Annotated in this window: 47 protein-coding genes and 1 pseudogene (1 of these 48 running past the window's edge); 21 read left to right on the plus strand and 27 right to left on the minus strand. The window is 64.5% G+C overall.

Going from position 1 to position 56,222, the window contains the following annotated elements; translation table 11 throughout:
• The 7 genes and pseudogenes from ACFW0B_RS19420 to ACFW0B_RS19450 all read left to right on the plus strand — a co-directional run.
• Positions 1–470: pseudogene (locus ACFW0B_RS19420) on the plus strand (phospholipase); the annotation flags it as partial.
• A complete protein-coding gene (locus tag ACFW0B_RS19425; protein WP_449150627.1) occupies positions 467–1,603 on the plus strand; it encodes a T6SS immunity protein Tli4 family protein in 1,137 nt (378 codons plus the stop codon). The pseudogene ACFW0B_RS19420 and the gene ACFW0B_RS19425, both read left to right, overlap by 4 nt.
• Positions 1,600–2,739, plus strand: a complete 1,140-nt coding sequence (locus ACFW0B_RS19430; protein ID WP_449150628.1) for a T6SS immunity protein Tli4 family protein — start codon at positions 1,600–1,602, stop codon at positions 2,737–2,739. The genes ACFW0B_RS19425 and ACFW0B_RS19430 overlap by 4 nt, the downstream gene beginning before the upstream one ends.
• Complete coding sequence (locus tag ACFW0B_RS19435) at positions 2,736–3,551, plus strand: hypothetical protein (RefSeq protein WP_449150629.1); 816 nt, start codon at positions 2,736–2,738, stop codon at positions 3,549–3,551. The genes ACFW0B_RS19430 and ACFW0B_RS19435 overlap by 4 nt, the downstream gene beginning before the upstream one ends.
• Positions 3,548–4,681: a T6SS immunity protein Tli4 family protein gene (locus tag ACFW0B_RS19440; RefSeq protein ID WP_449150630.1), complete on the plus strand. Its 1,134-nt coding sequence runs from the start codon at positions 3,548–3,550 to the stop codon at positions 4,679–4,681. Before ACFW0B_RS19435 ends, ACFW0B_RS19440 begins: the two co-directional genes overlap by 4 nt.
• Positions 4,678–5,817, plus strand: coding sequence for a hypothetical protein (locus tag ACFW0B_RS19445; protein ID WP_449150631.1), 1,140 nt, complete (start codon positions 4,678–4,680; stop codon positions 5,815–5,817). The genes ACFW0B_RS19440 and ACFW0B_RS19445 overlap by 4 nt, the downstream gene beginning before the upstream one ends.
• Positions 5,814–6,719, plus strand: a complete 906-nt coding sequence (locus ACFW0B_RS19450) for a DUF6396 domain-containing protein (RefSeq protein WP_449150632.1) — start codon at positions 5,814–5,816, stop codon at positions 6,717–6,719. Before ACFW0B_RS19445 ends, ACFW0B_RS19450 begins: the two co-directional genes overlap by 4 nt.
• Here ACFW0B_RS19450 and ACFW0B_RS19455 read toward each other — a convergent pair.
• From ACFW0B_RS19455 to ACFW0B_RS19470, 4 genes are read right to left on the minus strand one after another with little or no spacing between them, the layout of a single operon-like run.
• On the minus strand, positions 6,604–12,309 hold the full coding sequence (locus ACFW0B_RS19455; protein ID WP_449150633.1) for an EAL domain-containing protein: 5,706 nt from the start codon (positions 12,307–12,309) through the stop codon (positions 6,604–6,606). The two genes, ACFW0B_RS19450 and ACFW0B_RS19455, sit on opposite strands and share 116 nt — an antisense overlap.
• A gap of 46 nt (positions 12,310–12,355) precedes the next feature.
• Positions 12,356–12,892, minus strand: a complete 537-nt coding sequence (locus tag ACFW0B_RS19460; protein ID WP_449150634.1) for a response regulator — start codon at positions 12,890–12,892, stop codon at positions 12,356–12,358.
• Positions 12,889–14,235, minus strand: a complete 1,347-nt coding sequence (locus ACFW0B_RS19465) for an HD domain-containing phosphohydrolase (RefSeq protein ID WP_449150635.1) — start codon at positions 14,233–14,235, stop codon at positions 12,889–12,891. Before ACFW0B_RS19465 ends, ACFW0B_RS19460 begins: the two co-directional genes overlap by 4 nt.
• Positions 14,232–15,491, minus strand: coding sequence for an ATP-binding protein (locus ACFW0B_RS19470; protein WP_449150636.1), 1,260 nt, complete (start codon positions 15,489–15,491; stop codon positions 14,232–14,234). The genes ACFW0B_RS19465 and ACFW0B_RS19470 overlap by 4 nt, the downstream gene beginning before the upstream one ends.
• Before the next feature lie 182 nt (positions 15,492–15,673).
• On the opposite strand from ACFW0B_RS19470, the gene ACFW0B_RS19475 reads away from it, so the two are divergent.
• The gene (locus tag ACFW0B_RS19475; protein ID WP_449150637.1) at positions 15,674–16,375 is read left to right on the plus strand and encodes a DUF6901 family protein; all 702 of its coding nucleotides are present in this window, start codon (positions 15,674–15,676) and stop codon (positions 16,373–16,375) included.
• A 62-nt stretch (positions 16,376–16,437) separates the two neighbouring features.
• Here ACFW0B_RS19475 and ACFW0B_RS19480 read toward each other — a convergent pair whose 3' ends face one another.
• Both ACFW0B_RS19480 and fnr read right to left on the minus strand, forming a co-directional pair.
• Entirely contained in the window at positions 16,438–16,986 is a 549-nt protein-coding gene (locus tag ACFW0B_RS19480; RefSeq protein ID WP_449150638.1) for an adenine phosphoribosyltransferase, read from the minus strand.
• 66 nt (positions 16,987–17,052) lie between these two features.
• On the minus strand, positions 17,053–17,787 hold the full coding sequence (fnr, locus tag ACFW0B_RS19485; protein WP_449150639.1) for a fumarate/nitrate reduction transcriptional regulator Fnr: 735 nt from the start codon (positions 17,785–17,787) through the stop codon (positions 17,053–17,055).
• 147 nt (positions 17,788–17,934) lie between these two features.
• On the opposite strand from fnr, the gene ACFW0B_RS19490 reads away from it, so the two are divergent.
• Positions 17,935–18,384: a hypothetical protein gene (locus tag ACFW0B_RS19490; protein WP_449150640.1), complete on the plus strand. Its 450-nt coding sequence runs from the start codon at positions 17,935–17,937 to the stop codon at positions 18,382–18,384.
• 7 nt (positions 18,385–18,391) lie between these two features.
• Here ACFW0B_RS19490 and hemN read toward each other — a convergent pair whose 3' ends face one another.
• The 14 genes from hemN to ccoN (ACFW0B_RS19560) all read right to left on the minus strand — a co-directional run bounded on the left by hemN (position 18,392) and on the right by ccoN (ACFW0B_RS19560) (position 32,091).
• Entirely contained in the window at positions 18,392–19,774 is a 1,383-nt protein-coding gene (gene hemN, locus ACFW0B_RS19495) for an oxygen-independent coproporphyrinogen III oxidase (protein ID WP_449150641.1), read from the minus strand.
• 82 nt (positions 19,775–19,856) lie between these two features.
• On the minus strand, positions 19,857–20,576 hold the full coding sequence (locus ACFW0B_RS19500; protein ID WP_449150642.1) for a sulfite exporter TauE/SafE family protein: 720 nt from the start codon (positions 20,574–20,576) through the stop codon (positions 19,857–19,859).
• Complete coding sequence (gene ccoS / locus ACFW0B_RS19505; RefSeq protein WP_449150643.1) at positions 20,569–20,790, minus strand: cbb3-type cytochrome oxidase assembly protein CcoS; 222 nt, start codon at positions 20,788–20,790, stop codon at positions 20,569–20,571. The genes ACFW0B_RS19500 and ccoS overlap by 8 nt, the downstream gene beginning before the upstream one ends.
• A gap of 24 nt (positions 20,791–20,814) precedes the next feature.
• Positions 20,815–23,214, minus strand: coding sequence for a heavy metal translocating P-type ATPase (locus ACFW0B_RS19510; RefSeq protein ID WP_449150644.1), 2,400 nt, complete (start codon positions 23,212–23,214; stop codon positions 20,815–20,817).
• A gap of 7 nt (positions 23,215–23,221) precedes the next feature.
• Positions 23,222–23,719 (minus strand): FixH family protein, encoded by a 498-nt coding sequence (locus tag ACFW0B_RS19515; RefSeq protein ID WP_449150645.1) that lies wholly within the window; start codon positions 23,717–23,719, stop codon positions 23,222–23,224.
• 14 nt (positions 23,720–23,733) lie between these two features.
• A complete protein-coding gene (ccoG, locus tag ACFW0B_RS19520; protein ID WP_449150646.1) occupies positions 23,734–25,149 on the minus strand; it encodes a cytochrome c oxidase accessory protein CcoG in 1,416 nt (471 codons plus the stop codon).
• Positions 25,150–25,287: 138 nt separating this feature from the next.
• Positions 25,288–26,262 carry a cytochrome-c oxidase, cbb3-type subunit III gene (gene ccoP, locus ACFW0B_RS19525; protein ID WP_449150647.1) on the minus strand — a complete coding sequence of 325 codons (975 nt, stop codon included), beginning with the start codon at positions 26,260–26,262 and terminating at the stop codon, positions 25,288–25,290.
• Entirely contained in the window at positions 26,259–26,447 is a 189-nt protein-coding gene (locus tag ACFW0B_RS19530; RefSeq protein ID WP_449150648.1) for a cbb3-type cytochrome oxidase subunit 3, read from the minus strand. Before ACFW0B_RS19530 ends, ccoP (ACFW0B_RS19525) begins: the two co-directional genes overlap by 4 nt.
• Positions 26,448–26,453: 6 nt before the next feature.
• On the minus strand, positions 26,454–27,065 hold the full coding sequence (gene ccoO, locus ACFW0B_RS19535; protein WP_271408319.1) for a cytochrome-c oxidase, cbb3-type subunit II: 612 nt from the start codon (positions 27,063–27,065) through the stop codon (positions 26,454–26,456).
• Entirely contained in the window at positions 27,065–28,504 is a 1,440-nt protein-coding gene (gene ccoN, locus ACFW0B_RS19540; RefSeq protein ID WP_449150649.1) for a cytochrome-c oxidase, cbb3-type subunit I, read from the minus strand. The genes ccoO (ACFW0B_RS19535) and ccoN (ACFW0B_RS19540) overlap by 1 nt, the downstream gene beginning before the upstream one ends.
• Before the next feature lie 436 nt (positions 28,505–28,940).
• Positions 28,941–29,876, minus strand: a complete 936-nt coding sequence (gene ccoP / locus ACFW0B_RS19545) for a cytochrome-c oxidase, cbb3-type subunit III (RefSeq protein WP_449150650.1) — start codon at positions 29,874–29,876, stop codon at positions 28,941–28,943.
• Positions 29,873–30,040 carry a cbb3-type cytochrome oxidase subunit 3 gene (locus tag ACFW0B_RS19550; protein ID WP_179062003.1) on the minus strand — a complete coding sequence of 56 codons (168 nt, stop codon included), beginning with the start codon at positions 30,038–30,040 and terminating at the stop codon, positions 29,873–29,875. The genes ccoP (ACFW0B_RS19545) and ACFW0B_RS19550 overlap by 4 nt, the downstream gene beginning before the upstream one ends.
• Before the next feature lie 3 nt (positions 30,041–30,043).
• Positions 30,044–30,655, minus strand: a complete 612-nt coding sequence (gene ccoO / locus ACFW0B_RS19555; RefSeq protein ID WP_449150651.1) for a cytochrome-c oxidase, cbb3-type subunit II — start codon at positions 30,653–30,655, stop codon at positions 30,044–30,046.
• Positions 30,655–32,091: a cytochrome-c oxidase, cbb3-type subunit I gene (gene ccoN, locus ACFW0B_RS19560; protein ID WP_449150652.1), complete on the minus strand. Its 1,437-nt coding sequence runs from the start codon at positions 32,089–32,091 to the stop codon at positions 30,655–30,657. The genes ccoO (ACFW0B_RS19555) and ccoN (ACFW0B_RS19560) overlap by 1 nt, the downstream gene beginning before the upstream one ends.
• A gap of 108 nt (positions 32,092–32,199) precedes the next feature.
• Here ccoN (ACFW0B_RS19560) and ACFW0B_RS19565 point away from each other — a divergent pair, with 108 nt between their 5' ends.
• The gene (locus tag ACFW0B_RS19565; protein WP_449150653.1) at positions 32,200–32,817 is read left to right on the plus strand and encodes an alpha/beta family hydrolase; all 618 of its coding nucleotides are present in this window, start codon (positions 32,200–32,202) and stop codon (positions 32,815–32,817) included.
• An 8-nt stretch (positions 32,818–32,825) separates the two neighbouring features.
• Here ACFW0B_RS19565 and ACFW0B_RS19570 read toward each other — a convergent pair whose 3' ends face one another.
• Positions 32,826–33,302 (minus strand): Lrp/AsnC family transcriptional regulator, encoded by a 477-nt coding sequence (locus tag ACFW0B_RS19570; RefSeq protein ID WP_449150654.1) that lies wholly within the window; start codon positions 33,300–33,302, stop codon positions 32,826–32,828.
• A gap of 132 nt (positions 33,303–33,434) precedes the next feature.
• Here ACFW0B_RS19570 and kynB point away from each other — a divergent pair, with 132 nt between their 5' ends.
• From kynB to ACFW0B_RS19590, 4 genes are all read left to right on the plus strand, one after another.
• Positions 33,435–34,073: an arylformamidase gene (gene kynB, locus ACFW0B_RS19575; RefSeq protein ID WP_449150691.1), complete on the plus strand. Its 639-nt coding sequence runs from the start codon at positions 33,435–33,437 to the stop codon at positions 34,071–34,073.
• Positions 34,074–34,082: 9 nt separating this feature from the next.
• The gene (gene kynU, locus ACFW0B_RS19580; RefSeq protein ID WP_449150655.1) at positions 34,083–35,333 is read left to right on the plus strand and encodes a kynureninase; all 1,251 of its coding nucleotides are present in this window, start codon (positions 34,083–34,085) and stop codon (positions 35,331–35,333) included.
• A gap of 88 nt (positions 35,334–35,421) precedes the next feature.
• A complete protein-coding gene (locus ACFW0B_RS19585; protein ID WP_449150656.1) occupies positions 35,422–36,738 on the plus strand; it encodes an OprD family porin in 1,317 nt (438 codons plus the stop codon).
• A gap of 35 nt (positions 36,739–36,773) precedes the next feature.
• On the plus strand, positions 36,774–38,168 hold the full coding sequence (locus ACFW0B_RS19590) for an amino acid permease (protein ID WP_449150657.1): 1,395 nt from the start codon (positions 36,774–36,776) through the stop codon (positions 38,166–38,168).
• A gap of 240 nt (positions 38,169–38,408) precedes the next feature.
• Here the strand turns inward: ACFW0B_RS19590 and ACFW0B_RS19595 are convergent, their stop codons facing one another.
• The gene (locus ACFW0B_RS19595) at positions 38,409–39,974 is read right to left on the minus strand and encodes a methyl-accepting chemotaxis protein (protein ID WP_449150658.1); all 1,566 of its coding nucleotides are present in this window, start codon (positions 39,972–39,974) and stop codon (positions 38,409–38,411) included.
• Positions 39,975–40,206: 232 nt separating this feature from the next.
• The gene (gene acnA / locus ACFW0B_RS19600) at positions 40,207–42,897 is read right to left on the minus strand and encodes an aconitate hydratase AcnA (protein WP_449150659.1); all 2,691 of its coding nucleotides are present in this window, start codon (positions 42,895–42,897) and stop codon (positions 40,207–40,209) included.
• Between the two features lie 215 nt (positions 42,898–43,112).
• Between acnA and rlmM the strand changes: the two genes are divergently transcribed.
• Positions 43,113–44,162 (plus strand): 23S rRNA (cytidine(2498)-2'-O)-methyltransferase RlmM, encoded by a 1,050-nt coding sequence (rlmM, locus tag ACFW0B_RS19605; protein WP_449150660.1) that lies wholly within the window; start codon positions 43,113–43,115, stop codon positions 44,160–44,162.
• Between the two features lie 83 nt (positions 44,163–44,245).
• Here the strand turns inward: rlmM and ACFW0B_RS19610 are convergent, their stop codons facing one another.
• Positions 44,246–44,413, minus strand: coding sequence for a hypothetical protein (locus tag ACFW0B_RS19610; RefSeq protein ID WP_449150661.1), 168 nt, complete (start codon positions 44,411–44,413; stop codon positions 44,246–44,248).
• A gap of 190 nt (positions 44,414–44,603) precedes the next feature.
• Here ACFW0B_RS19610 and tusA point away from each other — a divergent pair, with 190 nt between their 5' ends.
• The gene (tusA, locus tag ACFW0B_RS19615; protein WP_449150662.1) at positions 44,604–44,843 is read left to right on the plus strand and encodes a sulfurtransferase TusA; all 240 of its coding nucleotides are present in this window, start codon (positions 44,604–44,606) and stop codon (positions 44,841–44,843) included.
• A gap of 201 nt (positions 44,844–45,044) precedes the next feature.
• Here tusA and ACFW0B_RS19620 read toward each other — a convergent pair whose 3' ends face one another.
• The gene (locus ACFW0B_RS19620; protein ID WP_449150663.1) at positions 45,045–46,427 is read right to left on the minus strand and encodes an MATE family efflux transporter; all 1,383 of its coding nucleotides are present in this window, start codon (positions 46,425–46,427) and stop codon (positions 45,045–45,047) included.
• Between the two features lie 268 nt (positions 46,428–46,695).
• Between ACFW0B_RS19620 and pdxB the strand changes: the two genes are divergently transcribed.
• Positions 46,696–47,838: a 4-phosphoerythronate dehydrogenase PdxB gene (gene pdxB, locus ACFW0B_RS19625; protein WP_449150664.1), complete on the plus strand. Its 1,143-nt coding sequence runs from the start codon at positions 46,696–46,698 to the stop codon at positions 47,836–47,838.
• A 34-nt stretch (positions 47,839–47,872) separates the two neighbouring features.
• On the opposite strand, the gene ACFW0B_RS19630 is transcribed toward pdxB, so the two are convergent.
• Positions 47,873–48,049: a PA1571 family protein gene (locus ACFW0B_RS19630; protein ID WP_449150665.1), complete on the minus strand. Its 177-nt coding sequence runs from the start codon at positions 48,047–48,049 to the stop codon at positions 47,873–47,875.
• Between the two features lie 191 nt (positions 48,050–48,240).
• On the opposite strand from ACFW0B_RS19630, the gene ACFW0B_RS19635 reads away from it, so the two are divergent.
• The 3 genes from ACFW0B_RS19635 to ACFW0B_RS19645 all read left to right on the plus strand — a co-directional run bounded on the left by ACFW0B_RS19635 (position 48,241) and on the right by ACFW0B_RS19645 (position 51,772).
• The gene (locus ACFW0B_RS19635; protein ID WP_449150666.1) at positions 48,241–49,371 is read left to right on the plus strand and encodes an ATP-NAD kinase family protein; all 1,131 of its coding nucleotides are present in this window, start codon (positions 48,241–48,243) and stop codon (positions 49,369–49,371) included.
• A gap of 71 nt (positions 49,372–49,442) precedes the next feature.
• Positions 49,443–49,883 (plus strand): thiol-disulfide oxidoreductase DCC family protein, encoded by a 441-nt coding sequence (locus ACFW0B_RS19640; RefSeq protein ID WP_449150667.1) that lies wholly within the window; start codon positions 49,443–49,445, stop codon positions 49,881–49,883.
• Between the two features lie 107 nt (positions 49,884–49,990).
• Positions 49,991–51,772: an ABC transporter transmembrane domain-containing protein gene (locus ACFW0B_RS19645; protein ID WP_449150668.1), complete on the plus strand. Its 1,782-nt coding sequence runs from the start codon at positions 49,991–49,993 to the stop codon at positions 51,770–51,772.
• Between the two features lie 69 nt (positions 51,773–51,841).
• Here ACFW0B_RS19645 and rne read toward each other — a convergent pair whose 3' ends face one another.
• Entirely contained in the window at positions 51,842–54,922 is a 3,081-nt protein-coding gene (rne, locus tag ACFW0B_RS19650; RefSeq protein ID WP_449150669.1) for a ribonuclease E, read from the minus strand.
• A 557-nt stretch (positions 54,923–55,479) separates the two neighbouring features.
• Here rne and rluC point away from each other — a divergent pair.
• Positions 55,480–56,222, plus strand: partial view of a 23S rRNA pseudouridine(955/2504/2580) synthase RluC gene (gene rluC / locus ACFW0B_RS19655; protein WP_449150670.1) — the 5' portion only. Its footprint extends 211 nt past the window's final position; only the first 743 of its 954 coding nucleotides appear in the window; it begins with the start codon at positions 55,480–55,482; its stop codon lies beyond the right edge, outside the window.

The following is a 56,222-nucleotide window of genomic DNA, read 5'->3' on the forward strand; positions in this document are numbered from 1 at the left end:
AAAGCGTGCTGGACAAGCCGGCGGCGCCCAGCACCTGGGAAGCCATCCAGCGGGTGGCCCAGGCCAACGCCGACGCCTACGAGCGGGTTTTTGACTTCATTCCCCAGAGCATCAGCCCGGTGCAGACGCAACTAACCCCGGCGTTGCCGCCGGAATACAAGGACGGCTTTCCCGCCTCGGTCTGGCCGACCTGGGCCTATCGGAAGGCAGGGGACCGGAGCTTGGGCGGCCAGCAGTTACGGCCATTGCCCCATGAATATGCCTTCTGGCGCTCGGACACCCTGCAAAAGGTGCGCACTTTCGATCCCCCAAAAGGTATCGAGGGCTTTATCACCGCACTGCCTACTCGCTGGACCCTGGGCGAGCGCAACCACTCCGGCATTCATCTCGGCATCCTGGCCAACCGGCTCGACGCTTCCCCACAGCGGCGCGTGGCTCAGGCAAGCACTCCAGAGGACACCACCACATGATCCGGCTGATCCTGCTGCTACCCCTCTTGTTCGCCCCGCTGGTCGAAGCCGGCTCATCTCGCCAGGAATGCCTGGGCCGGGTGGCCTTTGACGTGCAGGAAGAGATCGAGTGGGCGGTGTTTAGTAACAAGCGTGTTACGCGCATTGCTGATGCGAGAGGCGGGGGGCACCGCTTTACCGACAAAGTCGCGGGCCGTTGGGAGCGGTTGAGTTACGGCACTGATCACAACGCCATTGTCTACGTCACGGCTCCAACCACCCGTGAAAAATTTGACGGCGCTGCGAACTATATCCGGGGGCGAGGAACGCTTTATCAGGAGGAGTTGAGGAAAAAGATCGAGATTAAGAAATACCGCATCCAACGCATGCAGGCCGGCAATTACAGCACGCCAGAAGATATCAAAAGCGTTGAGGAAGAGATTCGCGAAGTCGAAGCCGATATTCCCCTGGCCCAGATCTACGACCACGACCTGGGCATTCCGGACTCTCATGCTTTGGGTAGTAAGGAGATTCCATTTCGACTGCTGCTGTGGCGGGACTCGCGGGTCTACTACTTCGTGTTCAGCCGCCCCGATGCCGGGACTGCCGTCTATATGCAGGACCTGGCCCGACGCTTCCGCACCCGGGCGCTGTATGAGGTGCCGCAGGAGCCGGGCATCTGCTTCCCCTATGGCTTTATCGCCGACGACGGCAAGGTCCCCTTCGACCTGCGGTTCAGTCTGCGTTTCACCCGCACGCCCAACGTGATCGTCAGCCTGCTCACCGCCTCCACTGGCAATCCCACCGAGCCGACCAAGGGGCTGTACGACACCGACTTCTACCCCGGTTTCGACCGGCGCAAATGGCGGCGGGTCAACCTGATCGAGCAGGTCTATTTCGGCAAGTGGCTGTCCACCTTCACCGGCTGGCACCTCACGCCCACGCCGGAAGGCGGCGAGCAGGAACGGGCCTGGTTCGGCCATGCCCATATCGGCGGGCCGGGTAGCTCACTGCCGATGCTGGCCATCCAGGTGCAGACCTTCGAGAAGGGCATCGACGACCTAACCGAGCACACCCCGCCGCCGGAAACGGTGATGCCGCGCATCCAGGCCCTGACCCGTTCGTTGCACTACCGCGAGGGCGTGCCCCGATGAACCGGCTGATCCTGCTGCTGCCTCTGCTGTTTGTGCCCCTGACCGAGGCCAGCTCCGCCCGGCAAGAATGCCTGGGTCGAGTGGCCTTTGATGTGCAGGAAGAGATCGAGTGGGCGGTGTTTAGCAACCAGCGCGTTACGCGCCTTGCCGATGCGAGAGGCGGGGGGCACCGTTTCACCGACAAGGTCGCGGGCCGTTGGGAGCGGGGCACTCATGGCGTGGATGGGCAGCGTGCAATTTTCTACGTCACGGCTCCAACCACCCGTGAAAAATTTGACGGCGCTGCGAACTATATCCGGGGGCGAGGAACGCTTTATCAGGAGGAGTTGAGGAAAAAGATCGAGATTAAGAAATACCGCATCCAACGCATGCAGGCCGGCAATTACAGCACGCCAGAAGATATCAAAAGCGTTGAGGAAGAGATTCGCGAAGTCGAAGCCGATATTCCCCTGGCCCAGATCTACGACCACGACCTGGGCATTCCGGATTCTCATGCCTTGGGTAGTCAGGAGATTCCATTCCGGTTGCTGCTCTGGCGGGACTCGCGGGTCTACTACTTCGTGTTCAGCCGCCCCGATGCCGGGACTGCCGTCTATATGCAGGACCTGGCCCGACGCTTCCGCACCCGGGCGCTGTATGAGGTGCCGCAGGAGCCGGGCATCTGCTTCCCCTATGGCTTTATCGCCGACGACGGCAAGACTGCTTACGAACTGCGCAACAGCCTGCGCTTCACCCGCACGCCCAATGTGATCCTCAGCCTGCTCACCGCCTCCGCCGGCGACCCCACCGAACCGACCATGGGGCTGTACGACACCGACTTCTACCCCGGCTTCGACCGGCGCAAGTGGCGGCGGGTCAACCTGATCGAGCAGGTCTATTTCGGCAAGTGGCTGTCCACTTTCACCGGCTGGCACCTCACGCCCACCCCGGAAGGCGGCGAGCAGGAGCGGGCCTGGTTCGGCCATGCCCATATCGGCGGGCCGGGCACCTCCATGCCGATGCTGGCCATCCAGGTGCAGACCTTCGAGAAGGGCATCGACGACCTCACCGAGCACACCCCGCCGCCGGAAACGGTGATGCCGCGCATCCAGGCCCTGACCCGTTCGTTTCACTACCGCGAGGGCGTGCCCCGATGATCCGGCTGCTGGCGATGCCTGTGCTACCCCTGTCGATTGCTCCGCCCACGTTCCCGGCACGCCCGACGTTCAACATTCGCTTGCAGGACGTCCCGGGCGAGAAAGGGTTCGCGCTGGCTCATACGCCATGGGTGATCCATCGGGGCAATAGCCTGCTGGGCGAGCGCGACTCGGAGCTGGCCGTCATCGTCCGCGACAGCACCCCCAAGACGGTGGCGCTGGATTGCCAGCAGCCCCAGGCGGTGAGCGAGGCCATCCACCAGCTGCGGGTGGATCTGTGGAAGAAGCACTTCGGCCTGGCCCAAAGCCGCCGCGGCCCGGTGGAGCCGGCCAGAGCCCTGGAAAGCGTGCTGGACAAGCCGGCGGCGCCCAGTACCTGGGAGGCCATCCAGCGGGTGGCCCAGGCCAATAGCCGTGCTTACGAGCAGGCCTTTGACTTTATCCCCCAGAACATCAGTCCAGTGCAGGCTCAGCTGACCCCGGAGTTGCCGCCGCCCTACGAGAAAGGCTTTCCCACTTCGGTCTGGCCGACCTGGGCCTATCGGGATGCACTGAGGCGAAACCTGGGCGGCCAGCAGTTGCGGCCATTGCCCCATGAATATGCTTTCTGGCGCTCGGACACCCTGCAACAGGTGCGCACCTTCGCTCCCCCGAAAGGCATCGAAGGCTTTATCACCGCGTTGCCTACCCGCTGGACCCTGGGTGAGCGCAACCACTCCGGCATTCACCTCGGCATCCTGGCCAACAGGCTCGACGCTTCCCCGCAGCAGCGCGTGGCTCAGGCAAGCCCTCCAGAGGACACCACAACATGAACCGGCTGATCCTGCTGCTGCCCCTCCTGTTCGCCCCCCTGGCCCAAGCCACTGCCGTTCGCCAGGAATGTCTGGGTCGAGTGGCCTTTGATGTGCAGGAAGAGATCGAGTGGGCGGTGTTTAGCAACAAGCGCGTCACGCGCATTTCTGATGCCAAAGGAGGCGGACACCGGTTTACCGACAAGGTCGCGGGCCGTTGGGAGCGGGGCAGTTATGGCACCGAGCACGAGGCAGTCCTTTACGTTACCGCTCCTACCACGCGCGAGGAGTTCGACAGCGCGGCGAACTACATCCGGGGGCGTGGGAAGCGTTATCAAGAGGACTTGAGGAAGACCATCGAGATCGACAAGTACCGCATCGAGCGCATGCGGGCTGGCAACTACAGCACGCCAGAAGACATCAAAAGCGTTGAGGAAGACATCCGCAAAACCGAAGCCAAGATCCCCCTGGCCAAGATCTACGACCACGACCTGGGCATTCCGGACGCTTATGCCTTGGGTGGCAAAGACATTCCATTTCAACTGCTGCTCTGGCGGGACTCGCGGGTCTACTACTTCGCCTTCAAGCCCTATCCGGGCACGGCCGCCTATATGCAGGACCTGGCCCGGCGCTTTCGCACCCGGGCGCTGTACGAGGTGCCGCAGGAGCCGGGCATCTGCTTCCCCTACGGCTTTATCGCCGACGACGGCAAGACTGCCTACGAGCTGCGCAACAGCCTGCGCTTCACCCGCACGCCCAATGTGATCCTCAGCCTGCTTACCGCCTCCGCCGGCGACCCCACCGAGCCGACCATGGGGCTCTACGACACCGACTACTCCCCCGGCTTCGACCGGCGCAAGTGGCGGCGGGTCAACCTGATCGAGCAGGTCTATTTCGGCAAGTGGCTGTCCACTTTCACCGGCTGGCACCTCACGCCCACGCCGGAAGGCGGCGAGCAGGAGCGGGCCTGGTTCGGCCACGCCTATATCGGCGGGCCGGGCACCTCCATGCCGATGCTGGCCATCCAGGTGCAGACCTTCGAGAAGGGCATCGACGACCTTACCGAGCACACCCCGCCGCCGGAAACGGTGATGCCGCGCATCCAGGCCCTGACCCGTTCGTTTCACTACCGCGAGGGCGTGCCTCGATGATCCGGCTGATCCTGCTGCTACCTCTGCTGTTTGTGCCCCTGACCGAGGCCAGCTCCGCCCGGCAAGAATGCCTGGGTCGAGTGGCCTTTGATGTGCAGGAAGAGATCGAGTGGGCGGTGTTTAGCAACAAGCGCGTCACGCGCATTTCTGATGCCAAAGGAGGCGGACACCGGTTTACCGACAAGGTCGCGGGCCGTTGGGAGCGAGGCAGCCACGGCGTGGATGGGCAGCGTGCAATTTTTTACGTCACGGCTCCAACTACGCGTGAAAAATTCGACGGCGCTGCGAACTACATCCGGGGGCGTGGGAAGCGTTATCAAGAGGAGTTAAGGAAGACCATCGAAATCGACAAGTACCGCATCGAGCGCATGCGGGCTGGCAACTACAGCACGCCAGAAGACATCAAAAGCGTTGAGGATGACATCCGCAAAACCGAAGCCAAGATCCCCCTGGCCCAGATCTACGACCACGACCTGGGCATTCCGGATTCTCATGCCTTGGGTAGTCAGGAGATTCCATTCCGGTTGCTGCTCTGGCGGGACTCGCGGGTCTACTACTTCGTGTTCAGCCGTCCCGATGCCGGGACTGCCGCCTATATGCAGGACCTGGCCCGGCGCTTTCGCACCCGGGCGCTGTACGAAGTGCCGCAGGAACCGGGCGTCTGCTTCCCCTACGGCTTTATCGCCGACGACGGCAAGGTCCCCTACGAACTGCGCAACAGCCTGCGCTTCACCCGCACGCCCAACGTAATCGTCAGCCTGCTCACCGCCTCCGCCGGCGACCCCACCGAGCCGACCATGGGCCTCTACGACACCGACTTCTACCCCGGTTTCGACCGGCGCAAATGGCGGCGGGTCAACCTGATCGAGCAGGTCTATTTCGGCAAGCGCCTGTCCACCTTCACCGGCTGGCACCTCACGCCCACGCCGGAAGGCGGCGAGCAGGAGCGGGCCTGGTTCGGCCATGCCCATATCGGCGGGCCGGGTAGCTCACTGCCGATGCTGGCCATCCAGGTGCAGACCTTCGAGAAGGGCGTCGACGACCTTACCGAACACACCCCGCCGCCGGAAACGGTGATGCCGCGCATCCAGGCCCTGACCCGCTCGTTGCACGACCGCGAGGGCGTGCCCCGATGATCCGGCTGATTCTGCAACGCCAGGCCGCCCGCTGCGTCGCCCTGGGCTACAGCGCCGAAGAGGGCATCACCCTGCACTTCACCGAGCTGCGGGAACTGCCGCACTTGGCACCCGAGGAGCTCGCCGAACTCCGCCCCTTCTTGCCCGGCAAGGGCGGTCTTGCCGACCGGGCAGGACAGACCTCCAGCGATGAGCAGTACGCCTACGATCGCGAGTGGTTCAAGACGTATGCGGTTGCCGACGACAAGGCCAGTGGATTGGCGGATGCCCATATCCCGCTGTTCGTCAGCCGTGGTTTCAGCCTTTCCGAACGCGCGGAGATTGCCTACCAACTGAGGCTCAACCGCCTTGATCCGGGGCTCGACAAGCGTTCGATCACTACCATGGCCAGCACGGTCACTCACCGCCAGAAGACTGTACTGGTGGACTACGAACTGTCGGATCGGGCCATTGGCTTCGTCATGAGCCACAACATGCTCGACGAGTACTGGGATACCGAGCGGAACTCGGCACTCATGCCTCCGGACCCCGAGATCAACGAGATCGTCCCGCTACCCCCGGCCAAGTTGCCGCCCTGGGACGGCAAGCTGCAGTGGCTGGAAGAGCGCGAAGCCAATATCCCGCCGCCCAAGCCCGGCGAGGCGCTGATCCGCCAACTGGCCCAGGCCAGGCACCTCGACTCCGTCACCGGGCGGCCGCTGCCGACCTCGCCGCACTTCATTGCGGTCGACGATCCCGCCCCCAAACTGCCACAGCGGTCAACCCTGTCCGCGTCGTTGTACTTCCTCATTCCCCGTCTTCTTCCAGCGCCGCGTTCTCTTCCTTGGACTTGGCCATGCTGTGGTGGAGAAATGCCTGGGCGATCACGGCGCGGAGCTGTTCGTCGTCCCAGGGTTTGGTGAGGAACTTGTAGATGGCGCCCTGGTTGATGGCGTCGGTGACGGATTTGAGGTCGGTGTAGCCGGACAGCACGATGCGGATGGTGTCGGGGTAGAGGTCCTTGACCCGGCTGAGGAACTCGGTGCCGTTCATTTCCGGCATGCGCTGGTCGGAGAGGATCACCTGGATGTCGTGCTTGGCCAGCTGCGCGAAGGCGTCCTGGGCGCGGCTGGCGGTGAGGATCTGGTAGCCGTCGCGGCGCAGCACGCGGGTGAGGGCGCGGAGGATGTTTTCCTCGTCATCCAGCAGCAGCAGGGTCTGGGTGTTTCCGGAACCGGCGCGGGAGTCCATGTAGGCCGCCGGGCTCTTGTGGTGCTCGTGAAGGAACTGCTCCAGCTGCTCGAAAGGCATGGGGCGGGCGAAGTAGTAGCCCTGGAATTCGTCGCAATGGCTCTTCTTCAGGAAGGCGAACTGGGGCTCGCTTTCCACCCCTTCGGCGATCACCCGCAGGCGCAGGTGATGGGCCATGGAGATGATGCCCTGGGTGATCGCGGCGTCGTGGCGGTCGCTGATGATTTCCTGGACGAAGGCTCGGTCGATCTTCACCTTGTCGATGGGCAGGCGCTTCAAGTAGTTGAGGCTGGAGAAACCGGTGCCGAAGTCGTCGATGGACAGGCGCACCCCGAGGGCCTTCAGCGCCTGCAGGGTGGCGATGGCGCGCTCGGCGTTGTCCAGCAACACGGTTTCGGTGATCTCCAGTTCCAGCAGTTCGGCGGGTAGCCGGGTTTCCTCGAGGATGCGCCGCACGCTTTCGACGAAGATGCTGCGCTGGAAGTGCACCGCCGAGATGTTCACCGCCACCACGGTGCGGGCCATGCCCCGGTCGAGCAGTTCGCGGCAGGCGCGACAGGCGGTGGCCAGCACCCATTCGCTGAGCGGGATGATCTGTCCGGTGTCCTCGGCCACCGGCACGAACTGTGCCGGCGAGATGAAGCCAAGCAGCGGATGCTGCCAGCGCAGCAGCGCCTCGAAGCCGGTGACGCGGCCGTTGCGACCGTCGATCTGCGGCTGGTAGTAGAGCATGAAGGCGTTGGCTTCCAGGGCCTTCTGCAGCTCGTTGCGCAGGGTCACGCGCTCGCTGACCTTCTGCTCCAGGTCGGTGGTGTACCACTGGTAGCAATTGCGCCCTTGCTGCTTGGCCTTGTACATCGCCAGGTCCGCCTGCTGGATCAGCTGCATGGGTTGCTGCATGCCCTGCTCGCTCATGGCGATGCCCAGGCTGGCGGTGATGTGCAGTTCGCTGCCGGCGATGGGATAGGGGCGCGCGATGCAGTCGATGACGCGCTCGGCGACTTGCAGCACGTCTTCCTCGCGGGCCAGGTCCGGCAGGATCAGGATGAATTCGTCGCCCCCGAGCCGCGCCACGGTGTCGCCGGGGCGTACTTCCTGGGTCAGGCGCCGCGCCACTTCCACGAGGATCTGGTCGCCGATGCCGTGGCCCATGGAGTCGTTGATCGGCTTGAAGCCGTCGAGGTCGATGAACATCACCGCCAGCTTGCGCTGGTAGCGCTGGCTGATCTGGCAGCCCTGGCGCAGACGGTCTTCCAGCAGGGAGCGGTTGGGCAGGCCGGTGAGCACGTCGTGGCTGGCGTTGTAGGCCAGTTCGGACTCCACCCGCTTCTGCTCGGAAATGTCGTTCTGCACACCGATGAAGTGGGTGATCTCGCCGTGCTCGTTGGGCACCGGGGCGATGTAGAGGTCGTTCCAGAAGGGCGTGCCGTCCTTGCGGAAGTTGCGCAGCACCACGTGGACTTCGCGCTTCTCCGCCAGCGCGTGGCGGATTTCGGCGATGCCCGCCTGTTCCCGGTCCGTACCCTGGAGGAAGCGGCTGTTGCGGCCCATGGCCTCGGCGGCGCTGTAGCCGGTGATGCGCTCGAAGGCCGGGTTGACGTAGATCACCGGCAAGTCGTCGGTGGTGGCGTCGCAGATCATCGCGCCGTTGTAGCTGGCCTCGATGCTGCGCTGGAGGATGCGCAGCTTCTTCTCCGATTCCTTGGCGCGGCTGATGTCGCGGAAGGCGATGACCCAGCCGCCGAGGGTCTGTGCGTGCAGCAGCGGCGCACAGTCGTAGGCGATATGCCGTTCGCCGTCCAGGCTGACCTCGCCGTGGCGGTTGATGGTGGCCGGACTGTAGAGGTCCAGCGGCAGGTGCGCCGCCAGGGGCTGGCCGAGCAGGTTTTCGACGCCCTGGCCGAGCAGTTCGGCGGCGGCCGGGTTGACGAAGTTCAACCGGCCTTGCCGATCCACCGCCAGCAGGCCTTCGCCGACGCTGTCGGTAATGGCGGAGGTGAAGTCCAGCTGTTCCTGCAGGCGCTGTTCGCCGGAGAGCACCTGCTGCACCAGGCGAATGTTCTCCAGCGCCGCCACTGCCATCTGGGCGAACTGCTGGGCGATGGCCAGGTCATCCTGGTTGAAGTCGCCGTCGAACTTGTCGGACAGCTGGATCAGGCCCAGGTGGCGTCCGCCGTGGTCGATCAGCGGCACTGCCAGCCAGCCCTGCAGCGGCAGCTGGCCGGTGTCCTCGTCGCCGCTGGCGTCCAGCTCTGCGCGGCTCAGCAGGACCGGTTGATTCCCGGCACAGGCGCGGGCGTAGAGTGCAAGGCCTTCGGCGGGCAACTGCGGCGTCCGCCAGGCCTGGTACTTGCTGGAAAGGGAGAAGGCTTCCAGGCCCTGGTCGTCGGTCAGGTCGAGCAGCGACAGGTGCGCTTCCACCAGCAGGCGCAGCTGCTCGCACATGAAGTCCAGCAGCGCGCGGGTATCGAGGATGCCGCCGATGCGCAGCGCGGTATCGCTGAGGCCGCGCAGCAGCAGGGCCTTGCGTTCGGACTGGGTCAGGGCGTCCTGCAACTCGCGGGTCATGCGGTTGCGTCCGCCGATGTCCTTGGCGATGCCGAACACGCCGACGATCCGGCCTTCGACGACGATGGGCAGGTGGGTGATGTCCAGTTCCAGCTGCCCGCCGGCGCGGTTGCGGCAGCGCACTTCGAAGCGTTGCGCCTGGCCGTCGAGGGCGGCGCGGAAGTGCTGGAGGCCATGCTCGACGTCTTCCGCCTGCATCAGGTTGGAGAAGGGCTGGCCGAGCAGTTCGGTGGCGCTGTAGTCGATGAGCTCGCAGCCGGCCTGGTTGAGGCTGAGGAAGCGCCCTTCGCGGTCCAGGGAAAACACCGTGTCGGGGTTGAAGATGAACAGGGAGCGGTAGCGCTGTTCGCTCTCCTGCAGGCGCAGGCGGTCGTGCTGGCGCTCGATGGCGATGGCCGCCAGCTGTCCGGCGGTGCCGATCAGTTGCAGGGACTCGTCATCCGGGGCGCAGGGCTGGCGCAGGTAGACGGCGAAGGTGCCGAGCACGTCGCCGTGGTGGGAGATCAGCGGGATCGCCCAGCAGGCGAGCAGGCCGTGGCGCAGGGCCTGTTCGCGGTGCTCATGCCAGAGCGGGTCTTCGCTGATGTCTTCACTGACCACCATCTGCCGGCGGAACGCGGCAGTGCCGCAGGCACCCGCCAGGGGGCCGATGGGCAGGCCGTCCAGCGCCTGGTTGTAAGTGTCCGGGAGGCTCGGTGCCGCACCCAGGCGCAGGCGCTTGTGCTCGCCATCCACCAGTAGCACCGAGCACAGGGCGGTCGGGTCCAGGGTTTCACTCATCAGGCAGATGGCCTTGAGGATTTCCGCCAGCGGCTGGTCGGTGGAAATCATGCTGAGGATGTCGCGCTGGTCCTCGGCGTAGGCTTCGTGGCGTACCAGGCTGGTGATGTCGTGGGCCACGGCGAACAGGGTGCGTTCGCTTGCCGACCAACTGGCAGACCAGAGCAGGTGCACCACGCTGCCGTCCTTGCGCTTGCAGCGGTTGCGCACCGCGTCCCAGGACTCGCCGCGGATGATCGCCTGGAACTCGGTGCGGGTGCGGTCGCGGTCTTCGGCCAGGACGAAGTCGGTATAGGCTCGGCCGATCAGTTCGTCGGGGCGATAGCCGAGCACGCTGTGGCAGGAGGGGCTGACCTGGATGAAGCGCTCGTCCGCGTCGACGGAGCAGAGTACGTCCATGGAGTGATCCATGATCCTCTGGTTCTGTGTCTGCAGCCGGGCCTGGTGCTGCAGGCTCTGCTCCAGTTCGAGGTTGCTTTCGTACAGTCGCCTGCTGCGCTCGATGGCCAGGCGCGAGAAGCTCTGGCTGACCATCAGCAGGAAGGTGAAGCCGAGCCCGAAGAGCATGAACAGCGGTGGCAGGTAGACGGAGGCGTTGTCTCGGCCCGGCAGCGCCTGGTAGGTGCGCATCTGCCAGCGCCCTTCAGGGCCGAGTTCGCTGCGTTGCTCACCCATCGGGAAGCGGCTGTGCCCTTCGATGCCGCTGCCGGACTGATAAATGCGCTTCGGCCCTTCGAAGACTTCCAGGATGAAGCCGTCCAGGTCCCGGCCGAGCTGACGGTCCAGGGTGGCGCGGATATCCAGGCTGGCCACCAGCAGCATGCTGCCTTGCCCGTCGACGCGCAGCGGCGTGGCCACCAGGGTGCCGATGTTGTCGACGCTGAAGCTCTGCGCCGGGCTCATTCGCGCCTCGCTGCCCTGGCGAACCTGCTGCAGCCAGTCGCGCAGCTCCGCCTGGGACAGGAAACGCTCCAGCCAGCGGTCGGCCTGGCGACTGCGGGCGCGCTGGCGGACCGGCTCGAGGTCGGTGTCCAGCACGGCGATCAGGTTGAGGTTGGGGAAGTCGCGCAGGTAGCTGTCGACCTCCTGTAGCCAGAGGCTTTCCGGCGGCATGCCGTGCAGGCTCTGCCAGCGTTCGGCCATGCGCTGGACCAGTTGCCGGCGCCCGGTGACGGTGTTTTCGATGGACGAGTGGGCGCGCAGCAGCAGTTGGTGGCTGTAGGCGTCGAGGCTGGCGACTTCGTTCAGGCTGAGCAGGTACCAGCCGATGCAGGTGGCCAGTGCGCCGGTCACGCCGGTGGCCATGCTGCGCCGATCGGGCAGGCGCCCGGGTTCTTCGGGCAGCGCACAGAGCATCAGCACCGCGGCACCGAGCAGGGCGATGAACAGATTGGCGACGAGCCCGGATTCCGGTCGGAAGGTGAAGCGCGGAAGACCATGGTCGGCGGCCAGCAGGGAGAGTTGTGAGAGCAGGGCCAGGCCGAGCAGGGTGAGGCCGCAGACCTGGCTGAGCCAGCTCCCGCCCTGGCGCGTGACCGCCAGGACCATGGCCAGACCGAACAGGCAGGCGACTATGGCCAGCTCGCTGCGAATACGAAAGTAGCCGCTGACCAGCGAGTGGCCCTGGTCGCTGCCGCCGGCCAGCACGTTGTGCGCGAGGCTGTAACCGGCCAGGGCGATCAGCGCCATGCCCGCCAGCAGCGAGATGCGGCGCAGGCCGCGGGTGGCGCCCAACAGTGCGAGGCCGGCGAACTGGGTGATCAGGGCGCTGTCGGGCAGCAGCATCAGCTCATGGCGTGCCGGGCCGGCGTTGATCAGGAAGGTGCCCAGGCTGATGACGCCCAGCGCCATGAGGGCGAAGGCCAGGCAATGCAGGTAGGCCTGGTAGCAGATTTCGCGATTGTGCTTGGCCATGGTGTCGTGCCGTTCCGTTGGCTGGGACTGTCCTGGCTGACGGTGGTTAGTCATCCAGGTCATCGCCCTCCAGCAGCACGGCGCCGTCGGCGTCGCGGCGCACGCGGGTCAGCCCCGGGTGCTCGGTCTCCAGGCGCAGCAGTTCCCGGCGATGGCGGTCGAGGCTGTGCTGCTGGCCGCGCACCAGCTCCAGCAGGCGGCGGTTTTCGTTGCGCAACTGGTAGAGGTCGACGGCGGCTTGCAGGGCGCTCTCGACTTCGTAGTTCTCCCAGGGTTTGGACAGGAAGCGATAGACCTCGGCGCGGTTGATCGCCTGTATCAGCGTGGTGCGGTCCCCGTGGGCGCTGAGCAGCATGCGCAGGGCATCGGGCTGGCGTTGGCGGGCGAACTGCAGGTAGGTCAGGCCGTCCAGTTGCGGCATTTTGAGGTCGCAGACGATGACGGCGTACTGGTGCGCGGCCAGTGCCGACAGCGCCGTTTCGGGGTTGTCGAAGGGGTGCAGGACCCAGCCCTGTGGCCGCAGGAGGCGTTGCAGGGCGCTGAGGATGTGGGGCTCGTCGTCCACCAGCTGGATCTTGATCATCGGGACTGCTCCTTGGCCGGGTTCGCGTCAACCTCGGGCTGGCGGACGTGAAGGGTGTAGCGTGCGCCTTCGCTGGCTTCGAAGGCGATCAGCTTGTCGATCAGGGTACGGCTGAGCTGTTTGCCGGCGTTGAGCAGGAGCATGCCGCTGTCGGCCTGGAGGTTGCGGGCCAGGACCATGCCCGGTTCCAGGCGACGGGTGTCCACCGCGAGGATGCCGGAGGCGGTTTCGAGAAGGTCCGGTGCGCAACGGCTGCACAGGTCGATGAAGCGCTTGCACAGCGCCGGGTCATACAGGCGCCCGGCATAGCGGACGAGGTATTGCAGCGCTTCCTCGCGCGGCAGCGGGCGTTGCAGCACCAGGCCGCATTGCAGCTCGACGAAGTCTACCGCCAGCTTGAGCAGGCGCGCACCGAAGGGAATGGCCTCGCCGTGCAACTGGTCGGGGAAACCGGTGCCGTTCCAGCGTTCCTGATGGTGGCGGATCAGCCGCCCGGCGTCGTGCAGGGGCTCCAGGGCCATCAGCAGGCTTTCCCCTTGCAGCGGATAGCGGCAGTAGCGTTCGCGCTCCTCGCGGTACAACAGGTCGCTGGGGCGGTTGAGCAGGTGGTCGTCCCAGGTCAGCTTGCCGAGGTTGTAGAGCGCGGCGGCCATGGCCAGGTCGCGGCTTTCCGTCTCCGCCAACTGGTGTTCGTCGGCGAAGGCACGCACCAGGGCGATGACCTGGGCGTTGCCTTGCTTGTCGCCCGGCAGGCGCTGGGTGAGCAGGGAGGAAAAGACTTCCGTGGCGGTTACATAGCTGCGTCGCAACTCGTCGTAGGCCAGGTCGAGCATGTCGGCGGTCTGCTGCAGCTCGGCGGTGCGGTCGCGGACCCGATGCTCCAGGCTGGCGTTGAGTTCCTGCAGGCGCAGATTCTGTTCCAGGGTGAGGCGTTCCAGGCGCTGGTGCTCGCGTTCGGCATGCTGGTGGGCCAGGGCCTGGCGCAGGGTGAAGCGCAGCTCGTCGTCATTCCAGGGTTTGCCCAGGTAGCGGTAGATCTGCCCCTGGTTGATGGCGCGGATGCTGGTCTTCAGGTCAGTGGCGCCGGTGAGCAACAGGCGCAGGGTGCCCGGCCAGCGCTGCTGCACTTCGGCCAGCAGGGCGGGGCCGTCGAGGCCGGGCATGCACGCGTCGGATACCACCAGGTCGACGTCATTCGCCGCCAGTACGGCGAGGGCCTCATTGCCGCCGCTGGCAGTGAGCAGTTCGTAGGGTTCGCCATGCAGGACGCGGCGCAGGGCGCTGAGGATGTGCTCTTCGTCGTCCACCAGCAGCAGGGTGGGGCGGCGCTGGGCTTCGCTCATGCCTTCACCCCGCTGGCCTGGGGTTGGTGTTGCGGCAGCCAGACACGGAAGCGGGTGCCCTGGCCGGGATGGCTGACGACCTCGATGCGCCCGTTGTGCTTCTGCACGATGTTGTAGGAGAGCGCGAGTCCGAGCCCCGTGCCTTTGCCGACCGGCTTGGTGGTGAAGAAGGGTTCGTAGATGCGGTTGATGATGTTCGGGTCGATGCCCTTGCCGTTGTCTTCCACCTCCAGCCAGATCCAGTCGTCCTGATGGCCGCTGCGCACGGTGATGCGGCCGAAGCTCTCGATGGCATGGGCGGCGTTGATCAGCAGGTTCATCAGCACCTGGTTGATCTGCGAAGGGATGCATTCCACCAGTGGCAGGTCACCGTACTCGCGCACCACTTCGGCCTTGTACTTGAGTTCGTTGTTGACCAGGTTGAGGGTGCTGTCCAGGCCCTTGTGCAGGTCGGCGGCGTGGAAATCCTCTTCCTCGATGTGGGAGAAGTCCTTGAGGGCGGTGATGATCTTCTTGACCCGCTCGATGCCGTCTTCGGACTCGTGGATCAGGGCTTCGACGTCGTTGCGGATGTAGTCGTATTCCAGGCTGCGCTTGAGCTGCTGCAGTTCTTCCAGGCTGCCGACGCCATCCACCGCGTCGACGATGCGCAGCAGGTCGTTGACGTAGCCGCTGAGGGTCTTGAGGTTGGAGAAGACGTAACCGATGGGGTTGTTGATCTCGTGGGCGACGCCGGCGGCGAGTTGGCCGATGGCGGCGAGCTTTTCCGATTGCTGCAGCTGGGCATTGGCCTTTTCCAGCTTGTGGATCAGCTGCTCCTGCTCCAGCTGCTTGTCGCCCAGGGCGTTGAGGGCTGCCGACAGTTGCCCGTCGGCGCGAGCGAACTCGGTGGTGTCGTAGAGCAGCAGGCCGAAGCAGCGTTCATCCCCGCTGTCGAAAGGAAAGAGCAGGGTGCTCTGCAGGCGCAGCGGCGTTACCTGGCCTTCGGGGCTGTAGGGCAGCTGGATCAGGTACGGGTCTTCGCGCCAGTGGGTGTAAGCATGCTGGCCCTGATCGCGCGCCTTGGCCACCATCCGGGCGAGTCGAGGTGTATCCGCTTCCGGGAAAACGTGGGTCAGCAGCTGGCCTACGGCAGGGCCGAGGGCCTTGCCGCTGCGCTGGCTGACGAATTCATTCCAGTAAAGGATGCGCAGACCCGGGTCGAGGACGATGACCCCCACCTCGATCTGTTCAACCAGGGCTCCAGTAAGATCCAAAGGGCTGCTTTCCATGATGTCGCCCGCTTTTTTGCTGTGGAACGGTTGGCAGGTGTTGAAATCCGGTTCGTGTCCTACTTTGTTGTACGAAGTGTATGACAGATTTCAGGCGTCCGAATCCGGTCGAGACTTGTGTAGGACGGCGTCGAAATATCCCTTCAACAGGAAAGCAAGGGTAGACCATGGGACTGGAGTCAAGGGCTGACGCACGGGTGCGCTACGAGTTCCGCTTTCCGGATGACCGCCTCTGGGTCCATGAGGTGGATCTGGCCGGGGCGGGGGGGCGCGTGGAGAACGGACCGGAGTGGGCGCGGCTGGACTTTCAGCAGTGCAGCCATTGCCCGCTGAATGCCGCACAGGTACGGGATTGCCCCTTTGCGCTGGCGCTGGCGCGGCCGGTGGAGGTGCTGGCGCGCTCGCCATCCTATGAGCAAGTGCAGGTGGCGGTGTTCTGGCGGGACCGGGAAATCCGCCAGAAGACCACCCTGCAGAGGGCCCTGGGGTCGCTGCTCGGTCTGCTCGGGGCCACCAGCGGTTGTCCCCATACGCGGATGCTGCGGGCGATGGCCTGGTTCCACTGGCCGTTCAGCACTTCGGCTGAAACCCTGTATCGCTCGCTGGGCACTTACCTGCTGGGCCAGCATCTGCGCCGCCAGCGTGGCCTGGAACCTGACTGGGACATGGACGGGCTACGTGAGCTGTACCGCAACCTGCGCCTGGTCAACCTGGGAATTGCCGGCCGCCTGCGTGCCGCCGCTGAAGAGGATTCCAGCCTCAACGGGCTGATTCTGCTGGACCTGCTTGCAGCCGACACCCTGTATTCGCTGGACAGCTACGAGGGTGAGCTGGACGGGTTCTTCGCGGAGTATTTCGAGGAGGGGTGAAACCAGGTGCAGGGGCCTTGCTGCGGTCGGGGCGGGCCCGCCTGTACGGACCCGCGCGCCGGTCAACGCTCGTCGAGGGCGAAGGCGGTGAGGGCGAAGGTGGGGATGCCGGCGTCGGCCAGGCGCTCGGAGCCGCCCAGTTCGGGCAGGTCGATGATGGCAGCGGCTTCGTACACGCTGGCGCCCATGCGGCGGACCAGGCGGGTCGCGGCCAGCAGGGTGCCGCCGGTGGCGATCAGGTCATCGAAGATCAGCACCTTGTCGCCGTCGCACAGGCTGTCGCTGTGCACTTCGAGGAAGGCTTCGCCGTACTCGGTCTGGTAGGGTTCGGAGAGCACCTCGGCCGGCAGCTTGCCCTGCTTGCGGAACAGCACCAGGGGCTTGTTGAGTTCGTAGGCGATGATCGAGCCGATCAGGAATCCGCGGGCGTCCATGGCGCCGATGTGGCTGAAGTCGGCCTCGACGTAACGCTGGATGAAGCTGTCGGCCACCAGGCGCAGGGCACGGGGCGACTGGAACAGCGGAGTGATGTCGCGGAATACCACGCCGGGCTTGGGAAAATCCGGGACCGGGCGGATCAGTGTCTTGATGGAGAAGTCGTCGAAGATCATCGCTGGTGTCTGAGAAAAAGGGCGGGTGGAACGGGCGAGCCCGCCGGGGCGGCGGGTTCGCGAGGATCAGCTGTCGATGCTGCCGCCAGCCATGGCGCAGAGTTCGATGGGGTCGAGGATGTGCACTTCCTTGCCTTCGGCTGCGATCAGATTGGCCTGCTGGAACCGGGTGAACACACGGGAAACGGTTTCCACTGCCAGGCCCAGATAGTTGCCGATTTCGTTGCGCGACATGGCCAGGCGGAACTGGTTGGCGGAGAAGCCACGGGCACGGAAGCGTGCCGAGAGGTTGACCAGGAAGGTGGCGATGCGCTCGTCGGCGGTCTTCTTGGACAGGAGCAGCATCATCTGCTGGTCGTCGCGGATTTCACGGCTCATCACGCGCATCAGCTGGCGGCGCAGCTGCGGCAGCTGGACCGAAAGCTCATCGAGGCGCTCGAAGGGAATTTCGCATACCGAGGTGGTTTCCAGGGCTTGGGCGGAAACCGGGTAGAGCTCGGTATCCATGCCGGACAGGCCCACCAGCTCGCTGGGCAGGTGGAAGCCGGTGATCTGTTCTTCGCCGGTGTCGGTGACGGTGAAGGTCTTGAGGGCGCCGGAGCGCACGGCGAAGACGGAGCCGAAGGCATCCCCCTGACGGAACAGGAGTTCGCCCTTCTTCAGCGGGCGGCCGCGTTTGACGATTTCGTCCAGCGCGTCCATGTCCTCCATGTTCAGCGACAGAGGAAGGCAAAGGGCGGCAAGACTGCAGTCCTTGCAGTGGGCTTGGGGTACGTTGCGCACCTTGATGATCTCGGACATGGGCAGTTCCTTGCTGGACAAACACACAATGCCCGTAAGGTTAACGCAGGGTGTATGTAACAGCCAGAGAAAGCCTGTTCGACTTAGTGCTCAAGTATGGCCGGTACAGGCCGATATCCGAGGCGAAATTCGGGCAAGGAGCAGCCTATGTTGCGGGTGGATACCAACAGCATGATTGCCGGCGTGGCCGACGCGGTGCGGCGACAGGTCGCACGCCGGGAAGGTGAACCGGTAGACACCGGTGCCGTGCGCCAGGGCATACGTGTCAGCCTGTCGGACCTGGGTAAGCCCGGCAGGGCTCAGAAGAATGACGACATCGAGAAAAGCAGCCTGCCGGACGGCATCAAGGAGCTGCTGAAGATGATCCGCGAGCTCAAGGCGCAGATTGCGGAGCGCCGAGCGGAGCTGGAAGCCATCGCGAGCGACCGGAGCCTCGATGACGAGACTCGCAGCCAGCGCATGGAGGGCCTGCGCAATCAGCTCGTGTCTCTGCAGAGCGCCTTGAGCTGCGCCAATCTCAATCTGGCCAAGCTGGTTCGCGAATCCGGCCTCAGCGACGAGCAGGCCGTGGAACTCAACCAGTTGCTCGCCGCCTGAGGCGGGTTCAGATGACGCGGGAGAATCGCTGCTGGTTCTGCTCCGCGAGGTAGCTGTCGAACAGCATGCACAGCGAACGTACCAGCAGGCGGCCGGTGGGAAGGACGTCTATCCGCTCGTCGCTGAGGGCGATCAGACGATCCCGGTGCATTTGTTGGAGTTGCGGCCAGATTTCGTCGAAATAGCCTCTGAATTCGATGTTGAAGCGGGATTCGATAGTGCTGAAATCCAGTTCGAACTCGCAGATCAGTTGCTGGATGACTGCGCGCCGGATGCGGTCATCCTCTTCACAGATCAGCCCCCGGCTGGTGGCCAGCAGGTTCTGTTCCAGGGCGCTCTGGTAGTCATTGAGCTGCACCGTGTTCTGGCAGTAGAGGTCGCCGATCTGGCTGATGGCGGATACCCCCAGGCCGATCAGGTCGCAATGGCCGTGGGTGGTGTAGCCCTGGAAATTGCGCTGCAGGCGGCCGTCTTCCTGGGCGATGGCCAGTTCGTCGTCCGGCAGGGCGAAGTGGTCCATGCCGATGTAGCGATAACCTGCGGCGCTCAACTGCTCGATGCTGCGCTGGAGCATTTCCAGCTTCTGCCCGGGACTGGGCAGGTCCTCGCTGCGAATCCTCCGCTGCGGCAGGAAGCGCTCTGGCAGGTGGGCGTAGTTGAATACCGAGAGCCGGTCCGGCTGCAGGGCGATCACCTCGTCAACGGTGCGGGCGAAACTGTCCGGGGTCTGCTTGGGCAGGCCGTAGATCAGGTCGATGTTCAATGAACGGTATTGCAGGGTGCGTGCGGCTTCGACGATGGCGCGGGTCTCTTCGAGGCTCTGCATGCGGTTGACGGCGCGCTGCACGGCCGGGTCGAGGTCCTGCACGCCTAGGCTGACGCGATTGAAGCCCAGATCGCGAAGCAGGCCCATGGTGGACCAGTCGGCCTCCCGTGGGTCGATCTCTATGCCGTAGTCACCGGAGTCGTCGTCCAGCAGGTTGAAGTGCTTGCGCAGGTGCGTCATCAGCCGGCGCAGTTCGTCGTGGCTGAGGAAGGTCGGAGTGCCGCCGCCGAAGTGCAGCTGTTCGACCTTCTGCTGCGGGTCGAGATGGCAGGCGATCAGCTCGACTTCCCGTTCCAGGCGCTCCAGGTAGGGCAGGGCACGGCCACGGTCCTTGGTGATGACCTTGTTGCAGGCGCAGTAGTAGCAGATGTTCGCGCAGAACGGCATATGCACATAGAGGGACAGCGGGCGACGCGCCTTGCGGCTTTCACGCAGGGCATGGAGCAGGTCGAAGGACGTGACCTTGTCATTGAACTGCACTGCGGTGGGATAGGAGGTATAGCGGGGGCCTGGGGTGTCGTAGCGGCGGATCAGGCCGGTGTCCCAGCGAATGTTGTCTAGCATGCGGGGGTCCCCGGTTTGGCTGTGAGTGCCAGGGAGTCTATGGGGCCCCCGTCAGGGCTGTCTTGATTTGCATCAAGAGCATTCAATGGCTGTGCTGGTGCCCGCTGCTGGCAGTGCTGCCGTGTCCCATCAACCAGCTCTGGTGCGGGCCGGGCAGGGTCCACAGGCCGAAGAGGATAACCAGCAGGCCGCCGGCGATTCGCACGCCGCGTTTGCGCAGCAGCGCGGTCAGGCGTTCTGCGGCCAGGCCGGTGGCGATCAGGACCGGCAGCGTACCGATACCGAAGGCCAGCATCAGCAGCGCGCTGTCCGTCGCCGACCCCTGGCTGGCGGACCAGAGCAGGGTGCTGTAGACCAGGCCGCAAGGCAGCCAGCCCCAGAGTCCGCCCAGTAGCAGCGCGCGGGGCAGGGTGGACACTGGCAGCAGCTTGCGCGCCACCGGCTGGATGTGGCGCCAGAGGCCACGGCCAAGGGCTTCGATGCGGGTCAGGCCGCTCCACCAGCCGGCCAGGTAGAGGCCCATGCAGATCAGCAGCAGGGCTGCCACCACCCGCAGGGCCATGGCGGCCGGGCTGCTGGCGATGGCCCAGCCGGCGAGGCCGATGAGCAGGCCGGCGATGGCGTAGCTGAGGATGCGGCCGAGGTTGTAGGCCAGCAGCAGGCGCAGGCGGCGGGCGCGCTGTTCAGGCGGGATGGCCAGGGTGAGGGCGCCCATCAGGCCGCCGCACATGCCCAGGCAGTGGCCGCCGCCAAGCAGGCCGAGGATGAGCGCGGAGAGCAGCAGGGGAGCGAGTTCAGCCACGGGGCTTGTCCTGCTCGTCCGTCTTGTCCTCGTCCCTGCCCTCGGCTTCGGCTATGCCGGCCTGGTGCTTGGGATCTTCGTCGTCGAAGAGAATGCTGTGGGCCGGGCTGTCCAGGTCGTCGTACTGGCCGCTGTCCACGGCCCAGAAGAACAGCCAGATGGCGAAACCGACCAGGCCGATGGCGACCGGAATCAGTACGTAAAGCGCTGGCATCAGGGACTCCGATTGATAGGGGGATCAGGTGCGGGCCAGGCGCAGGGCGTTGAGCACCACCAGCAGCGAGCTGACCGACATGCCGAACGCCGCCCAGAGCGGGGTGATCCAGCCCAGGGCGGCAAAAGGCAGCACCAGACCATTGTACAGGGTCGCCCAGGTCAGGTTCTCGATGATGATGCGCCGGGTCCGGCGGGCCAGGGAGAACGCCTGCGCCAGGCTTTCCAGTCGATTCGACAGCAACACGGCGTCGGCGCTGGTCTTGGCCAGGTCGGTCGCGCTACCCATGGCGACGCTGATATCGGCGCCGGCCAGTACTGGTACGTCGTTGACCCCGTCTCCCAGCATCAGGACCTTGTGGCCCTTCTGGTGGAGTTGGCGGAGCACTTCCAGCTTGGCATCCGGAGTGAGGCCGCCGCGGGCGTCGTCGATACCGAGTTGACGAGCGATACCGGCGACCATGGGCGAGCTGTCGCCGGATAGCAGCAGGAGCTTCCAGCCCTGCTCGCGGCAGGCGTCGAGCAGCGCAGGGGCGTCTTCGCGCAGGCGGTCATCGAGGACGAACCAGGCCAGTGGTCCCTGTTCATCGCCCAGAAGCAGCCATTGACCCTGGTCGCCGGGGATTTCCGGTGCCGTCTTGCCGCAAAGCTCGGCAACGAAGCCGGGCTGGCCGATGCGCAGGTGTCGTTCGCCAACACGACCTTCCAGCCCGCGGCCAGGCACGCTTTCCACCCGATCGGCAGCTTGCGGTGCTCGGCCGAAGGCACGGGCGATAGGGTGTTCCGAGCGGTTCTCGAGGGCTGCGGCCAGTCCCAGGCAGGTATCGCGATCCAAGGCGCCCAGGGGATGGATGGCGCTCAGGGTCAGGCGGCCTTCGGTGAGGGTGCCGGTCTTGTCGAAGATCACCGTGTCGATCTGGTTCAGCCCCTCCAGCACATGGCCGCGGGTGAGCAGCAGGCCGAGCTTGTGCAGGCTGCCGGTCGCTGTGGTCAGGGCAGTGGGCGTGGCCAGGGCCAGGGCACAGGGGCAGGTGGCGACCAGCAGCGACAGTACGACCCAGAAGGCACGGTCAGGGTCGATCTGCCACCAGAGGATGCCGACGATGGCGGCTGCGCCGAGGACGAGCAGGAGGAACCACTGGGCCACCTTGTCCGCCACTTCTGCCAGGCGCGGCTTGTCCGCCTGGGCACGCTCCAGCAGGCGGACGATGGCGGAAAGGCGGGTATCGTCGCCCAGGGCCTGGACTTTTATGGTCAGCGGCCCTTCGACGTTGAGGGTGCCGGCGGTGACGGCATCGCCTTCGCCGCGAGCGTGGGGCAGGTATTCGCCGGTCAGCAGCGATTCGTCGACGCTGGACTGGCCGGAGAGGATCGTCCCGTCTGCCGGCAGCAACGAGCCCGGCGGTATCAGGACGCGGTCGCCGATTTTCAGCTCGCTGAGCAGGATGCGTTCGCTGTTCCCCTTGGTGTCCAGGCGCAGGCAGGACGCGGGCAGCAGGTTGACCAGTTGTGCAGTGGCCGCGGCGGTGCGTTCGCGGGCGCGACGTTCCAGGTAGCGGCCCGCCAGGAGGAACAGGGCGAACATGCCCACGGCGTCGAAATACAGTTCGCCCACGCCGGTGACCGTGGACCAGATACCAGCGACGTAGGCGCCGCCGATGGCCAGGGAGACGGAAACGTCCATGGTCAGGTGGCGGGTACGCAGGTCGCGCAGGGCGCCCCGGAAGAACTGCCCGCAGCAGTAGAAGACTATGGGGGTGGTGAGGAACAGGCTGACCCAGCGCAGGATGGTATCCAGCTCGGGTGACAGGTCGATGTTGAACTCCGGCCAGGTGGCCATGGCAGCCATCATCACCTGCATCCAGAGCAGGCCGGCGACGCCGAGCTGGCGCATGGCGCGGCGGTTCTCGCTGCCCAGGCGCTCGGCGGCTTCATCCGCCTTGTAGGGATGGCCGGCGTAACCGATCTTGCGCAGCTCCTTGAGCAACTGGCTCAGCGGAATCTGGCTGTCGGACCAGCGCACCTGCAGGCGATGGTTGGACAGGTTGAGGCTGGCTTCGGCAACCCCCGGCAGGGTTTTCAGGTGTTTCTCGATCAGCCAGCCGCAGGCGGCGCAGCTGATGCCTTCGATCAACAGGCAGGTTTCGCTCAGTTCGCCCTGATGCTGGACGAACGGCTGCTGGACTTCGGCGCGGTCGTAGAGCGCCAGCTCGTCGGGCAGTTCGCGGGGCAGGGCGTCGGGGTTGGGGGCGGTGTCGCTGCGGTGGCGGTAGTAGTTCTCCAGGCCGCCCTCGACTATGGCCTCGGCCACTGCCTGGCACCCCGGACAGCACATGGCCCGCGTCTCACCCAGCACGCGGGCCTCGAAATGGCTGCCGGCGGGAACCGGCAGACCGCAGTGGTAACAGGAGAGTGGTGCCGTCATCGGGCGCTTATTCGCCGAGGCGGATGACACTGCCCTGATCCAGGGTTTCTTCCTCGAACAGGCGCCAGTCCTGGCCCTGTTCCTGGCCGATCAGCTCGACGAAGCGACGACCGCTGACGGAGTCCTGCAGGTGACCACGGTAACGGCCGTCGGCCTGGGGCTGGAGGACGATGCGGCGGTCCTTCTCCGGCTGGGTGGGGGAGAGCAGGCTCAGCACCAGTTGTTGCGGGCGGCTCTCACCCACCAGTTCCAGGTCGATTTCGCCATTGGCCTCATTCACCTGCAGGCTGGCCTGCATGCCGAGCTGTTTGGCCAGGTTCTCGCGCTCCAGCGAGGTGTTGATGCCCTTGCCGACTTCGTAATAGTTGTCGGCCACCAGGCTCGGCGGGTTCCTGCTGGCAATCACCAGCATGGTGGTGCCCAGCACCACGGAGGTGCCGAGGATGCCGAGGATGAACCAGGGCCAGGGTTGCTTGTACCAGCGGCTGGGAGTTTCGGACTGCATGGGGCTTCCGTTTGCTAGCGGACGCTGGGGCCGATGAAGCGGCTGTCAGCGTCGGTCGTGATGCTTGGGTCATCCGCGCTGTGGACACGGAAGAGGATCTTGTTGGTGCTGGATGGCAGCTGGTCCGGCTCGATGGATAGCTCCACCGGTACCGAAAGCACTTCGCCAGCGTCGGCGCGCACTTCGCGCTTGCCTTCGTAGACCAGGCCGTCGAGGCCTTCGGCGTCGATGACGAAGGTCTGGTCCGCCTGGGACTTGTTCATGATTTTCAGGGTGTAGACGTTCTCGATCCGGCCCTGCTCGTTTTCGCGGAACAGCACGCGGTCCTTGATCACGTCCAGTTCCACCAGGGAGCGGCTGGCCACGGCGTAAGCGAAGAGGCTGATCATGGCGACGAGGGCGATAGCGTAACCGATCAGGCGCGGGCGCAGCAGTTGGGTTGTCTGGCCGTTGAGGTTGTGCTCGGTGGTGTAGCTGATCAGGCCCTTCGGATAGTTCATTTTCTCCATGATGCTGTCGCAGGCGTCGATGCAGGCGGCGCAACCGATGCATTCGATCTGCAGGCCGTCACGGATGTCGATGCCGGTGGGGCAGACCTGGACGCACATGGTGCAGTCGATGCAGTCGCCGAGGCCCTGGGCCTTGTAGTCGACGCCTTTCTTGCGCGGACCGCGGGACTCGCCGCGGCGCGGGTCGTAGGAGACGATCAGGGTGTCCTTGTCGAACATCACGCTCTGGAAGCGGGCATAGGGGCACATGTAGATGCACACCTGCTCGCGCAGCCAGCCGGCGTTGCCGTAGGTCGCCAGGGTGAAGAAACCGACCCAGAAGTAGGCCCAGCCACTGGCGTTGCCGGTGAAGAAATCGATGACCAGCTCGCGGATCGGGGTGAAATAGCCGACGAAGGTCATGCCGGTGGCGAAGCCGATCAGCAGCCAGAGGCCATGCTTGGCGGACTTGCGCAGGATCTTCTGGCCGCTCATGGGGGCCTTGTCGAGTTTCATGCGCTGGTTGCGGTCACCCTCGGTGACTTTTTCGCACCACATGAAGATCCAGGTCCAGACGCTCTGCGGGCAGGTGTAGCCGCACCAGACGCGACCAGCGAATACGGTGATGAAGAACAGGCCGAAGGCGCAGATGATCAGCAGCCAGGAGAGCAGGACGAAATCCTGGGGCCAGAAGGTAGCGCCGAAGATGTAGAACTTGCGCTCGGGGAGGTTCCACCAGACGGCCTGGCGATCGCTCCAGTTGAGCCAGACGGTGCCGAAATAAAGCAGGAAGAGGAAGGCGCCGCCGGTCATCCGCAGGTTGCGGAACAGGCCGGTGAAGGCTCGGGTGTAGATTTTTTCGCGGCTGGCGTACAGGTCGGTGGATGCACCGCCCTTGGCAGGGGGAGGGGTGACGTTCTTGACGGGAATCTGTTCGCTCATCGTTCTCATACCACGGCGGTTTCAGGTGCTCTGACCAGTACGGTGCCGGTCGAGTCTCTCTAGTCCGCTATATATGGTACGCCTGATAGCGGCCTGCCATGTGCGACAGTGCGTCGCGCATGGCAGGCGGGGAGGGTATTACTTGGCTGCAGTTTCTGCAGCAGGTTTCTGCGACAGGCTGTAAACGTAGGCAGCCAGCAGGTGCACCTTGTCGTTGCCGAGGACTTGCTCCTGCGCAGGCATGGTGCCTTGGCGACCGTAGCGGATGGTCTGTTGCAGCTGGGCGTAGCTGCTGCCGTAGATGAAGGCGTTCGGGTGGGTCAGGTCCGGAGCGCCCATGGCCGGAGTGCCCTTGGCTTCCGCACCGTGGCAAGCCACGCAGTTGGCAGCGAAGATGGCCTTGCCAGCTTCCGGATCGGCCTTCACGTCCTTCGGCAGCTCGCGACCGTGCAGGGTCACGCGCAGGAAAGCGGCAACGTCGCGTACGCCCTGGTCGCCGATGACTTCGCCCCAGGCCGGCATCACGCCCTGGCGGCCACCCATGATGGTGGTCTTGATGGTGGCGGCTTCGCCACCCCAGCGCCAGTCGTGGTCGGTCAGGTTCGGGAAGCCGTAGGCACCCTTGGCGTCGGAGCCGTGGCACACAGAGCAGTAGGACGCGAACATGCGGCCGCCCATTTTCAGGGCTTTCGGATCCTGGGCCACTTCCTCGATCGGCATGGCGGCGTACTTGGCGAAGATCGGACCGTATTCCTTATCGGCCTTGTCCATCTCCTTTTCCCACTGGTGTACGCCGGTCCAGCCGCCTTCGCCGTTGGCGAACGGCTTGCCATCGGCCACTTCGTTGTAGCCGGGGAAAATGCCCTTCCAGTTGCCCAGGCCCGGGTACATGACCAGGTAGCCGGCGGCGAAGATCAGGGTGCCGACGAACAGCATGAACCACCACTTGGGCAGCGGGTTGTCATATTCCTCGATGCCGTCGAAGGCATGGCCGAGAGTTTCTTCGGTGCTTTCCTGACGCTGGCCCTTGCGGGTGGCGAAGATCAGCCAGGTCAGTGCCAGCAGGGTGAAGATGGTGAGCAGGGTTACGTACCAGCTCCAGAACGAAGTCATTCTTTGTTACTCCTAGAAGCTTGCTCGTCGCGCTTGGAGGATTTGGGCGGCTCATCCGCGAAGGGCAGGTTGGCCGCTTCGTCGAAGCTGCTTTTGCGCTTGCTGCTATAGGCCCAGAGCACCAAGCCGATGAAGGCGACGAAAACGATGAAGGTGCCTATGCCGCGGAGAGTCCCGATGTCCATCTTGCGTTACCGTTTGTTCTTGATAGCGGTGCCCAGACCTTGCAGGTATGCCACGACGGCATCCATCTCGGTCTTGCCTTTGACTGCTGCCTTGGCGCCGGCGATGTCTTCGTCGGTGTAGGGCACGCCCAGCTTGCGCAGAGCTTCCATCTTGTCGGCGGTGTGCTTGCCGTCGAGCTTGTTCTCGACCAACCAGGGGTAGGACGGCATCTTCGATTCCGGCACTACGTTGCGCGGGTTGTAGAGGTGCGCACGGTGCCAGTCGTCGGAGTAACGGCCGCCAACGCGGGCCAGGTCCGGACCGGTACGCTTGGAGCCCCACAGGAAGGGGTGATCCCAGACGCTCTCGCCAGCGACGGAGTAGTGGCCGTAACGCTCGGTTTCGGCACGGAACGGACGGACCATCTGCGAGTGGCAGCCGACGCAGCCTTCGCGGATGTAGATGTCGCGGCCTTCCAGTTCCAGCGCGGTGCGCGGCTTCATGCCTTCGACCGGGGTGTTGGTCACGTCCTGGAAGAACAGCGGAACGATCTGCACCAGGCCACCGATGCTCACGGCGATCACCATGAACAGGGCCAGCAGGCCGATGTTCTTCTCGACTAATTCGTGTTGCTTCATTAGTGAGCTCCTTGCGGGATCTGCGCAGCGGCGTCGTATTCAGCCGGCTTGGCAGCACGTACGGTGCGGTAGGTGTTGTAGGCCATCAGCAGCATGCCGGTCACGAAGAAGGCGCCGCCGATCATGCGCACCAGGAAGCCCGGGTGGCTGGCTTCCAGGGCTTCGACGAAGGAGTAGGTCAGGGTGCCGTCCTCGTTGACTGCGCGCCACATCAGGCCCTGGGTGATGCCGTTGACCCACATGGAGGCGATGTACAGCACGGTGCCGATGGTGGCCAGCCAGAAGTGGGCGTTGATCAGGCCGACGCTGTGCATCTGCTCACGACCGAACACCTTGGGAATCAGGTGGTACAGGGAGCCGATGGAGATCATCGCTACCCAGCCGAGGGCACCGGCGTGTACGTGGCCGATGGTCCAGTCGGTGTAGTGGGACAGGGCGTTGACGGTCTTGATGGCCATCATCGGGCCTTCGAAGGTGGACATGCCGTAGAAGGCCAGCGACACCACCAGGAAGCGCAGAATGGGGTCGGAGCGCAGCTTATGCCAGGCGCCGGACAGGCTCATCATGCCGTTGATCATGCCACCCCAGCTCGGAGCCAGCAGGATCAGGGACATGGCCATGCCGAGGGACTGGGCCCAGTCCGGCAGGGCGGTGTAGTGCAGGTGGTGAGGACCGGCCCAGATGTACAGGGTGATCAGCGCCCAGAAGTGCACGATGGACAAGCGATAGGAGTAGATCGGACGCTCGGCCTGCTTCGGCACGAAGTAGTACATCATCCCCAGGAAGCCGGTGGTGAGGAAGAAGCCCACGGCGTTGTGGCCGTACCACCACTGGATCATGGCGTCGGTGGCGCCGGCGTACAGGGAGTACGACTTGAAGGCGTAGACCGGAATTTCCATGCTGTTGACGATGTGCAGCATGGCGGTAACCAGGATGAAGCCGCCGAAGAACCAGTTGCCCACATAGATGTGCTTGGTCTTGCGCTTCATGATGGTGCCGAAGAAGACGACGGCGTAGGTGATCCAGACGATAGCCAGGAGGATATCGATCGGCCACTCCAGCTCAGCGTATTCCTTGGAGGAGGTGTAACCCAGCGGCAGGGTGATGACTGCCAGCACGATTACGGCTTGCCAACCCCAGAAGGTGAAGGCGGCCAGACTGTCGGATACCAGGCGAGCCTGGCAGGTGCGCTGCACCACGTAGTAGGAAGTGGCGAACAGTGCGCATCCGCCGAAGGCGAAGATCACCGCGTTGGTATGCAGGGGACGCAGGCGGCCGAAAGAGGTCCAAGGCAGGTTCAGGTTGAGTTCCGGCCACACGAGTTGTGCGGCGATGAACACGCCTAGACCCATCCCTATGACCCCCCAGATCACCGTCATAATGGCGAACTGGCGGACCACCTTATAGTTATAAGCAGTCTGACTGATTGCTGTGCTCATGCTAGGGGTTCCACGGTTAATGGAGTTTTTTGGGGACAAAAAATCGGCGGCAAGTATGGAGAAAGAGGGTAGCCATTGCAACGACACAAGCCGACACAATCCAGGCTGGGAAGCCCACTGGACAAGGATTTGCGGCTGTGCTGGCGGCTCTCTTCGGTGTGCCGTCGAAGCCTGATGTGCTCGCGTGAGAGGAAGGATCGCCTTGGAGTTGTAACAGGTGGCGACTGGAATGCAGCTTAGCCCATGTCAAAGCGAGGAGGGTGCAGCTGGTCGGAGAGGTGCGACACTGGGTCGCACTATATAAAAGGAGGGGTGGACACTTCCCTGTGTCCTGGGCACCCGGCTCAGGGTGCCATTTTGCGCAGCTTGCAGTTCGGCTCGAGAGCCTGGCTGCCTCGTTGGAGCTGCGCGTCCCTGCGCCGCTCCGACTTCGGGGTTATTTGATGGCCAGCTCCTGCTCCTTGCGGGAGAGGTTGTAGATATACGCAGCCAGGACGTGGACCTTGTCCTGACCCAGGTATTCCAGCTGGGCCGGCATCTGGCCGTTGCGGCCGTGACGGATGGTCTGCTGCAACTGGGCAAGGCTGGAACCGTAGATCCACCCGGCTGGATGGGTCAGGTCCGGAGCGCCCATGGCAGCCATGCCCTTGCCTTCGGCACCGTGACAGGCAACGCAGGTGGTGGCGAACAGCGACTTGCCGGCTTCCACATCCGCCTTGGTGTCTTCCGGCAGCTTCAGGCCGGCCAGGTCCTGGCGTACATAAGCGGCGACGTTTTTCACACCGGCATCACCCAGCACGTCACCCCAGGCAGGCATGGCAGCCATCCGGCCGTGAAGGATGGTGGTCTTGATGGTTTCCGGTTCTCCGCCCCAACGCCAGTTGCTGTCGGCGAGGTTGGGGAAGCCCAGGGCACCCTTGGCGTCCGAGCCATGGCAGATGGAGCAGTAGGTGGCGAACAGGCGGCCACCCATTTTCATGGCCTGCGGGTCCTGGGCCACTTCTTCGATGGACATGGCAGAGTAGCGGGCGAAGATCGGGCCGTACTGCTGGTCCGCCTTGCTGACTTCGCGCTGCCACTGGGATTCCTGGGTCCAGCCGTCGGCATAGCCGGGGAAGACGCCTTTCCAGTTGCCCAGGCCGGGGTAGAGCACCAGATAACCCGCAGCGAAGACCAGGGTGCCGATGAACAGCCAGAACCACCATTTGGGCAGCGGGTTGTCATATTCCTCGATGCCGTCGAAGGAATGACCCATGGTCTGGTCGGTGGTGCCTTTCGACTCGCCACGGCGGGTGGCGAAGATCAGCCAGGTCAGTGCCAGCAGGGTGAAGATGGTGAGCAGGGAGATGTACCAGCTCCAGAATGTGGTCATGCGCGGTTGCTCCTAGATTCGTTCCGGTCGTCATCGGCGAAGGGCAGATTCGCCGCTTCGTCGAAGCCCGCCTTGCGCTTGCCGCTGTAGGCCCAGCAGATCACTCCGAGGGTGGCGATCAGCACCAGCAGGGTGCCGAGGCCACGCAGGGTTCCGATGTCCATGGCCTACCTCTTGTTCTTCAGGCTGGTGCCCAGCACCTGCAGGTAGGCGACCAGGGCATCCATCTCGCTCTTGCCCTTGACGGCGGCCTGGGCGCCCGCGACGTCCTCCTCGGTGTAGGGCACGCCGAGGGTCTGCATGGCGCGGATCTTCGCGGCGGTGTCCTTGCCGTCCAGGGTGTTCTCCACCAGCCAGGGGTAGGCGGGCATCTTCGACTCCGGCACTACGTTGCGCGGGTTGTAGAGGTGCGCACGGTGCCAGTCGTCGGAGTAGCGGCCGCCAACGCGGGCCAGATCCGGACCGGTACGCTTGGAGCCCCACAGGAAGGGGTGATCCCAGACGCTCTCGCCAGCGACCGAGTAGTGGCCGTAACGCTCGGTTTCGGCGCGGAACGGACGGATCATCTGCGAGTGGCAGCCGACGCAGCCTTCGCGGATGTAGATGTCGCGACCTTCCAGTTGCAGGGCGGTATAGGGCTTCATGCCGTCGACCGGGTTGTTGGTCACGTCCTGGAAGAACAGCGGCACGATCTGCACCAGGCCGCCGATGCTCACGGCCAGGATCATGAACAACGCCAGGAGGCCGACGTTCTTCTCGAGTTTCTCGTGCTGTTTCATCAGTGGGCTCCTTGCGGGATCTGCGCAGCGGCGTCGTATTCAGCGGGCTCGGAGGCCTTGGCGGTACGCCAGGTGTTCCAGGCCATCAGGAACATGCCGCTGAGGAAGATGGCGCCACCGATGACGCGTACGACGAAGCCGGGGTGACTGGCTTCCAGGGCTTCGACGAAGGAGTAGGTCAGGGTGCCGTCCTCGTTGACTGCGCGCCACATCAGGCCCTGGGTGATGCCGTTGACCCACATGGAGGCGATGTACAGCACGGTACCGATGGTGGCCAGCCAGAAGTGGGCGTTGATCAGGCCGATGCTGTGCATCTGCTCGCGACCGAACACCTTGGGAATCAGGTGGTACAGGGAGCCGATGGACACCATGGCGACCCAGCCGAGGGCACCGGCGTGTACGTGGCCGATGGTCCAGTCGGTGTAGTGGGACAGGGCGTTGACGGTCTTGATGGCCATCATCGGGCCTTCGAAGGTGCTCATGCCGTAGAAGGCCAGCGACACCACCAAAAAGCGCAGGATGGGGTCGGAGCGCAGCTTATGCCAGGCGCCGGACAGGGTCATCATGCCGTTGATCATGCCGCCCCAGGAGGGCGCCAGCAGGATCAGGGACATCACCATGCCGAGGGACTGGGCCCAGTCCGGCAGGGCGGTGTAGTGCAGGTGGTGCGGGCCGGCCCAGATGTACACCGCGATCAGTGCCCAGAAGTGCACGATGGACAGGCGATAGGAATACACCGGGCGTTCGGCCTGTTTCGGCACGAAGTAGTACATCATCCCCAGGAAGCCGGCGGTGAGGAAGAAGCCCACGGCGTTGTGGCCGTACCACCACTGGATCATGGCGTCGGTCGCGCCGGAGTAGAGGGAGTAGGACTTGGTCAGGGTGACCGGGATCTCGAGGTTGTTCACCAAGTGGAGGATCGCCACGGTCAGGATGAATCCGCCGAAGAACCAGTTGCCCACATAGATGTGCTTGGTCTTGCGCTTGGCCACTGTCCCGAAGAAGACGATGGCGTAGCTGACCCAGACAATGGTGATCAGGATGTCGATCGGCCACTCCAGCTCGGCGTATTCTTTCGAGCTGGTCCAGCCCAACGGCAGGCTGATGGCCGCCAGCACGATGACCAGCTGCCAGCCCCAGAAGGTGAAGGCTGCGAGCTTGTCGGAGATCAGGCGGGTCTGGCAGGTGCGCTGCACCGCGTAGTAGCTGGTGGCGAACAATGCGCATCCGCCGAAGGCGAAGATCACTGCGTTGGTGTGCAGCGGGCGAAGTCGGCCGAAGCTCGTCCAGGGGAGGTTGAAGTTGAGGTCCGGCCAGGCCAGTTGTGCGGCGATGAGAACGCCGAGCCCCATCCCGACGATTCCCCAAACCACCGTCATGATGGCGAACTGGCGGACCACCTTGTAGTTATAGGCGGTGCTGCTTGCTGTGCTCATGTTATGGGCTTCCGTCCACGGTTTTTGAATTGCGCGGCAAGCATGGTGAAAGCCCATTTGGCGGCTATTGATCTGGATCAAGCGCCTACTATCGACGGAGAAGTCTGAATGCTGCTGTGGAACAGGCCTGTAGGCCCTGCTTCGTACACCCTCATCCTCGCTCATGGCGCAGGTGCGCCGATGGATAGCCCATTCATGGATGACATAGCGCAAAGGCTTGCCGCACGCGGCATTGCGGTGGCTCGCTTCGAGTTTCCCTACATGGCCGCCCGGCGGGAGGATGGACGTCGCCGTCCACCCAATCCCCAGGCCCGGTTGCTGGAGTGCTGGCGGGAGGTATATGCCCTTGTGCGACAGCAGGTCGCAGGGCCTCTGGCCATCGGTGGCAAGTCCATGGGCGGGCGCATGGCCAGCCTGCTGGCCGACGAACTGGGGGCCGATGCGCTGGTCTGCCTGGGATATCCCTTCCACGCCGTGGGCAAGGCGGACAAGCCCCGGGTCGCTCACCTGGCGGACCTGAAGACTCCGACCCTGATCGTCCAGGGCGAGCGCGATGCCATGGGGGATCGCCTGACAGTGGCGGGCTACAGCCTGTCGGATGCGATTCGCGTGCAATGGCTGGTGGCGGGGGATCACGACCTCAAGCCGCTAAAGGCGTCGGGCTTCAGCCATGAACAGCATCTGGATGAGGCGGCGGACTCGGTGGCCGCGTTTCTGGCGGGATGACGCCCCGGCTACTTGCGGGCGACTAGCAGATCCAGCACGCCACCACCGTCCTTGATGGTCTGCAGGATGATCTCGGAGCGGATATCGGTGACGCCATTGGCACGGTTCAACCGGTTCACGATGAAGTCCGAGAACTGCTTGAGGTTGCGCACCTGCACCCGCAGTACGTAGTTGCTGTGGCCGGTGACGATGTAGGCGGCTATCACTTCGGGCCAGCCCTGCACTTTCTGGACGAAGCGCTCGTGCCAGCCTTCCTCGTCCTGGCGCATGGAAACGTGGACCAGGGCTTCCAGCTCGACTCCCAGGCGCTCGGCATCCAGTACCGGGCGATAACCGCGGATGATGCCTTCATCTTCGAGGTTGCGCAGTCGGCGCAGGCAGGCCGACGGCGAAAGCGCGACCTTTTCTGCCAGTTCCTGATTGCTGATACGCCCGTTCTGCTGCAGGCAGAGCAGAATGCGCAGGTCGGTGTTATCCAGGTTCAATTGAAGATTATTCTCTTGTTATGCGTATATTTAGAATTATATGCGAATGGATTGAGATAACACCGCAAAGATAACACGAAAATTCGATAGGCCTTGCAGCATGATTTTCCTCGCTTGAAGAGGAGGATGAACATGCACGACGGCAAGGTCCTATGGGACATCAGCCCGCCGCTGAACAGCAGTACCCCCACCTGGCCGGGTGACACGCCTTTCCAGGAGGAGCGCTGCTGGCAGATCGACGACCACTGTCCGGTCAATGTCGGGCGCATAACCCTGTCGCCTCACACCGGCGCCCACGCCGATGCACCGCTGCACTACGACGCAGCGGGCGCGGCCATTGGTGCTGTCGAGCTCGAGCCCTATCTCGGGCCTTGCCGGGTCATTCATTGCGTGGATGCCGGGCCGTACGTTCTGCCCGTGCAATTGGCTTCGCATCTTGACGGGGTGCCACCACGAGTACTGATCCGCACTTGGCGGCAGGCGCCGGATGTCTGGCCGAAGTGCTTCGCCGCCATCCACCCCGACAGCATCGAGCTCCTGGCCCATCACGGCGTAATGCTGGTGGGCACCGACACGCCCTCCCTGGACCCACAGGACAGCAAGAGCCTCGATGCCCACCACGCTGTGGCGCGCCACCGCATGGCCATCCTCGAAGGCCTGATGCTGGATGAGGTTCCGCCCGGCGATTACGAGCTGATCGCCCTCCCGCTCAAGTTCACCCATCTCGACGCCAGCCCGGTTCGTGCCGTGCTGCGTCGTCACGCGAATTAGGAAACGACCATGACAACAAGAGAAGACTGCCTAGCCCTCGATGCCCGTGATCCGCTGGCCGCATTGCGTGAGGATTTCGCCCTGCCCGAGGGGGTGATCTACCTCGACGGAAACTCCCTGGGTGCCCGCCCGAAGGCGGCGCTGGATCGCGCCCGCCAGGTAGTGACGGACGAGTGGGGCGAGGGCCTGATCGGCAGTTGGAACAGCGCCGGCTGGCGTGGTCTGCCCGAGCGTCTGGGCAACAAGCTGGCCCCCCTGATCGGTGCCGGAAAAGACGAAGTGGTGATCACCGATACCACTTCCATCAACCTCTTCAAGGTGCTGGTAGCCGCCCTGCGGGTTCAGGCCGACCGCGACCCGTCGCGCAAGGTGATCGTCTCCGAGACCAGCAACTTCCCAACCGATATCTATATGGCCGAAGGCCTGGCCGACATGCTGCAACAGGGCTACAGCCTGCGTCTCGTGGATCGCCCGGAAGACCTGCCGGCGGCGATCGGCAACGACACCGCCGTGGTGATGATCACCCAGGTGAACTACAAGACCGGCTACCTGCACGACATGGCCGCGCTCACCGCACTGGCCCACGAATGCGGCGCGCTGACCATCTGGGACCTCTGCCACTCGGCCGGCGCGGTGCCAGTGGACCTCAAGGCCGCAGACGCAGACTACGCCATCGGCTGCACCTACAAGTACCTGAACGGCGGCCCCGGATCACCAGCCTTCGTCTGGGTTTCTCCGGCGCTGAGGGAACTTGTCTGGCAGCCCCTGTCCGGCTGGTGGGGGCATGCTCGACAGTTCGGCATGGAGCCCCGTTACGAGCCGGCACCCGGTATCGGCCGCTACCTCTGCGGTACCCAGCCCGTCACGTCCCTGGCCCTGGTCGAGTGCGGTCTGGATAGCTTCGCCAAGACCGATATGGCTGCCTTGAGGAAAAAGTCTCTGGCCCTGACCGACCTCTTCATCGAGCTCGTCCGGGCACGCTGCGCGGAGCATCCACTGACCCTGGTGACACCGCTGGAACATGCCCGTCGGGGCAGCCATGTGAGCTTCGAGCACCCTGAAGGCTACGCGGTCATCCAGGCGCTGATCGACCGGGGCGTCATCGGCGACTACCGCGAACCGCGAATCATGCGTTTTGGCTTCACGCCGCTCTACACCCGCTTCGTCGATGTCTGGGACGCCGCAGAAACCCTCGGCGAGGTGCTCGACAGCGGAGTCTGGCGCGAAGAGCGCTTCATGACCCGCAAGCAGGTGACCTGAGCCCCGAACCACAAGCCCTTGCCCAGGGCGCCATCTCCCGGGATGGCGCCCAGCCTCGACCCGATAAACACAACAAGAGGTTGAATACATGAAGTTGAATCCGTCGTCGGCGTGCCCATTACTGCTGCTCGGTGCCTTGAGCCCTTACCTGATGGCCGGGGAGGCCGAGGGTGGTTTCCTCGACGACAGTCGCCTGGTCCTGACCCAGCGAAATTTCTATTTCCATCGCAACATCCTCAACAATCCGGGTGGGCAGAATTACCGCGAAGAGTGGGCCCACGGGATGATCCTGGATTACAGCTCCGGCTTTACCCGGGGGACCGTCGGTTTCGGTATCGATGCCTACGCCAATCTGGGGCTGAAGCTCGATAGCAGCGGTGCGCGTACCGGCACTGATCTGCTTCCGGTGGATGCCGAAGGAAGGCCCGAGGACGAGTACTCGGAAGTGGGCGCCGCAGTGAAAGTTCGTGTTTCACGCAGCGAGCTGAAGTACGGCAGCCAGGCCCCCATGAACCCGGTGTTCGGCACGGGCAACGCGCGTTTGTTCACTCCCATGGCCATCGGTTTTTCGCTGAATAGTCGAGAGATCGACGACCTGCTCGTGGATGCCGGCCATTTCACCGCTGGCAATGACGGCAACTCCACCAACTCCGATGGGGCGCTCAAGGCGCTCTACGCCCAGGTAGAAACGCGCCGGGTCGACTACGCAGGGCTGAGCTGGACGCCCGCCAATGGCACCAGCCTCTCCGTTTATGGATCGCGCTTCGATGACATCTGGCAGCAGTACTACGCCAGTGCCAGCCAGCGCCTGGACTTCGACCGGGGCCAGGCCCTGACGATTGACCTGAATCTTTACCGCACCCTCGACCAGGGACAGCAGCGTGCCGGTGAGATCGACAACACCACCTGGTCCCTGTCCGGCCGCTACAGCCAAGGCCCCCACGCTTTGACCCTGGCCTACCAGCGAGTGCATGGCGACGAGCCGTTCGACTACCTGGGCTTCGATCGCCAGCCCGGAACCTCGATCTTCCTCGCCAACTCGGTTCAGGTGCTCGACTTCAACGCTCCCAACGAACGCTCCTGGCAACTGCGATACGACCTGGACCTGGCGGCCTTCGGCGCGCCCGGCCTCAGCTTCATGACCCGTTACATCAATGGCGACCACATCGACGACAGCCACTACCGAGGCGGTCCGAACGGCGCCTATGGGCGCTACGGCGAAGACGGAAAGCGCTGGGAGCGTGATATCGAGCTGCGCTACGTCGTGCAGTCCGGCTCGGCGAAAGACCTCTCTGTCCGTCTGCGCCAGGCCAGCATCCGCTCCACCGAGGAGGTGGGCCGTGCCGATACCGCCGACAACAACGAACTGCGGGTGATCATCGAATACCCGCTGCAGCTGCTATGACGCCTGCCACAACGACAAGACATACGAGGCACAAGATGACCAACAAGACTGGATTCGCCGCAATCGCGGCCCGTGAGCAGGGGCTCAAGCGCCAGCTCACTTCGGCGCAGATGAGCATGATTGCCATTGGCGGCGCCATCGGCACCGGGCTCTTCATGGGTAGCAGCTTCGCTATCGGCTTTGCCGGGCCGGGCGTGCTCATCAGCTATTCCATCGGTGCGTTCATCGCACTGTTGCTGATGGGTTGCCTGGCGGAAATGACCGTGGCCCATCCCACCTCCGGCTCCTTCGGCGCCTACGCCGAGTACTACCTAGGCCCGATGGCCGGATTCCTGTTGCGCTATGCCTACTGGGCGGCCATCGTCCTGGCCGTCGGCACCGAAGTCACCGCCATCGCCCTGTACATGAAGTACTGGTTCCCCGAGGTCGCGGGCTGGGTGTGGATCCTGCTGTTTTCTTCCGTGCTGATTCTGACCAACGCCATCAGCGTGAAGGTGTTCGGCCATTTCGAATATTGGTTCTCGGCGATCAAGATCAGCGCCATCCTTGCCTTCATCCTGGTGGGAGCGTGGCTGGTGTTCGGTGGCCAGCATCCGGAATACGGGTTCCATCATTACGTTGCAAATGGCGGCTTCATGCCCCACGGCCTGTCAGGTGTCTGGATCGCCGTCATCATCGCCATCTTCAGCTACCTCAGTATTGAGATGATCGCGGTGGCGGCCGGTGAGGCGGAGCAACCGGAAGTGGCGGTGAAGAATGCCTTCCGCGTGACCATGGTGCGGCTGGTGGTGTTCTACATTCTCACCCTGGCGCTGATCCTCGCGATGGTGCCCTGGGACCAGTCGGGGCAGGGGGCCCAGAGTCCATTCGTCACCGTGATGCAGCAGGTGGGCATCCCCGGCGCGACGGGCCTGATCAACTTCGTGATCCTGGTGGCGGCGATCTCGGCGATGAACAGCCAGCTCTACACCACCACGCGGATGATGTTCAGCCTTTCCCGTGCGGGGCATGCACCAAAGGCCATGGGCCGGTTGAGCAGCGCCGGTGTGCCGTTGAACGCTCTGGCGATGTCCTGCACCGGTATTGCCCTGGCGACCCTGATCAATCTGGCGTTCCCGGAAGAGTCCTTCATGCTGATGATGGCCATTTCCATCTTCGGCGCGTTGTTTGCCTGGATGATGATTTTCCTGACGCACTACCGTTTCCGCCGTTACCACGAGCGTCACGGCAATGCGCCACTGTCCTTCCGCATCTGGGCGACGCTGCTGGGGCTCGGATTGATGTTGGCGATTCTGCTGACCACCGCCTTCGTTCCGGCTTTCCGCATGACCCTGGTGTTTGGTGTGCCTTTCCTCGCACTGCTGGCGCTGGCCTATCAGCTGTATTTCCGCCAGGGCAAGGAAGAGATTCGGGAAGGGCAGGAGGCCTGAAGGTTCGCTGAGGGGCAGCTTGATAGGGCCCCTGTGCAGAAGAAGGGCGCCTATACAACCGTGTGAAAACCCAAAGAGCGCCAGATCCTGATCATTGACCGATCATTTCTGGCGCCTTCACGCTCATTCAGGGTCTGATTGATCCTGAGACTCCTGAAGATTTCGTGTAACAACGACCTCTTCAGGAGTGAGCGGGAGTTTTCACGCAGTCTGTTTCGGCGCCCTTTCGTATAGGCCGGGTCAACGGTTGAACCTGTCCACCAGGGAATATTGCCCCTGGGCGGTATGGGTCAGCTCCTCGCTGAGCTGTGCCGTGCGCTGGGCCTCGCCAGATGTCTGGTCAGCCAGGTGGGCGATGCTGCTGATGCTCTGGTTGATCTGCTCGGCCACCGCGCTCTGCTCCTCGGTGGCGGCGGCGATCTGGTCGGCCATGTCGGCGATATTGGCGACGGCCTCGCTGATGCCCACCAGTGCCTGGTCGGCCTGGAGCACGCGCTCGACGCCTTCGTCCGCCTGGCGACGACCATGCTCCATGGTGTGCACTGCTTCTTCTGCGGTCTTCTGCAACTGGGCGATCAGTTGATGGATTTGCCCGGTGGATTCGGCCGTGCGCTGGGCGAGCTGACGCACCTCGTCGGCGACCACGGCGAAGCCGCGGCCCATCTCGCCGGCGCGGGCGGCCTCGATGGCGGCGTTGAGTGCCAGCAGGTTGGTCTGGTCGGCGATGCCTTTGATCACATCCACCACGCCGCCGATCTCGTTGCTGTCCTGGGCCAGTCGCGTGACGGTTTCGCCCGCCTCACCCACGGACTGAGAAAGGCGCTGGATGGCTTCGCGGGTTTCGGCGGCGATGTCGCGGCCCTGGCTGGTCAGGCGGTTGGCTTCCTGGGTGGCATCGGCGGTGCGTTGCACGTTGTTGGCCACTTCCTGAGTGGTGGCGGCCATCTGGTTCACCGCGGCGGCGACCTGCTCGGTTTCCACGCGCTGGCGTTCCAGGCCGTTGGAGCTGTTGTGGGCCAGCACATCGGCCTGGCGTGCCTGGTGGGTCAGGTGTTCGGCGGTGTCCTGGAGGCGGGTCAGACAGGTCTTCAGGCGCGCCTCCTGGCTGAGCATGGCCATTTCCAGGCGTGCCTGCACACCACGGCTGTCGGTGTACATCTGCGCGATCAGCGGGTCTGAGGTGGCCTGCTCGGCCAGGCTCAGCAGGCGCTTGATGCCACGGTTCTGCCAGGCCAGGCCGATCAGTCCGAGCGGCACCGAAAGCAGGGCGGCGAGGAGGAAGCCCCAGTGGGAGTTCAGCCAGGCGCCGATGAGGAAACCGATCTGGCTGATGAGAATGAACGGCAGCCAGTCCTGCAGCACCGGCAGCCACTTGTCGCGGCGCGGGATGGCGGGCTTGCCGGCATTGATGCGCTTGTAGAGGGCCTCGGCGCGGCGGATCTGCTCGGCGGTTGGCTTGATCCGCACCGACTCGTAGCCGGTGACCTGGCTGCCTTCGAAGATGGGCGTGACGTAGGCATTCACCCAGTAGTGGTCGCCGTTCTTGCAGCGGTTCTTCACCACGCCCATCCATTGGCGCCCTTGCTTCAGGGTCGACCACATGTGGGCGAACACGGCGGGCGGCACGTCAGGGTGGCGGACCAGATTGTGGGGTGAACGAACCAGCTCGTCGCGGCTGTAGCCGCTGATGTCGATGAAGGCTTCGTTGACGTAGGTGATGACGCCTTTGCTGTTTGTCGTGGAGATCAGGCGTTGCTCGGCCGGGAAGCTACGCTCCCGCTGGGTAACAGGTTGGTTGTTTCTCATGGGTATCCATCCGCAAGGCTTACATCATCTATCGGCATTAGGGCGCCAAGGTTGAGCCTTTTTTCGGTGCGCCAGTGTACTCGGATTTCAGCCTTGTCCGGTCGATAGCCCAGAGTGGAATGGTTCGATTGTCGCCCGTGCGGTTGGCACGGGGGCGATGGGCGACGGCCTGCGACGTCCAAAGTATCGAAACGCTCCGGACGTCGCAGGCACGGTAGGTGCCGGGTGTGCTTCAGCCGGCCAGCAACTGCCGCAGTACGTAGTGGAGAATGCCGCCGGCCTTGAAGTACTCGACCTCGTTAAGGGTGTCGATACGGCACAACAGCTCGGCCTTGTCCTTGGAGCCGTCCTCGCGGGTGATTTCCAGGTGCAGGGTCATCTGTGGACGCAGACTGGCGCCAGCCAGGCCGAGGATGTCCAGGGTTTCCCGGCCGGTCAGCTTGAGACTCTTGCGGTCCTGGCCGTCCTTGAATTGCAGCGGCAGCACGCCCATGCCGACCAGGTTGGAACGGTGGATGCGCTCGAAGCTCTCGGCGATCACCGCCTTGACCCCCAGCAGGTTGGTGCCCTTGGCCGCCCAGTCGCGGGAGGAGCCTGTGCCGTATTCCTTGCCTGCGATCACCACCAGCGGGGTGCCTTCGGCCTGGTAGCGCATGGCGGCGTCGTAGATGGAGAGTTTCTCACCGCTGGGCACATGCAGCGTATTGCCGCCTTCCTCGCCGCCGAGCATCTCGTTGCGGATGCGGATGTTGGCGAAGGTGCCGCGCATCATCACTTCATGGTTGCCCCGCCGCGAGCCATAGGAGTTGAAGTCCGCCGGGGCCACGCCGTGTTCGCGCAGGTAGTGCCCGGCAGGGCTGTCGGCCTTGATGTTGCCGGCAGGGGAGATGTGGTCGGTGGTGACCGAATCGCCCAGCAGGGCCAGGATGCGGGCCTGGCGCACGTCTTCAATCCTGGGCGGTGCGCCGGTGATGTCGGCGAAGAAGGGCGGATGCTGGATATAGGTCGAGTCCGCCTGCCACTCGTAGGTGTCGGACTCCGGCACCTTGATCGCCTGCCATTTTTCGTCGCCGGCGAAGACCTCGGCGTACTCCTTGCGGAACATCGCGGTGTCCACCTTCTGGATGGCCGCTGCGATTTCCTGCTGGCTTGGCCAGACGTCCTTGAGATAGACCGGCTGGCCATCCTTGCCCTGGCCCAGGGGCTGGCTGGCGAGGTCCAGGCGCACGCTGCCAGCCAGGGCATAGGCGACCACCAGGGGCGGGGATGCCAGCCAGTTGGCCTTGACCAGCGGGTGCACCCGGCCTTCGAAATTGCGATTGCCGGAGAGCACCGAGGCCACCGTCAGGTCCGCTTGCTGGATGGCTTTCTCGATGGGCTCGAGCAGGGGACCGGAGTTGCCGATGCAGGTGGTGCAGCCGTAGCCCACCAGGTTGAAACCGAGCTGATCCAGGTAAGGCGTCAGTCCTGCCGCACGGAAGTACTCAGTCACCACCTTGGAGCCGGGCGCCAGGGAGGACTTCACCCAGGGCTTGCGGGTCAGGCCCTTTTCCACCGCCTTCTTCGCCAGCAGGCCGGCGGCCATCATCACACTGGGGTTGGAGGTGTTGGTGCAGGAGGTGATGGCGGCGATGACCACGGCGCCGTCTTCGAGACTGAAACTTTCACCATCGTCGAGCTTCACCGCGGCGCTGCCGGCGCCGGTCGCGCCAGCGGCTTTGAGCTGCAGGCCGAGCAGGTCGTCGAAGGCCCTGGGCACCTGGGGCAGTGGTACGCGGTCCTGTGGGCGGCGGGGGCCGGCCAGGCTGGCTTCGACGCTGCCGAGGTCCAGGGACAGGGCGTCGGTGAATGCCGGCTCATGGCCGGGTTCGCGCCACAGGCCCTGGGCCTTGCTGTAGGCCTCCACCAGTTGCACGGTCTCGTCCGGGCGGCCGGAAAGGCGCAGGTAACCCAGGGTGATGTCGTCCACCGGGAAGAAGCCGCAGGTAGCGCCATATTCCGGCGCCATGTTGGCAATGGTGGCGCGGTCGGCCAGGGGCAGGTCGGCCAGGCCATCGCCGTAGAACTCGACGAATTTCCCTACTACGCCTTTCTTGCGCAGCATCTGGGTGACGGTCAGAACCAGGTCGGTGGCGGTAATGCCTTCGCGCAACTTGCCGGTGAGCTTGAAGCCGATGACCTCGGGAATCAGCATCGACACCGGCTGGCCGAGCATGGCGGCCTCCGCTTCGATACCACCCACGCCCCAACCAAGCACACCGAGGCCGTTGATCATGGTGGTGTGGGAGTCGGTGCCCACCAGGGTATCGGGGAAGGCATAGGTCAGGCCGTCTTCCTCGCGTGTCCAGACGGTGCGGCCCAGGTATTCCAGGTTGACCTGATGGCAGATGCCAGTGCCCGGCGGCACCACGCTGAAATTGTCGAAAGCCCGCTGGCCCCAGCGCAGGAAGGCATAGCGCTCGCCGTTGCGTTGCATCTCGATTTCGACGTTCTGTTCGAATGCGGATTGGGAGGCGAAGCGGTCCACCATCACCGAGTGGTCGATCACCAGGTCCACCGGTGACAGCGGGTTGATCCGCTGCGGGTCGCCGCCGGCCGCCGCCACGGCCGCGCGCATGGCGGCCAGGTCCACCACTGCTGGCACACCGGTGAAGTCCTGCATCAGCACACGGGCGGGACGGTATTGGATTTCGCGATCCGACCTGCGTGGGCCGAGCCAGTCAGCCAGGGCCTTGAGGTCGGTGGCGCTGACAGTTTCGCCGTCCTCCCAGCGCAGCAGGTTCTCCAGCAGCACTTTCATCGACATGGGCAGTTTGTCGATCTCACCCAGCCGTTTGGCGGCTTCGGGCAGGCTGAAGTAGTGGTAGGTCTTGCCGGCGACTTCGAGGCTGCGTCGGCAGTTCAAGCTATCCAGGGAAGACATCGGGATTTCTCCTTGAGGCCCACACGGCATGGGCCGGCTGCTCTTGCGGAAACTGAAAAGCTAGCTCTCGATGGGCGGTCTCGCCATTTCAACCGACCGGCTGGGTGGCGCCGGGTTCCCCTGTTCAAGGCGTCCGGTTGTAGGAAATTCACCTCCTGACTGTGTGAAAACGGGCCTCGCGCAACTATAGTGCGCGCCCAGGAGGAGCCCACCCGATGAACACCATGCTGTTGCACTGCCGCCCCGGATTCGAGGGGGAGGTCTGTGCCGAGATTTCCGAACTCGCCGCCCACCTCGAGGTGGCCGGCTACGCCAAGGCCAAGCCGAACAGTGCCTGCGCCGAGTTCATTTGCAGCGAACCCGGCGGCGCCGAACGGATGATGCGCAAGCTGCGTTTCAACCAGTTGATCTTCCCGCGCCAATGGGCGCGCGGCGAGTACGTGGAGTTGCCGGAAACCGACCGCATCGGCGTGCTGCTGGAGGCGCTGGCCGACTATCCGGCGTGCGGCAGCCTCTGGCTGGAGGTGCTGGACACCAATGAAGGCAAGGAGCTGTCCACCTTCTGCCGAAAGTTCGAAAAGCCCCTGCGCGCTGCCTTGAGCAAGGCCGGCAAGCTCAAGGACGATCTCAGGTTGCCGCGCCTGCTGCTGACCTTCCGCAGTGGCCGCGAGGCGTTCGTCGGCTTGGCCGAGCCGAACAACTCGGCGCTCTGGCCCATGGGCATCCCGCGCCTGAAGTTTCCCCGCGAGGCACCGAGCCGCTCCACCCTCAAGCTGGAAGAGGCCTGGCACCACTTCATTCCGCGGGCCGACTGGGACAAGCGCCTGGCACCGGGGATGACCGCCGTGGACCTGGGCGCCGCACCGGGCGGCTGGACCTGGCAGCTGGTGCAGCGGGAAATCAAGGTCACCGCCGTCGACAACGGCCCGATGGCCGAGAGCCTGATGTACTCCGGTTTCGTCGAACACCAGCGCGCCGACGGCTTCACCTTCAAGCCGCGCCGGCCGGTGAACTGGATGGTCTGCGACATCGTCGAGAAACCCGCGCGCACTGCAGCGCTGATCGAAACCTGGCTGGGCGAGGGCTGGTGCCAGGAAGCGGTGGTCAACCTCAAGCTGCCGATGAAACAGCGCCATGCCGAGGTGCAGAAGCTGCTGTCACGTATCGACACAGGGCTGAAGGCCAGGGGGCTGAAAGTCTCCATAGCCTGCAAGCAGCTCTATCACGACCGCGAGGAAGTGACCTGCCACCTGCGCAGGTTGTAAGGGCCAGAGGCCGACCATCGGCCGGGAGCCTCGTAGGAGTCAGCTTGCTGGCGAACAGGGGCCATTCGCTGGCAAGCCAGCTCCTACAGCGACATCCGCTCCACCCAGTAGCTCTGCTTGTGCCCTCGCGCCTGGTATTCGGCCATCAGACGCTCGGCTTCGTCGCGGGTCAGCCGATCCCGCAGGACGAACACGTTTCCGTTGTCATCCAGTCGCTTGACGCACCACTCCTGCACAGGGGAATCCGGCATGGCGTGCCCTCCGGGAAAGCCTCATGCTGCGCCGCATTTCATCGGTTGGCGAGGCGCATCGAGGGGCTGCTGACGGGGATGACCCGTCCCGGGCTGTGAGCCGCTGTGGCCGGATGTCGCGGCGAGGGCGACAAGGCTGTGCGTCCATGCGGCTTTGCGCCACAATAGCCGGCAGTTTTCGGAGTACCCCATGTCCCAGCAACCTGATGCCATTCTCGACGCCACCGGCCTGAATTGTCCCGAACCGGTGATGATGCTTCACAACAAGGTGCGCGACCTGCCCGCCGGCGGCCTGCTCAAGGTGATCGCCACCGACCCTTCCACGCGCCGCGACATCCCCAAGTTCTGCGTCTTCCTCGGCCATGAACTGCTGGACCAGTCGGAAGAGGCGGGTACCTACTTCTACTGGATACGCAAGAAGACCGACTGACGACCTTCTACTTCGCTTATGGCTCGAACATGAACCCGGCGCGCATGCGCAGCCGTGGCCTGGAGCTCAGCTAGGCGCCGCCAACGGGGCGTAGCTGTTGTTGTAGGAGCGAGCTCTGCTCGCGAAGCTTTCCGGGATTGGCCCATTCGCCAGCAAGCTGGCTCCTACAGCGTTATCCCACGTATCCAGGGCCCGTGTCCGTTACCTCCTGATCCTTGCCCGTGCGCTGCGCGTCAGGCGCACGCTGAGCAGCACCGCGGCACAGGTCAGCCCCACCACCAGGCCCTGCCAGAGCCCCTTGGGTCCGCTCGGTTCGCCCAGCCAGTGGGAGAGCCCGAGGGCGTAGCCCACCGGTAGGCCGATGCCCCAATAAGCGAAGAGGGTGATGATCATGGTCGCGCGGGTGTCCTGGTAGCCGCGCAAGGCGCCAGCGGCGGCGACCTGGATGGCGTCGGAGAACTGGAACAGCGCGGAATAGACGATCAGCATGGCCGCCACGGCAATCACCGCAGGGTCCGGCGAGTACATCGTCGCGATCGCCTCGCGGCACAGCAGCATCAGGCTGGCCGACAGGCAGGCATAGGCCAGCGCCGCGCCGATGCCGACGCCGGCCGCGAAGCGCGCCGCACGGGGCTCTCCACGCCCGAGGGCCTGACCGACGCGCACGGTGACGGCCATCGCCAGGGCGTAGGGGATCATGAAAACCAGTGCGCTGAAGTTAAGGGCGATCTGGTGACCGGCGACCACCGTGGCGCCGAGGCCGCCGATCAGCAGGGCGATCACGGCGAAGATGCTCGATTCGGCGAATACCGCGATGCCAATGGGCCCGCCCACCGAGAGCAGGCGTTTGATTACCGGCAGTTGCGGCTTGTCGAAGCGTTCGAACAACCGGCTCGGCCGGTAGACCGGGGCACGGGATACCCATCCCAGCATGCCCAGCAGCATGAACCACATCACCGTGCCGCTCGCCCAGCCGCAGCCGACGCCGCCCATGGCGGGCATGCCCAGGTGGCCGTAGATCAGGATGTAGTTCAACGGAATGTTCAGCAGCAGGCCGCAGATGCCCAGCACCATGCTCGGCCGGGTGCGCCCCAGGCCATCGCTGAAGCAGCGCAGCACATAGTAGAGGGCCACGGCGGGGAAGCCGAAGGCGATGCCCTGCAGGTAGCCCATGGCCGGGGCGATGAGATCCTGGTCGACGCCCATCAGTTGCAGCACCGGCCGGGCATTGAGCAGCACGAGCGCGCCGGCCAGGCCCACGGCCAGGGCGAGCCACAGGGCCTGGCGCACCAGCGGGCCGATTTCTTCCTGCCGGTTGCCGCCGAAGCGTTCGGCCACCTTGGCGGTGGTGGCCAGCAGGGTGCCGGTCATCAGCAGGAATACCGGAATCCAGATGGAGTTGCCGAGGGCCACGGCGGCCAGGTCACGTGGGCTGACGCGACCGGCCATCACGGCATCGACGAACCCCATGGCGGTATTGGAGATCTGGGCGACCATGATCGGCGCCGCCAGCTTGAGCAGTGCGCGCAGCTCCGCGCTGGCGCGGCTGAAACGGGATTGGGCGTGGGACACGGAAAGTTCCATATCGATAAGTCATCCTCCGGGCGTACCGGTGGTGTCCATGAAAAGAGTGGCTGACAGGAATTCGGGCGTTGCCTGGTCGCGACGAGCTCGCGACGGCGCACTGTCCCAGCCTTTGCAGGAGAGGCTGCCGGCGGAACGGGACGTGGAGGCTGAGGGGTGGCTAGTCTACGCCCTGACACAATGGTCAGAAAAGAGGGCGGCCGCCCCGTGACACGGGCGTCCGACAGGGGGATTGCGTAGAATGGCGGTCTCTCTGCTGGAGCCTGTCATGCGAATAGTTGCCGACGAAAACATTCCCCTGGTCGATGCCTTCTTCGGCGGCCTGGGCGACATCCGTCGCCTGCCGGGCCGCGCCATCGACGCTGCCTCCCTGGCCGACGCCGACCTGCTGCTGGTGCGCTCGGTGACCCGGGTCGATAGCACCCTCCTGGCGGGTACGCCGGTGCGCTTCGTTGGCACCTGCACCATCGGCACCGACCACCTCGATCTAGAATATTTCGCCCAGGCCGGCATCGGCTGGTCCAGTGCGCCCGGCTGCAACGCGCGCGGCGTGGTGGATTACGTGCTGGGCTGCCTGCTGGTGCTGGCCGAGGACGAGGGCGTCGACCTTGCCTCGCGCACCTTCGGCGTAGTGGGCGCCGGCCAGGTGGGCGGGCGCCTGGTGGATGTGCTGCGCGGACTCGGCTGGCGGGTGCTGGTCTGCGATCCGCCGCGCCAGGCGGTCGAAGGGGGGGATTTCGTCGATCTGGAAACCATTCTCCGCGAGTGCGACGCCATCAGCCTGCACACGCCGCTGGACGCAGGCGGCGACCATCCGACCCATCACCTGCTGGATGCCAGCCGCCTGGAGCGCCTGCGGCCCGGCGCCTGGCTGATCAATGCCAGCCGTGGCGCGGTGGTGGACAACCAGGCCCTGCGCGCGCTGCTGGAGCGTCGTTCCGACCTGCGCGCGGTGTTGGATGTGTGGGAGGGCGAACCCCAGGTGGACCTGGCGCTGGCGCATCTGTGCCGCATCGCTACGCCGCACATCGCCGGCTACAGCCTGGACGGCAAGCTGCGCGGTACCGCGCAGATCTATCAGGCCTGGTGCCGTTTCAGCGGGCAGGTGGAAAGCGTGCAGCTGGACGAGTTGCTGCCCGCCTCCTGGCTGGATGAGCTGACCCTGGATGCCGGCGCCGACCTGAACTGGGCCCTGGCGACCCTGTGCCGTGTGGTGTATGACCCGCGCCGCGACGATGCGGATTTCCGCCGTAGCCTGGTGGGAGATGAAGCCCGGCGTCGCGCGGCCTTCGATGCCCTGCGCAAGCACTATCCGGTGCGGCGGGAAATCGACGGTCTGCGGGTACGATTGAAGGGAGATGCGCCTCGCTTGGCGGGAATCGTCCGGGCGCTGGGGGCGGAGCTGCTGTAGGAATCGGCCCGGGATTGCCCCGGGCGAGGGCGAATCAGGCCTGTTTCCGCTCGGACTGCAGTTGCTTGTGCAGCTCCTGGCAGGCGCGCTGGATCATGGTTTCGGTAATCGGAATCTCGCGGCCCTGGGCATCGATGATCGCGCCGCCAACCCGGCGGCGTTGCTGCAGCGGAATCACGCGGAGATCGGAATTACTGTCGTGCAAGCTCATGGCCTGTCTCCTCTTCAGGTGGTGCGCGCAGTCTAGGAAGGGTAGATGAACACGCAGTGACAGCCGGCGTCAGCAGTACGCCGGAAAAACGAAAGACCAGGAAACACTAGCAGCTGTTGTGCCAATCGCTAGCGTCCTGGTCCTGGTGGATGGACCCCCTGCGCGGGGCGAGAGTTCAGTTCGAGGTAAGCATGTCCTTGTTCCATATGGGCCTGATCATCAATCCCCTGGCCGGTCTGGGTGGCCCCGCCGCGCTCAAGGGCAGTGACGGTGTCGCCGTACAGGCCCTTGCCAGAGGCGCCGAGCCGCGGGCCGCAGCGCGCACCCGGCTGGCGCTGGAATGCCTGTTGCCGCTCGTCGGGCGCATCCAATTCCTCACCTTTCCCGGCCCCATGGGCGCCGACCTGCTGGCGGAGATGGGCTTTGCCCACAGGGTGCTGGGGCACCTCGACGGCCCGCTGACCTGTGCCGACGACACCCGTCACGCCGTCGAAGCCCTGCAGGACGCCGGTGTCGCCCTGATTCTCTTCGCCGGCGGCGATGGCACGGCGCGGGATGTCAGTTCCGCGGTGCGCGAGGGGCAGCCGGTTCTGGGGATTCCCGCCGGGGTGAAGATCCACTCCGGGGTTTACGCCATCAGTCCGCGCGCGGCCGGCGAACTGGCGCGGCGTCTGGTGGAGGGCGGGCTGGTGCGCCTGGCCAGTGGCGAGGTCCGTGACCTGGACGAGAGCGCCCTGCGCGACGGCAAGGTGGCGGCGCGCTGGTATGGCGAGCTGACGGTCCCCGTGGAAGGCCACTACATGCAGCACGTCAAGCAAGGCGGCATGGAGTCGGAAGAGCTGGTGCTGGTGGATCTGGCCGACTGGCTGAACGACAGCTGGGAAGAGGGTGTGCGTTACGTGTTCGGCCCGGGCTCCACCCTCCACGGTCTGGCGGCCAACCTGGGGCTGGAAACCACGCTGCTGGGGGTCGATGTGATCGAGAATGGTGCAGTGATCGCCCGTGATGTGACCGAGTCCCGGCTCTTCGAGCTGGTGGACGGCCACCCGGCGCGGCTGCTGGTCACTGCCATCGGCGGCCAGGGCCACATCATCGGGCGCGGCAACCAGCAGATCAGCCCGCGGGTGTTGCGCGCCATAGGCCTGGATCACCTCCGGGTAGTGGCCACCAAGCGCAAACTGGGCACCCTGGAAGGCCGGCCGCTGCTGGTGGACAGTGGCGATCCGGCCCTGGATGAAGCCTTCCCCGACGCTGTGCGGGTCTGGGCCGGCTACAAGGAAGAGCTGCTCTATCCCCTGGGCTGGTGGGGCGACCCGGACTGAGGCCGTTCGCCCGCTTGTGGGGAGATCGGCTACCATCGACGACAGTTTCCCGCGGTTGCAGGAGCATCGTGATGGATGCCGGGCAATACCCTCCCCATGTCGGCCCCGGAGAGCGCGTTGTGCTCTTCGACGGGGTGTGCAGGCTCTGCAATGGCTGGGCGAAGTTCCTGATCCGTCATGACCGGGCGCGGACCATCAAGCTCGCCTCGGTGCAATCGGCGGAAGGTCAGGCGATCCTGCGCTGGTTCGGCTTGCCTGCCGACAGCTTCGCGACCCTGCTCTATGTCGAAGGGGCTGAGCTGTTCGTCCGTTCCGAGGCCATTGCACGAATCCTGCGCCAGTTGCCGGCGCCCTGGCCGTTGCTGGCGATCTTCCGTTTCCTGCCGCTGGGATTGCGCGACTGGTGCTATGACCGTATCGCGCTGAATCGCTACCGCCTTTTCGGACGCTATGACGTCTGCCTGCTGCCGTCCCCCGATCATGAGGGACGCTTCCTGAATGCCGAACGCTGAGCTGTGTCGATTCGCCGTGCTGACCCGCTGGGATTGGCGCGCGGGCGGCGGGCGGAAGCTCCGGTGCGAGGCGGACCATCCCCTGGCCTGGCTGACTGAGTCCCTTGATGGCAACTTTCCTTTCTTCACGGCAACGTAACGCGCTGCGCATGGCTGCGCGCTTCGTCGCGCCCTATCGCTGGCGGGTGATGGGGGCCTTGCTGGCGCTGCTGTTCACTGCCGCCATTACCCTGTCCATGGGGCAAGGCATCCGCTTGCTGGTGGACCAGGGACTGGCTACCCAGTCCGAAGCGTCGCTGCGGCAGTCGATCATGTTGTTCTTCGGCCTGGTGCTGGCCCTGGCGCTGGGTACCTTCACCCGCTTCTACCTGGTCTCGTGGATTGGCGAGCGCTTCGTGGCGGACATCCGCAAGCGCGTGTTCGACCACCTGATCCAGCTGCATCCGGGCTTCTACGAAAGCAATCGCGCGTCGGAAATCCAGTCCAGGCTCACCGCCGATACCACCTTGCTGCAATCGGTGATCGGCTCGTCGCTGTCCATGGCACTGCGCAACGGCATCCTGCTGGTGGGCGGCATCGGCCTGCTGTTCGTCACCAACCCGAAACTGACCGGCATCGTCCTGCTGGCGCTGCCGCTGGTGCTGGCGCCCATCCTCCTCTTCGGGCGGCGGGTGCGGCGTCTCTCGCGGCAGAGCCAGGACCGTATCGCCGACGTCGGCAGCTACATCGGGGAAACCCTGGGGCAGATCAAGACGGTGCAGGCCTACAACCACCAGGCGCAGGATCGCCAGCGTTTTGCCAGCACCGTGGAAGGGGCCTTCGACACTGCACGCCGGCGCATCACCCAGCGCGCCTGGCTGATCAGCCTGGTGATCCTGCTGGTGTTGGGCGCGGTGGGCGTGATGCTCTGGGTCGGCGGTATGGATGTGATCGCCGGGCGCATATCGCCCGGCGACCTGGCGGCCTTCGTCTTTTACAGCCTGATCGTGGGGGCGGCCTTCGGCGCCATCAGCGAGGTGATCGGCGAGCTGCAGAGCGCCGCTGGCGCCGCAGAGCGAATCGCCGAACTGCTGCAGGCGAGAAACGACATCCATGCTCCCGAGCAGGGGCGGGTGTCGCTGCCGGAGCGGGTCAGCGGCAAGATCGAGATGGAGGCAGTGCGCTTCGCCTATCCCGGTCGACCGGAAGTGAATGCGCTGGACGGCGTCAGCCTGGAGGTTCGCCCCGGCGAAACGCTGGCGTTGGTCGGACCTTCCGGTGCGGGCAAGTCGACGGTCTTCGAGCTGTTGCTGCGCTTCTTCGATCCCCAGGAGGGCAGCATCCGCGTGGAGGGCGTGGAACTGAGGCAGCTGGAACCTGCCGACCTGCGCCGCTGCTTTGCGCTGGTGTCGCAGAGTCCTGCACTGTTCTACGGCAGCGTCGAGGACAACATCCGCTACGGTCGTCCCGAGGCCACTGACGCCGAGATCGAAGCGGCCGCGCGCGCCGCCCATGCCCACGAGTTCATCAGCCGTCTGCCCCAGGGTTACCAGACCCATCTGGGGGAGGGGGGCATCGGTCTCTCGGGCGGCCAGCGTCAACGCCTGGCCATCGCGCGCGCCCTGCTGGTGGACGCGCCTATTCTGCTGCTGGACGAAGCGACCAGTGCACTGGATGCGGAGAGCGAGCACCTGATCCAGCAGGCTCTGCCGGCACTGATGAGCGGACGTACGACGCTGGTGATCGCCCACCGCCTGGCCACGGTGCAGAACGCCGACCGCATCGCGGTGATGGAACGGGGCAGGGTGGTTGCAATCGGTCGTCACGCGCAGCTGGTGACCAGCAGTCCGCTGTATGCGCGGCTGGCGGAGCTGCAATTCGCCACTCGGGAGGGAGACGAAGTGGAGTAGCGGGCGTCGATATTGCGGGCAAGAAAAAGGGGATGCCAATGGCATCCCCTTCTTCATTCAGGACAGGCTTCAGACGACTGGTTTGGTCTCGTCCTTGGCTTCATCCTTCTCTTCTTCTTTCTCTTCTTCCTCAGCCTTGGTCTCGGCTTCGGCCGGCGCCTGGGCTTCGGTCGCTTCTGTTGCTACTTGCTCGGGCTGTTCGGCCGGAGCTTCCACAGCTTGTTCAACGGCTTCCTCGACCTTCTGCTCGGCAGTGACCACGTCCTCTTCCACACCAGCGATGGCGTGGGCGACAACGGACGCCGGCTCGGCGGCGGCTACGGCTTCAACGGCCTGGGCAGCCGCTGCTTCGGCTTCCTTGGCCAGACGCTCGGCCTCGCGCTGACGACGACGCACTTCACGCGGGTCGTTGGGGGCGCGGCCGGTGCTGGACGGCGCTTGAACGGCCGGCTGGACCTGGGGTGCAGCAACCGGAGCTTCCTCGGCAGGAGCTGCGGCAGGCGCTTCTGCCACGGCTTCGGCGGGGGCAGTTTCAACAACCGGAGCTTCCACCGCGGCCGGGGCCTCTTCTACCGCCGGAGCCTGTTCGGCAACCGGGGCAGCTTCAACGGTTTCGGCTATCACAACTTCTGCGGCCGGCGCTTCAACGACGGCTTCGGCAACCGGGGCTTCCGCCTGGGCTGGAGCTTCAGCGGCGGCTTCGGCAACCACTTCAGCGGTAACCACAGCGGCAGCGGCCACGGTAGCGGCCTGGACGGCGTCGGCAGGAGCGGCCTGTTCGGCACCTTCCTCATCCGCGCCCAGCTCTTCGCCATTGGCTTCGCGCTGACGCTCGCGACGGTTGCTGCGACGACGCTGGCCACGGGAACGGCGACGGGGACGCTCGCCATCGGCGCCTTCCTGATCGTCGTCCTGCAACAGCTCTTCGTTGTTCAGCAGTTCTTCGTCGACTACCTCGGCCTGGGCGGCTTCGGCACGCGGCTGGCGCTCCTCGCGGGGCTGACGCTCTTCACGCGGCTGGCGTTCTTCGCGGGCCGGACGCTCAGCGCGCTCGCCACGCTCGCGACGGCCTTCCTGACCTTCGCGGGCTTCACGCGGCTGACGCTCTTCGCGGGGTTGACGCTCTTCGCGAGGCTGGCGCTCTTCACGCGGTTGACGTTCTTCACGTGGCTCGCGGGGCTGACGCTCTTCGCGCGGCTGGCGTTCTTCGCGGGCCGGACGCTCGCTGCGATCACCACGTTCGCCGCGTTCGCGACGACCTTCCTGGCCTTCACGGGCTTCGCGCGGCTGGCGTTCTTCACGTGGCTTGCGATCTTCCTCGCGACGGCCTTCACGACCTTCGCGGCTATCACGACGGCGGTTCTGCTGGCGGCTGTTGCGGCGCTCGTCACCGCGCGGCTGGCGCTCGGTGGCAGGCTTCTCGGCTTCGACCTTGGGTTCTTCCTTGCCGGCGAACAGGCCCACGAGGGTCTTCACCAGGCCCTTGAACAGACTCGGCTCCGGAGCCGGTGCCGGCGGCGCCAGCGGGGCTGCCGGAGTCGGGGCCGGGGCAGGGCGCTCGGGGGATACGGTCTTCACCGCGGCTTCCTGGCGTACCAGGGTGCGGGTGGAGCTGACCGGCTGGGCTTCCTCGACCTCGGAGGGGGTCATTTCGTAGCTGGACTGGTTGCTCTGCACTTCCGGGCTGTCGTCGCGCAGGCGCTGGACTTCGAAATGCGGGGTTTCCAGATGGTCGTTCGGCAGGATGACGATGCGTGAACGGGTACGCAGCTCGATCTTGGTGATGCTGTTGCGCTTTTCGTTGAGCAGGAAGGCGGCAACCGGGATCGGCACCTGGGCACGTACTTCGGCGGTGCGGTCCTTGAGGGCTTCTTCCTCGATCAGGCGCAGGATCGCCAGCGACAGGGATTCGACGTCGCGGATGATGCCCTGGCCGTCGCAACGGGGGCAGACGATGCCGCTGGTCTCGCCCAGGGACGGACGCAGGCGCTGACGAGACATTTCCAGCAGGCCGAAGCGGGAGATACGGCCGATCTGCACGCGGGCGCGGTCGGCTTCCAGGGCTTCGCGGACTTTCTCTTCCACGGCGCGCTGGTTCTTGGCCGGGGTCATGTCGATGAAGTCGATGACGATCAGGCCGCCGATGTCACGCAGACGCAGCTGGCGGGCGATTTCCTCAGCCGCTTCCAGGTTGGTCTGCAGGGCGGTTTCTTCGATGTCGCCACCTTTGGTCGCACGCGCCGAGTTGATGTCGATGGACACCAGGGCTTCGGTCGGGTCGATCACGATGGAGCCGCCGGACGGCAGCTTCACTTCGCGCTGGAAGGCGGTTTCGATCTGGCTTTCTATCTGGAAGCGATTGAACAGCGGAACGCTGTCCTGGTAGAGCTTGATCTTGCTCTGGTACTGCGGCATCACCTGGCGAATGAAGCTGAGGGCTTCCTCGTGGGCTTCGACGCTGTCGACCAGCACTTCGCCGATGTCCTGGCGCAGGTAGTCGCGGATGGCGCGGATGATGACGTTGCTTTCCTGATAGATCAGGAAGGGCGCGCCGCGCTCGCCGGAGGCTTCCTTGATGGCGCTCCAGAGTTGCAGCAGGTAGTCCAGGTCCCACTGCAGCTCTTCGCTGGAGCGGCCGAGGCCGGCGGTGCGGACGATCAGACCCATGTCGGCCGGAGCGTTGAGGCCGTTCAGCGCTTCGCGCAGTTCGTTGCGCTCTTCGCCTTCGATGCGGCGGGAGATACCGCCGGCGCGGGGATTGTTCGGCATCAGCACCAGGTAACGACCGGCGAGGCTGATGAAGGTGGTCAGGGCTGCGCCCTTGTTGCCGCGCTCTTCTTTCTCGACCTGGACGATGACCTCCTGGCCTTCGCTGAGCACTTCCTTGATGTTGATGCGGCCTTCAGGGGATTTCTTGAAGTATTCGCGGGAGATTTCTTTCAGGGGCAGGAAGCCGTGGCGCTCGGCGCCGAAGTCGACGAAGGCTGCCTCGAGGCTGGGTTCGATGCGAGTGATTCGGCCTTTGTAGATGTTGGCCTTCTTCTGCTCGCGGGCACCCGATTCGATGTCCAGGTCATACAGGCGTTGGCCGTCGACCAGAGCAACACGCAACTCTTCGGGCTGAGTCGCGTTAATCAGCATTCTTTTCATGTGGTACCAATGGGTTTCCGGGCTACCGGAAACGGCGATTGGCGCACACGACTCTCGCGGTCGGTGTCAGGTGCGTGTCAGAGGTGGAGGGCCACCCCAGTGTCCAGCGAGGTCCGGCCAAAGGGGCCGGAATCGCGACTACGTCTCCTGCTTGCTGTGTCGTGACAGAAGCACTTGTTCAGGAGGAGGAATCAACGGTCGGTAGCGGACGAAATGAAGCGTCTTGAAACTACGCAGTCCGACGGTTATGCATCTCCACCCTACACTTATCCCTTGAAAATCGGGTGCCGCTCGCTGAATCCGTAGCGGGTTGCATTTACCGCAATCTCCCGTTGGAAGGGGCGATCACGCGTCATGGCTCAAGGCTTTGATTTCGGAAAATTCGCGGCCATTGCGGCGTATTTTCTGTCGGACGGCCTTACGTCCTGAATGGGTTGCAGCGGTTGGGGTGGCAAATATGGCGAACACCCGGAACCAGGCCGCTTTTGGCGGCGTTCGCGACTATAGCAGTAATCATTAAGTGCTTCAAATCCATAAAAAATTGTTATGATGCGCAGATGAATACTCCCGCCTCTCCAACCTCCGGCGTCCAGCTGCTTGAGGTTGCGCCGGAATATGCCGGCCAACGAATCGACAATTTCCTACGCACCCAGCTGAAAGGTGCGCCCAAGACATTGATTTATCGCATCCTTCGCAAGGGCGAGGTTCGTGTGAACAAGGGGCGCGTCAAGCCCGAATACAAACTCCAGGCGGGCGATGTGGTACGGGTTCCGCCGCTGCGCCTGTCTGAGCCGGATGAGCCGACGCCGGTTGCCCAGGGAATGCTGGAACGCCTGGAGGCCGCGATCGTCTACGAAGACAAGGCGCTGATCGTGCTGAACAAGCCGGCCGGCATCGCGGTTCACGGCGGCAGCGGCCTCAGTTTCGGCGTGATCGAGGCCTTTCGTCAGTTGCGCCCCGAAGCCAAGGACCTGGAACTGGTGCATCGCCTGGATCGCGACACCTCCGGTCTGCTGATGATCGCCAAGAAGCGCAGCATGTTGCGTCACCTTCACGAGGCGCTGCGTGGCGATGGTGTCGACAAGCGTTATCTCGCACTCGTGCGTGGTAGCTGGCCGACCTCGAAGAAGAAGGTCAGTGCGCCATTGCTGAAGAACAACCTGCGCTCGGGCGAGCGGATGGTCGAGGTTAACCCCGAGGGCAAGGAGGCGCTGACCGAGTTCCGCGTCGTGCGTCGTTTCGGTGAGTTCGCCACGCTGGTGGAAGCCAGCCCGATCACTGGACGTACCCACCAGATTCG

Origin of the sequence: Metapseudomonas phytobenefica (genome assembly GCF_043392685.1) — a bacterium.
Classification (GTDB): Bacteria; Pseudomonadota; Gammaproteobacteria; order Pseudomonadales; family Pseudomonadaceae; genus Metapseudomonas.

What these genes read in the sequence shown, in the direction of transcription:
- ACFW0B_RS19425 (WP_449150627.1), top strand. Translation starts at nt 467, where the DNA reads ATGATCCGGCTGATCCTGCTGCTACCCCTCTTGTTCGCCCCGCTGGTC.
- ACFW0B_RS19430 (WP_449150628.1), top strand. Translation starts at nt 1,600, where the DNA reads ATGAACCGGCTGATCCTGCTGCTGCCTCTGCTGTTTGTGCCCCTGACC.
- ACFW0B_RS19435 (WP_449150629.1), top strand. Translation starts at nt 2,736, where the DNA reads ATGATCCGGCTGCTGGCGATGCCTGTGCTACCCCTGTCGATTGCTCCG.
- ACFW0B_RS19440 (WP_449150630.1), top strand. Translation starts at nt 3,548, where the DNA reads ATGAACCGGCTGATCCTGCTGCTGCCCCTCCTGTTCGCCCCCCTGGCC.
- ACFW0B_RS19445 (WP_449150631.1), top strand. Translation starts at nt 4,678, where the DNA reads ATGATCCGGCTGATCCTGCTGCTACCTCTGCTGTTTGTGCCCCTGACC.
- ACFW0B_RS19450 (WP_449150632.1), top strand. Translation starts at nt 5,814, where the DNA reads ATGATCCGGCTGATTCTGCAACGCCAGGCCGCCCGCTGCGTCGCCCTG.
- ACFW0B_RS19455 (WP_449150633.1), bottom strand. Translation starts at nt 12,309, where the DNA reads ATGGCCAAGCACAATCGCGAAATCTGCTACCAGGCCTACCTGCATTGC.
- ACFW0B_RS19460 (WP_449150634.1), bottom strand. Translation starts at nt 12,892, where the DNA reads ATGATCAAGATCCAGCTGGTGGACGACGAGCCCCACATCCTCAGCGCC.
- ACFW0B_RS19465 (WP_449150635.1), bottom strand. Translation starts at nt 14,235, where the DNA reads ATGAGCGAAGCCCAGCGCCGCCCCACCCTGCTGCTGGTGGACGACGAA.
- ACFW0B_RS19475 (WP_449150637.1), top strand. Translation starts at nt 15,674, where the DNA reads ATGGGACTGGAGTCAAGGGCTGACGCACGGGTGCGCTACGAGTTCCGC.
- ACFW0B_RS19480 (WP_449150638.1), bottom strand. Translation starts at nt 16,986, where the DNA reads ATGATCTTCGACGACTTCTCCATCAAGACACTGATCCGCCCGGTCCCG.
- fnr (WP_449150639.1), bottom strand. Translation starts at nt 17,787, where the DNA reads ATGTCCGAGATCATCAAGGTGCGCAACGTACCCCAAGCCCACTGCAAG.
- ACFW0B_RS19490 (WP_449150640.1), top strand. Translation starts at nt 17,935, where the DNA reads ATGTTGCGGGTGGATACCAACAGCATGATTGCCGGCGTGGCCGACGCG.
- hemN (WP_449150641.1), bottom strand. Translation starts at nt 19,774, where the DNA reads ATGCTAGACAACATTCGCTGGGACACCGGCCTGATCCGCCGCTACGAC.
- ccoS (WP_449150643.1), bottom strand. Translation starts at nt 20,790, where the DNA reads ATGCCAGCGCTTTACGTACTGATTCCGGTCGCCATCGGCCTGGTCGGT.
- ACFW0B_RS19510 (WP_449150644.1), bottom strand. Translation starts at nt 23,214, where the DNA reads ATGACGGCACCACTCTCCTGTTACCACTGCGGTCTGCCGGTTCCCGCC.
- ACFW0B_RS19515 (WP_449150645.1), bottom strand. Translation starts at nt 23,719, where the DNA reads ATGCAGTCCGAAACTCCCAGCCGCTGGTACAAGCAACCCTGGCCCTGG.
- ccoG (WP_449150646.1), bottom strand. Translation starts at nt 25,149, where the DNA reads ATGAGCGAACAGATTCCCGTCAAGAACGTCACCCCTCCCCCTGCCAAG.
- ccoP (WP_449150647.1), bottom strand. Translation starts at nt 26,262, where the DNA reads ATGACTTCGTTCTGGAGCTGGTACGTAACCCTGCTCACCATCTTCACC.
- ACFW0B_RS19530 (WP_449150648.1), bottom strand. Translation starts at nt 26,447, where the DNA reads ATGGACATCGGGACTCTCCGCGGCATAGGCACCTTCATCGTTTTCGTC.
- ccoO (WP_271408319.1), bottom strand. Translation starts at nt 27,065, where the DNA reads ATGAAGCAACACGAATTAGTCGAGAAGAACATCGGCCTGCTGGCCCTG.
- ccoN (WP_449150649.1), bottom strand. Translation starts at nt 28,504, where the DNA reads ATGAGCACAGCAATCAGTCAGACTGCTTATAACTATAAGGTGGTCCGC.
- ccoP (WP_449150650.1), bottom strand. Translation starts at nt 29,876, where the DNA reads ATGACCACATTCTGGAGCTGGTACATCTCCCTGCTCACCATCTTCACC.
- ACFW0B_RS19550 (WP_179062003.1), bottom strand. Translation starts at nt 30,040, where the DNA reads ATGGACATCGGAACCCTGCGTGGCCTCGGCACCCTGCTGGTGCTGATC.
- ccoO (WP_449150651.1), bottom strand. Translation starts at nt 30,655, where the DNA reads ATGAAACAGCACGAGAAACTCGAGAAGAACGTCGGCCTCCTGGCGTTG.
- ccoN (WP_449150652.1), bottom strand. Translation starts at nt 32,091, where the DNA reads ATGAGCACAGCAAGCAGCACCGCCTATAACTACAAGGTGGTCCGCCAG.
- ACFW0B_RS19565 (WP_449150653.1), top strand. Translation starts at nt 32,200, where the DNA reads ATGCTGCTGTGGAACAGGCCTGTAGGCCCTGCTTCGTACACCCTCATC.
- kynB (WP_449150691.1), top strand. Translation starts at nt 33,435, where the DNA reads ATGCACGACGGCAAGGTCCTATGGGACATCAGCCCGCCGCTGAACAGC.
- kynU (WP_449150655.1), top strand. Translation starts at nt 34,083, where the DNA reads ATGACAACAAGAGAAGACTGCCTAGCCCTCGATGCCCGTGATCCGCTG.
- ACFW0B_RS19585 (WP_449150656.1), top strand. Translation starts at nt 35,422, where the DNA reads ATGAAGTTGAATCCGTCGTCGGCGTGCCCATTACTGCTGCTCGGTGCC.
- ACFW0B_RS19590 (WP_449150657.1), top strand. Translation starts at nt 36,774, where the DNA reads ATGACCAACAAGACTGGATTCGCCGCAATCGCGGCCCGTGAGCAGGGG.
- ACFW0B_RS19595 (WP_449150658.1), bottom strand. Translation starts at nt 39,974, where the DNA reads ATGAGAAACAACCAACCTGTTACCCAGCGGGAGCGTAGCTTCCCGGCC.
- acnA (WP_449150659.1), bottom strand. Translation starts at nt 42,897, where the DNA reads ATGTCTTCCCTGGATAGCTTGAACTGCCGACGCAGCCTCGAAGTCGCC.
- rlmM (WP_449150660.1), top strand. Translation starts at nt 43,113, where the DNA reads ATGAACACCATGCTGTTGCACTGCCGCCCCGGATTCGAGGGGGAGGTC.
- ACFW0B_RS19610 (WP_449150661.1), bottom strand. Translation starts at nt 44,413, where the DNA reads ATGCCGGATTCCCCTGTGCAGGAGTGGTGCGTCAAGCGACTGGATGAC.
- tusA (WP_449150662.1), top strand. Translation starts at nt 44,604, where the DNA reads ATGTCCCAGCAACCTGATGCCATTCTCGACGCCACCGGCCTGAATTGT.
- ACFW0B_RS19620 (WP_449150663.1), bottom strand. Translation starts at nt 46,427, where the DNA reads ATGGAACTTTCCGTGTCCCACGCCCAATCCCGTTTCAGCCGCGCCAGC.
- pdxB (WP_449150664.1), top strand. Translation starts at nt 46,696, where the DNA reads ATGCGAATAGTTGCCGACGAAAACATTCCCCTGGTCGATGCCTTCTTC.
- ACFW0B_RS19630 (WP_449150665.1), bottom strand. Translation starts at nt 48,049, where the DNA reads ATGAGCTTGCACGACAGTAATTCCGATCTCCGCGTGATTCCGCTGCAG.
- ACFW0B_RS19635 (WP_449150666.1), top strand. Translation starts at nt 48,241, where the DNA reads ATGTCCTTGTTCCATATGGGCCTGATCATCAATCCCCTGGCCGGTCTG.
- ACFW0B_RS19640 (WP_449150667.1), top strand. Translation starts at nt 49,443, where the DNA reads ATGGATGCCGGGCAATACCCTCCCCATGTCGGCCCCGGAGAGCGCGTT.
- ACFW0B_RS19645 (WP_449150668.1), top strand. Translation starts at nt 49,991, where the DNA reads ATGGCAACTTTCCTTTCTTCACGGCAACGTAACGCGCTGCGCATGGCT.
- rne (WP_449150669.1), bottom strand. Translation starts at nt 54,922, where the DNA reads ATGAAAAGAATGCTGATTAACGCGACTCAGCCCGAAGAGTTGCGTGTT.